General features: G+C 69.7%; 53 protein-coding genes and 2 pseudogenes (1 of these 55 running past the window's edge). 26 read left to right on the top strand and 29 right to left on the bottom strand.

What is annotated here, in order from left to right:
* Nucleotides 1-362 carry the start of an IS481 family transposase gene (locus tag AB0G28_RS24200; RefSeq protein WP_361092963.1) on the bottom strand. 640 nt of this gene lie to the left of the window's left edge, so 362 of the gene's 1,002 nt are visible here — the first part of the coding sequence; its start codon is at nt 360-362; its stop codon lies off the left edge, out of view.
* A gap of 466 nt (nt 363-828) precedes the next feature.
* Between AB0G28_RS24200 and AB0G28_RS24195 the strand changes: the two genes are divergently transcribed.
* The 5 genes from AB0G28_RS24195 to AB0G28_RS24175 all read left to right on the top strand — a co-directional run bounded on the left by AB0G28_RS24195 (nt 829) and on the right by AB0G28_RS24175 (nt 7,188).
* Entirely contained in the window at nt 829-3,594 is a 2,766-nt protein-coding gene (locus AB0G28_RS24195) for a hypothetical protein (protein ID WP_361092960.1), read from the top strand.
* 28 nt (nt 3,595-3,622) lie between these two features.
* Nucleotides 3,623-4,315, top strand: coding sequence for a HEPN domain-containing protein (locus tag AB0G28_RS24190; protein ID WP_361092957.1), 693 nt, complete (start codon nt 3,623-3,625; stop codon nt 4,313-4,315).
* A gap of 198 nt (nt 4,316-4,513) precedes the next feature.
* Nucleotides 4,514-5,413, top strand: coding sequence for a hypothetical protein (locus AB0G28_RS24185; RefSeq protein WP_361092954.1), 900 nt, complete (start codon nt 4,514-4,516; stop codon nt 5,411-5,413).
* Nucleotides 5,414-5,806: 393 nt separating this feature from the next.
* Complete coding sequence (locus AB0G28_RS24180; protein ID WP_361092951.1) at nt 5,807-6,142, top strand: AbrB/MazE/SpoVT family DNA-binding domain-containing protein; 336 nt, start codon at nt 5,807-5,809, stop codon at nt 6,140-6,142.
* Nucleotides 6,139-7,188 carry a tyrosine-type recombinase/integrase gene (locus AB0G28_RS24175; protein ID WP_361092948.1) on the top strand — a complete coding sequence of 350 codons (1,050 nt, stop codon included), beginning with the start codon at nt 6,139-6,141 and terminating at the stop codon, nt 7,186-7,188. The genes AB0G28_RS24180 and AB0G28_RS24175 overlap by 4 nt, the downstream gene beginning before the upstream one ends.
* A 100-nt stretch (nt 7,189-7,288) precedes the next feature.
* Here the strand turns inward: AB0G28_RS24175 and AB0G28_RS24170 are convergent, their stop codons facing one another.
* Nucleotides 7,289-8,185 (bottom strand): universal stress protein, encoded by an 897-nt coding sequence (locus AB0G28_RS24170; protein WP_361092945.1) that lies wholly within the window; start codon nt 8,183-8,185, stop codon nt 7,289-7,291.
* 189 nt (nt 8,186-8,374) lie between these two features.
* Between AB0G28_RS24170 and AB0G28_RS24165 the strand changes: the two genes are divergently transcribed.
* Nucleotides 8,375-10,687 carry a heavy metal translocating P-type ATPase gene (locus AB0G28_RS24165; protein WP_361093189.1) on the top strand — a complete coding sequence of 771 codons (2,313 nt, stop codon included), beginning with the start codon at nt 8,375-8,377 and terminating at the stop codon, nt 10,685-10,687.
* The gene (locus AB0G28_RS24160; RefSeq protein WP_361092942.1) at nt 10,684-12,423 is read left to right on the top strand and encodes an alpha/beta fold hydrolase; all 1,740 of its coding nucleotides are present in this window, start codon (nt 10,684-10,686) and stop codon (nt 12,421-12,423) included. Before AB0G28_RS24165 ends, AB0G28_RS24160 begins: the two co-directional genes overlap by 4 nt.
* A gap of 195 nt (nt 12,424-12,618) precedes the next feature.
* On the opposite strand, the pseudogene AB0G28_RS24155 reads toward AB0G28_RS24160, so the two are convergent.
* Nucleotides 12,619-13,233 (bottom strand): annotated as a pseudogene (locus tag AB0G28_RS24155) (DUF998 domain-containing protein); the annotation flags it as partial.
* Between the two features lie 173 nt (nt 13,234-13,406).
* Between AB0G28_RS24155 and AB0G28_RS24150 the strand changes: the two are divergent.
* Nucleotides 13,407-14,822 carry an MFS transporter gene (locus AB0G28_RS24150; RefSeq protein WP_361092922.1) on the top strand — a complete coding sequence of 472 codons (1,416 nt, stop codon included), beginning with the start codon at nt 13,407-13,409 and terminating at the stop codon, nt 14,820-14,822.
* A gap of 1 nt (nt 14,823) precedes the next feature.
* On the opposite strand, the gene AB0G28_RS24145 is transcribed toward AB0G28_RS24150, so the two are convergent.
* Both AB0G28_RS24145 and AB0G28_RS24140 read right to left on the bottom strand, forming a co-directional pair.
* The gene (locus tag AB0G28_RS24145) at nt 14,824-15,624 is read right to left on the bottom strand and encodes an ABC transporter permease subunit (protein WP_361092919.1); all 801 of its coding nucleotides are present in this window, start codon (nt 15,622-15,624) and stop codon (nt 14,824-14,826) included.
* A complete protein-coding gene (locus tag AB0G28_RS24140) occupies nt 15,614-16,525 on the bottom strand; it encodes an ABC transporter ATP-binding protein (protein ID WP_361092916.1) in 912 nt (303 codons plus the stop codon). Before AB0G28_RS24140 ends, AB0G28_RS24145 begins: the two co-directional genes overlap by 11 nt.
* Before the next feature lie 284 nt (nt 16,526-16,809).
* Between AB0G28_RS24140 and AB0G28_RS24135 the strand changes: the two genes are divergently transcribed.
* Nucleotides 16,810-17,604, top strand: coding sequence for a RibD family protein (locus AB0G28_RS24135; RefSeq protein WP_361093186.1), 795 nt, complete (start codon nt 16,810-16,812; stop codon nt 17,602-17,604).
* A 148-nt stretch (nt 17,605-17,752) separates the two neighbouring features.
* Here AB0G28_RS24135 and AB0G28_RS24130 read toward each other — a convergent pair whose 3' ends face one another.
* Nucleotides 17,753-19,198, bottom strand: coding sequence for a nitronate monooxygenase (locus AB0G28_RS24130; RefSeq protein ID WP_361092913.1), 1,446 nt, complete (start codon nt 19,196-19,198; stop codon nt 17,753-17,755).
* 282 nt (nt 19,199-19,480) lie between these two features.
* Here AB0G28_RS24130 and AB0G28_RS24125 point away from each other — a divergent pair, with 282 nt between their 5' ends.
* The 5 genes from AB0G28_RS24125 (at nt 19,481) to AB0G28_RS24105 (ending at nt 23,617) form a co-directional block, all read left to right on the top strand.
* Nucleotides 19,481-20,212 carry a lysophospholipid acyltransferase family protein gene (locus AB0G28_RS24125; protein ID WP_361092910.1) on the top strand — a complete coding sequence of 244 codons (732 nt, stop codon included), beginning with the start codon at nt 19,481-19,483 and terminating at the stop codon, nt 20,210-20,212.
* Nucleotides 20,213-20,238: 26 nt separating this feature from the next.
* On the top strand, nt 20,239-21,186 hold the full coding sequence (locus AB0G28_RS24120) for an ABC transporter ATP-binding protein (RefSeq protein WP_361092907.1): 948 nt from the start codon (nt 20,239-20,241) through the stop codon (nt 21,184-21,186).
* The gene (locus AB0G28_RS24115; RefSeq protein ID WP_361092904.1) at nt 21,176-21,991 is read left to right on the top strand and encodes an ABC transporter permease; all 816 of its coding nucleotides are present in this window, start codon (nt 21,176-21,178) and stop codon (nt 21,989-21,991) included. The genes AB0G28_RS24120 and AB0G28_RS24115 overlap by 11 nt, the downstream gene beginning before the upstream one ends.
* Before the next feature lie 152 nt (nt 21,992-22,143).
* Nucleotides 22,144-23,046 carry a GerMN domain-containing protein gene (locus AB0G28_RS24110; RefSeq protein WP_361092900.1) on the top strand — a complete coding sequence of 301 codons (903 nt, stop codon included), beginning with the start codon at nt 22,144-22,146 and terminating at the stop codon, nt 23,044-23,046.
* 73 nt (nt 23,047-23,119) lie between these two features.
* Entirely contained in the window at nt 23,120-23,617 is a 498-nt protein-coding gene (locus AB0G28_RS24105; protein WP_361092898.1) for a flavodoxin domain-containing protein, read from the top strand.
* A gap of 30 nt (nt 23,618-23,647) precedes the next feature.
* On the opposite strand, the gene AB0G28_RS24100 is transcribed toward AB0G28_RS24105, so the two are convergent.
* From AB0G28_RS24100 to AB0G28_RS24060, 9 genes are all read right to left on the bottom strand, one after another.
* Nucleotides 23,648-24,205 (bottom strand): hypothetical protein, encoded by a 558-nt coding sequence (locus AB0G28_RS24100; protein ID WP_361092896.1) that lies wholly within the window; start codon nt 24,203-24,205, stop codon nt 23,648-23,650.
* 260 nt (nt 24,206-24,465) lie between these two features.
* Nucleotides 24,466-25,119 (bottom strand): LiaF domain-containing protein, encoded by a 654-nt coding sequence (locus tag AB0G28_RS24095; protein ID WP_361092894.1) that lies wholly within the window; start codon nt 25,117-25,119, stop codon nt 24,466-24,468.
* Between the two features lie 151 nt (nt 25,120-25,270).
* Nucleotides 25,271-25,621: a DUF779 domain-containing protein gene (locus tag AB0G28_RS24090; RefSeq protein ID WP_361092891.1), complete on the bottom strand. Its 351-nt coding sequence runs from the start codon at nt 25,619-25,621 to the stop codon at nt 25,271-25,273.
* 13 nt (nt 25,622-25,634) lie between these two features.
* Nucleotides 25,635-27,155 carry an aldehyde dehydrogenase family protein gene (locus AB0G28_RS24085; protein ID WP_361092888.1) on the bottom strand — a complete coding sequence of 507 codons (1,521 nt, stop codon included), beginning with the start codon at nt 27,153-27,155 and terminating at the stop codon, nt 25,635-25,637.
* Nucleotides 27,156-27,490: 335 nt separating this feature from the next.
* Nucleotides 27,491-28,831: a phosphoribosyltransferase gene (locus tag AB0G28_RS24080; RefSeq protein WP_361092885.1), complete on the bottom strand. Its 1,341-nt coding sequence runs from the start codon at nt 28,829-28,831 to the stop codon at nt 27,491-27,493.
* A gap of 97 nt (nt 28,832-28,928) precedes the next feature.
* On the bottom strand, nt 28,929-29,393 hold the full coding sequence (locus AB0G28_RS24075) for a universal stress protein (protein ID WP_361092882.1): 465 nt from the start codon (nt 29,391-29,393) through the stop codon (nt 28,929-28,931).
* On the bottom strand, nt 29,390-29,749 hold the full coding sequence (locus tag AB0G28_RS24070; RefSeq protein WP_361092878.1) for a V-type ATP synthase subunit D: 360 nt from the start codon (nt 29,747-29,749) through the stop codon (nt 29,390-29,392). The genes AB0G28_RS24075 and AB0G28_RS24070 overlap by 4 nt, the downstream gene beginning before the upstream one ends.
* Nucleotides 29,746-30,519: a hypothetical protein gene (locus AB0G28_RS24065; RefSeq protein ID WP_361092875.1), complete on the bottom strand. Its 774-nt coding sequence runs from the start codon at nt 30,517-30,519 to the stop codon at nt 29,746-29,748. The genes AB0G28_RS24070 and AB0G28_RS24065 overlap by 4 nt, the downstream gene beginning before the upstream one ends.
* A complete protein-coding gene (locus tag AB0G28_RS24060) occupies nt 30,516-30,974 on the bottom strand; it encodes a hypothetical protein (protein ID WP_361092872.1) in 459 nt (152 codons plus the stop codon). The genes AB0G28_RS24065 and AB0G28_RS24060 overlap by 4 nt, the downstream gene beginning before the upstream one ends.
* A 137-nt stretch (nt 30,975-31,111) precedes the next feature.
* Here AB0G28_RS24060 and AB0G28_RS24055 point away from each other — a divergent pair, with 137 nt between their 5' ends.
* Both AB0G28_RS24055 and AB0G28_RS24050 read left to right on the top strand, forming a co-directional pair.
* Complete coding sequence (locus AB0G28_RS24055) at nt 31,112-31,330, top strand: hypothetical protein (protein WP_361092869.1); 219 nt, start codon at nt 31,112-31,114, stop codon at nt 31,328-31,330.
* On the top strand, nt 31,327-32,682 hold the full coding sequence (locus AB0G28_RS24050) for a nicotinate phosphoribosyltransferase (RefSeq protein ID WP_361092866.1): 1,356 nt from the start codon (nt 31,327-31,329) through the stop codon (nt 32,680-32,682). The genes AB0G28_RS24055 and AB0G28_RS24050 overlap by 4 nt, the downstream gene beginning before the upstream one ends.
* A gap of 90 nt (nt 32,683-32,772) precedes the next feature.
* Here AB0G28_RS24050 and AB0G28_RS24045 read toward each other — a convergent pair whose 3' ends face one another.
* Nucleotides 32,773-33,138: a hypothetical protein gene (locus AB0G28_RS24045; RefSeq protein WP_361092863.1), complete on the bottom strand. Its 366-nt coding sequence runs from the start codon at nt 33,136-33,138 to the stop codon at nt 32,773-32,775.
* A gap of 135 nt (nt 33,139-33,273) precedes the next feature.
* On the bottom strand, nt 33,274-34,668 hold the full coding sequence (locus AB0G28_RS24040; protein WP_361092860.1) for a Gmad2 immunoglobulin-like domain-containing protein: 1,395 nt from the start codon (nt 34,666-34,668) through the stop codon (nt 33,274-33,276).
* 301 nt (nt 34,669-34,969) lie between these two features.
* On the opposite strand from AB0G28_RS24040, the gene AB0G28_RS24035 reads away from it, so the two are divergent.
* Entirely contained in the window at nt 34,970-35,593 is a 624-nt protein-coding gene (locus AB0G28_RS24035) for a hypothetical protein (RefSeq protein WP_361092857.1), read from the top strand.
* Between the two features lie 221 nt (nt 35,594-35,814).
* Here AB0G28_RS24035 and AB0G28_RS24030 read toward each other — a convergent pair whose 3' ends face one another.
* From AB0G28_RS24030 to acsA, 6 genes are read right to left on the bottom strand one after another with little or no spacing between them, the layout of a single operon-like run.
* Nucleotides 35,815-37,215, bottom strand: coding sequence for a hypothetical protein (locus AB0G28_RS24030; protein WP_361092854.1), 1,401 nt, complete (start codon nt 37,213-37,215; stop codon nt 35,815-35,817).
* A 60-nt stretch (nt 37,216-37,275) separates the two neighbouring features.
* A complete protein-coding gene (locus tag AB0G28_RS24025) occupies nt 37,276-37,530 on the bottom strand; it encodes an acyl carrier protein (RefSeq protein ID WP_361092851.1) in 255 nt (84 codons plus the stop codon).
* Nucleotides 37,527-38,810, bottom strand: coding sequence for a dihydrolipoamide acetyltransferase family protein (locus tag AB0G28_RS24020; protein WP_361092848.1), 1,284 nt, complete (start codon nt 38,808-38,810; stop codon nt 37,527-37,529). Before AB0G28_RS24020 ends, AB0G28_RS24025 begins: the two co-directional genes overlap by 4 nt.
* A 1-nt stretch (nt 38,811) precedes the next feature.
* Entirely contained in the window at nt 38,812-39,783 is a 972-nt protein-coding gene (locus AB0G28_RS24015; protein ID WP_361092845.1) for an alpha-ketoacid dehydrogenase subunit beta, read from the bottom strand.
* Nucleotides 39,780-40,772: a pyruvate dehydrogenase (acetyl-transferring) E1 component subunit alpha gene (pdhA, locus tag AB0G28_RS24010; RefSeq protein WP_361092841.1), complete on the bottom strand. Its 993-nt coding sequence runs from the start codon at nt 40,770-40,772 to the stop codon at nt 39,780-39,782. The genes AB0G28_RS24015 and pdhA overlap by 4 nt, the downstream gene beginning before the upstream one ends.
* Nucleotides 40,769-42,535, bottom strand: coding sequence for an acetate--CoA ligase (acsA, locus tag AB0G28_RS24005; protein WP_361092838.1), 1,767 nt, complete (start codon nt 42,533-42,535; stop codon nt 40,769-40,771). The genes pdhA and acsA overlap by 4 nt, the downstream gene beginning before the upstream one ends.
* 507 nt (nt 42,536-43,042) lie before the next feature.
* Here acsA and AB0G28_RS24000 point away from each other — a divergent pair.
* On the top strand, nt 43,043-43,789 hold the full coding sequence (locus AB0G28_RS24000) for a calcium-binding protein (RefSeq protein WP_361092835.1): 747 nt from the start codon (nt 43,043-43,045) through the stop codon (nt 43,787-43,789).
* Between the two features lie 191 nt (nt 43,790-43,980).
* On the opposite strand, the gene AB0G28_RS23995 is transcribed toward AB0G28_RS24000, so the two are convergent.
* Complete coding sequence (locus tag AB0G28_RS23995) at nt 43,981-44,166, bottom strand: CBS domain-containing protein (RefSeq protein WP_361093183.1); 186 nt, start codon at nt 44,164-44,166, stop codon at nt 43,981-43,983.
* Nucleotides 44,167-45,147: 981 nt separating this feature from the next.
* Between AB0G28_RS23995 and AB0G28_RS23990 the strand changes: the two are divergent.
* A pseudogene (locus AB0G28_RS23990) lies at nt 45,148-45,386 on the top strand (Prokaryotic metallothionein).
* 463 nt (nt 45,387-45,849) lie between these two features.
* Here AB0G28_RS23990 and AB0G28_RS23985 read toward each other — a convergent pair.
* Nucleotides 45,850-46,653, bottom strand: coding sequence for a sigma 54 modulation/S30EA ribosomal C-terminal domain-containing protein (locus tag AB0G28_RS23985; RefSeq protein ID WP_361092832.1), 804 nt, complete (start codon nt 46,651-46,653; stop codon nt 45,850-45,852).
* A gap of 211 nt (nt 46,654-46,864) precedes the next feature.
* Here AB0G28_RS23985 and AB0G28_RS23980 point away from each other — a divergent pair, with 211 nt between their 5' ends.
* The gene (locus tag AB0G28_RS23980; protein WP_361092829.1) at nt 46,865-47,347 is read left to right on the top strand and encodes a hypothetical protein; all 483 of its coding nucleotides are present in this window, start codon (nt 46,865-46,867) and stop codon (nt 47,345-47,347) included.
* Nucleotides 47,348-47,712: 365 nt separating this feature from the next.
* Here AB0G28_RS23980 and AB0G28_RS23975 read toward each other — a convergent pair whose 3' ends face one another.
* Nucleotides 47,713-48,093 (bottom strand): ATP-binding protein, encoded by a 381-nt coding sequence (locus AB0G28_RS23975; RefSeq protein ID WP_361092825.1) that lies wholly within the window; start codon nt 48,091-48,093, stop codon nt 47,713-47,715.
* A gap of 71 nt (nt 48,094-48,164) precedes the next feature.
* Here AB0G28_RS23975 and AB0G28_RS23970 point away from each other — a divergent pair, with 71 nt between their 5' ends.
* Complete coding sequence (locus AB0G28_RS23970; RefSeq protein ID WP_361092822.1) at nt 48,165-48,428, top strand: metal-sensitive transcriptional regulator; 264 nt, start codon at nt 48,165-48,167, stop codon at nt 48,426-48,428.
* Here AB0G28_RS23970 and AB0G28_RS23965 read toward each other — a convergent pair.
* The 3 genes from AB0G28_RS23965 to AB0G28_RS23955 all read right to left on the bottom strand — a co-directional run bounded on the left by AB0G28_RS23965 (nt 48,425) and on the right by AB0G28_RS23955 (nt 51,045).
* The gene (locus tag AB0G28_RS23965) at nt 48,425-50,107 is read right to left on the bottom strand and encodes an aminotransferase class V-fold PLP-dependent enzyme (RefSeq protein WP_361092819.1); all 1,683 of its coding nucleotides are present in this window, start codon (nt 50,105-50,107) and stop codon (nt 48,425-48,427) included. The genes AB0G28_RS23970 and AB0G28_RS23965 overlap by 4 nt on opposite strands.
* Before the next feature lie 107 nt (nt 50,108-50,214).
* Complete coding sequence (locus AB0G28_RS23960) at nt 50,215-50,868, bottom strand: PIG-L deacetylase family protein (RefSeq protein ID WP_361092816.1); 654 nt, start codon at nt 50,866-50,868, stop codon at nt 50,215-50,217.
* 18 nt (nt 50,869-50,886) lie between these two features.
* A complete protein-coding gene (locus tag AB0G28_RS23955) occupies nt 50,887-51,045 on the bottom strand; it encodes a hypothetical protein (RefSeq protein WP_361092813.1) in 159 nt (52 codons plus the stop codon).
* Between the two features lie 240 nt (nt 51,046-51,285).
* Between AB0G28_RS23955 and AB0G28_RS23950 the strand changes: the two genes are divergently transcribed.
* The 5 genes from AB0G28_RS23950 to AB0G28_RS23930 all read left to right on the top strand — a co-directional run bounded on the left by AB0G28_RS23950 (nt 51,286) and on the right by AB0G28_RS23930 (nt 55,872).
* A complete protein-coding gene (locus tag AB0G28_RS23950) occupies nt 51,286-52,647 on the top strand; it encodes an MBL fold metallo-hydrolase (protein WP_361092810.1) in 1,362 nt (453 codons plus the stop codon).
* Between the two features lie 4 nt (nt 52,648-52,651).
* Entirely contained in the window at nt 52,652-53,446 is a 795-nt protein-coding gene (locus tag AB0G28_RS23945) for a sulfite exporter TauE/SafE family protein (protein ID WP_361092808.1), read from the top strand.
* 29 nt (nt 53,447-53,475) lie between these two features.
* Nucleotides 53,476-53,868 carry a DUF302 domain-containing protein gene (locus tag AB0G28_RS23940; RefSeq protein WP_361092805.1) on the top strand — a complete coding sequence of 131 codons (393 nt, stop codon included), beginning with the start codon at nt 53,476-53,478 and terminating at the stop codon, nt 53,866-53,868.
* A 158-nt stretch (nt 53,869-54,026) separates the two neighbouring features.
* A complete protein-coding gene (locus AB0G28_RS23935) occupies nt 54,027-54,506 on the top strand; it encodes a nitroreductase/quinone reductase family protein (RefSeq protein ID WP_361092802.1) in 480 nt (159 codons plus the stop codon).
* Nucleotides 54,507-54,945: 439 nt separating this feature from the next.
* Entirely contained in the window at nt 54,946-55,872 is a 927-nt protein-coding gene (locus AB0G28_RS23930; RefSeq protein ID WP_361092799.1) for a hypothetical protein, read from the top strand.
* Nucleotides 55,873-56,087 lie beyond the last annotated feature (215 nt).

The raw sequence follows: 56,087 nt of genomic DNA, 5'->3' as shown, positions 1-56,087 counted from the left end.
AGGAACCGGCGCCGGTTCAGCCCGAGGTGCAGCAGGTGCCGGCCGACGGTGCGGACGGAGATGGTGATGCCCTCGGCGGCCAGCTCGGTCGCGATCCGTTGGGCGGAGTACTTGCGTTGCCGGCGTAACTGCCCGATCCGGGCCACCACCTCGGCGGGGGTGGCGGTGGGCTGGTGGCGCGGGACGCTGGGCTGGTCGAGTAGGCCGGCTTCGCCGTGGCGCCGGTAGCGGTTGACCCACTTGGAGGCGCATTGGCGGGAGATGCCCATCTCGGCGGCGACATGGGCGATCGGGCGGGTCTGGCAACGCGCGACGAGCCGGCGGCGGCCCTCGACAGACAGCGGGGCATTACGGTGGTGCACGGACGGGTCTTTCTGCTCGGCGGACGAGTTGGTCGCACTTCTCATCCTGCCGCCGAAAGACCCGTCCCTCGCCTCAGGCCCTGTCAGCCGTCACCAACGTCATGACCCGCAACAGCTAGATCGGCTCTGTTGCGCATGAGCTTCGTGTGACAGTTACCGACAAGCGAGACTCCTTGCATGATGCCCTCGCGCTGGCTGTCTGACGTGGAGTACGAGGGAACTTGAGCCTTGCTCGCTGGCTACCGAAAGCCGGCCGGTGCTGAAACTTGCTGCAATCGTGGTCGATTCAGTCAACGACCCAGGTCGCGCATCGGTACTGGACCTACTCCTGGGTAGCGCCGCAATCGATACCTTCGTTCCGTAACGCCCACGCGAGCGTGAACGACCGCATGTAAGTACGAGCAGGTGACTTGGAAGTGGCTGGACCGAGCGGCGGCCATGCAGGCTATGGCGAGAGGAACCATCAGTGCAAATCGCATTCTTCGACTCCGGAAGCGATAGCCTGTCTTCTTACCGGAAGGGCGTGCTCTTCGAACAGTTTACGCGCCGCTTGGTTGAAATGTGCGGATATCAGGACATTAATCTGCGCGTCAAGCGTGCCAGCCTCGAATACGATATCGAGGCTATTTCGCGTATGACCCGGCGCCAACTCAATGGCGAGGCAAAGGCGCACGAGTCCGCGATTGCCGGGAAGGAATTAACCGCGTTCGTGGGCAAACTGTTCCCGATTGCGATGCTGAATAATGGTGTCGACGGGTTATTTATTTCGACATCCGAATTTACGCCAGACGGTGGAGACTTCCTGCGATCCCTTACTTCTGAGGTACTCAACGCCGCCAATATGACGATCCGAACACTGGTTGGGCAGGAGATTGTCGAGTTTTTGTGTGAAAATTCGGTATGTACGTCCGAATCCTCTGTCCGTAAATTGACGCGTACGGAGGTCGGCCTCGAGCCGCTCGACACGTGGCTTGTTGTCGGACAAAATGGTGACATATTGGTTGTAAGTTGTGGTCCTACTGCAGCTTCAGCGGCAACCCACTTCTTGACCTTTGACCTATCGGGTAAGCGCATCGACTTGAGCGAACTTGAGATTTTAAGAATCAGGGCTCAGGTGATAGACCTTCAAAATCTCGACTACCTACAATTTGGTGAGAAGTCGGAGGTATCAACAGAGCGTATCACCTTGCCTGGAGTACTTGCGGGTGCTGGGTGGTTTGACTACAAGTTTCCGAGCCCGCCGGAATGCTTCATTGGTCGGGCTGAACCGCTTGAGCATATAGTCGACTATCTCAACAAGGTTAGGTTGCAAGAAACCAATGTGCGAACTGTTCAGGTCGTTAGTCGTTCGGGGGTTGGCAAAAGCTCACTGCTTCTAAAAGTGGCTTCATCGGATGGTGCGGCTGCTTCCGTAACGGTCGATGGTCGGAACTTGCTGACGCCTTCTGACCTGCGCCTTACAATTTCAGGGCTTGCCGATAGTATCAACAGGGATCTTGGGTGTCAGATTGACCCGCCCGCTCGGCAGGAAGATATATCGAATACGCTCAGAGAGATTGGCAAACTCGTCGGCCAGCAACAGTCTGTTGTGGCAGTACAGATTGATCAGTTTGAGGCTTTGTTGTCTCGTCCGAGCGTCTTCCGTGGAATCCTTGACTTGGTAATTTCGACGACCGAACGCGCTTTGCCAATTGTATGGGTGATGGCGCGAAAGAACGACCTCGCCGCCACATACGACGAAAGTGCCGCTGTTGACTTAATGCGCCTGAACGAGCTGAGTCATTCCATAGAGCTCGATGACTTCACGATATCCGAGGAAAACGCTCTGCTTGACCAGCTTTCAAACGAATTAGGATCGAGGATATCGGCCCAGCTTACGGAGGCTATTCTCACGTTTTCGGCTGGCTTCCCCTGGTTGCTCAAGCGTGTGTGTGCGCATGTTATCGGTATGTCCAAGGCTGGAACAGACGTCAGTCAGCTCGCTCGCGGGGGTCTGCGAGCAGAAGACCTTTTCGATGAGGACTTGGCCGGATTGGATGAAGCCGACAAGGGACTCTTGCGCACGCTGGCAGCAAACCTGCCGAACACTGTTGCGGAACTCAGCCGGCGCCTAGAGGGTGAAGTTAGCTTTCAGCGATTGACTGACAAGCTGAACGGATTTTTGGGCCGAAAACTGCTCCGCCTGTCCGGAAATGTGTACGATACTTACAATGACGTCTTCAAGTCATACCTGCTTACTAATCGTATTCCTTTCCAGGCAAGGTACGTCTTCAGGGTTACGCCGGGCGCTGCGCTCAGTTTACTGCCGAAGATCACGGACGAAGGACCAATGGATGCGGCCTCCTTTGCAAAGCGCATTGGTGGTAACCCGACTGCAGTATATAACAAGCTGCGTGAACTGCGGCTTCTTGGCTTTATTGATCCCGAATCGGGGAGAGTTGCCCTTTCGTCAGAGGCGGCCGCGGCGATCGAGTCTGAACAGATCGGCGACTTCCTTCGCAAGGCGCTCCGAGCTAACGCCCTTGCAGCAAAGGTCCTGGATCTCGTTGCAAGTGAGGAAAAGACTTATCTGGACTCGGTCACTGACCTTCTGCGAGTCGAGTTGCCTCATATTAGAGTCAGCGGTAAGACGTGGAATCAGTATTCGAGCATTCTGGTGAACTGGTTGAGATACGCTGGAATGGTAGACGTCGAAGGGGATCAGATTCGACAACGTGAATCGGCGTCGGATGCAATGCTATTCCGGCGTGAATTTAACCTTGGGAACTTCGTGCCTGGGACGTTTATTCCATCGACTCGCCCATCTCGTGTTGTGAAGCTAGTTCAGTTAGTGAGGTCTAATGCTGTAGAGGTCGGGTCGATTCGCTCAGAATTTGGTTCGACGACTGCAGCAGTTATCAGAGATGCTCGAGCTCTCAATCTTGTTGAGGACGACGGCGACTTTGTGTGGCTCACGGCTCAAGGCAGGGCTCTGGTAGCAGGTAAGGAGAAAATATCGGAGCAAGACATTGCGGTACTTTGCCTTTCTAAGCAGAACGTTCGCGCTCTCATTGATGCTGCATCAAGCGGCGCATTAAGCAAGGAAGACCAACGTCAACTGCTGGGCCGATTTGGTTCGGCAACTTGGTCGGAGCAGACTTGGAATTGGCGTGTCGGAATTCTAACTTCGTGGGTTGTGGCAACGGGGCAAGCCAAAGGTGGGCGGAAGGGCTTGAGGACGCTCGCTACGTAGAACTCTACTTCCGAGGCAGGCATCAAAGGTGCAGGAGGCTGGAGGCGTGACGGGAACTGGGCGCGCATACAGTAGCTTCTTATTCGAGGCCGTTCCTGACGTCGTAAATTTGATCAAGTTCCATGTTCAAGAAACTGGAACCAAGCGAGGACGGCGTAGGCCTGAAATTCAGGTAGTGACTCGGTCTGCCATTGTATTAGTGTGTGCTTACTGGGAGGCGTTCTGCGAAGATCTTGCCGCTGAGGCGTTGCTGCACCTGGCTGACTATGCACCCGACGCCAAGGGTGTTCCGCATGCCGTCCAGAGGACACTCATAAGGAACTTGAACGACTCTAAGAATGACCTTACAACTTGGGCTCTCGCCGGAGATGGCTGGCGGACGGCGTTGCGTGATCGTGCGAAGCTGATAAGCGGCGACATGGACCGTTCTCTCAATACGCCGAAGTCGTATCAAGTTAGAGAATTCTTTAAGATAAATGTGGGCATCGGGGATATTACGCAGAGTTGGTCCTGGCACAAGAATCCGCCAGCGAGGACTACGGACCTATTGGACGAGTTTGTAACCTTAAGAGGGCGCATTGCTCACCGAGGTTCGACGGGTAGTCCAGTTTATAAGCAGAGGGCTCTGCGCTCGCTCAATTTCGTCATGCGACTTGCCGAGAGGAGCGCGGTTTGCACCAGCCTTCATTTGGAGGCTCATACTGGAAAGCAGCTTGAATGACGAAGGGCGGATGTACTTTTGTGGGCATTGCGACGTGCTAAGATCCGCCTGGCTAGTATTAGGCGTAGCCGGAGACTCTTTCACTGGGTTGCGGCAACTGCGTTTACTTCATGGATTTTGAGCCTCGGGGCCGTCGTAACCAATTTCTTTATCTCTGACTCTAGTGAAGTATCGCCCTTCCCTGATGCTGATAGGTCTGTGGCTGTTGCAGTGGAGCATCAGGGCCAATTTCAGGCCTATCAGAGTTACAATCGTGGCTTCTTTAATATATGCCCTTCGGGGCCATCTGGCTGGCATGTTGTATTTAGTTGGGCAATCAAGGTTCCGGATGTGAGTGTCCGGATGCCTCCACTGTATTTGTTTATTCCGGCAGACTCTACGGAGATTGTTCCGGAGAAGCGCGTAGTCATCGACGAGCGTGGTGACGTAGTCTCGACCGGAGAAAACCTGACAAGTGTAAAAGAAGTCGCGTCAGGTTCTAACGGTAAGCTGCTGAAGCTTGATGTCGGAGGCTTTGGAGGTGCGAATAATACGACGACGGCCTACTACGGGATAAACTTCAATACGGCTGCCTTTGATGAAGGAATTTCTTCAATCGGGACTCGTAAATTCAAGGTTTCGTATAATCCGACGGTCGTTACAGCTGGTTACTTCCCTGGTTTTGGTGGCGCGAGAACCCCTTCTGCGAACGATAACTGGGACCTCGCGATGATCACCTGTGATCTGGACCACTTGGATGGTTCATCGTTCGATCGCACTTCGCTAGATCCGATCCCGTCAAAAGAGATTTCCAAAGGTAAGCTGCTCTGGGAAGGTTCAGCTGGTCAGCAGCTAACGATCGTTGGAAAAACCTCGGGCGGGCTTCTTTATGGTGTGGAATCTGTCGCCGAGTGGATGTCTATTAATGCCTTTGCGGCCGGATTGGGTGCAATTTACGGTGTGGGAATTGAACCTCCATCTGATGTGCAGAAATTAGAGAATAGTAAAACTGATGACAGTCGAGTAGCAAAAATCGAGCCGAAGTCAGGAGGGTTGGACGTGAAGCGGGCAGCGCGAAACCGACGTCGTCGAGGGCGGCGTAGAAAGAAATCTAAGTAGAATAAATGTATGGTTACAAATGTGCGCTCGAACACTCAATTACCCTATGAGGCGCGGGGTGGCTTCGAGCCCAACTCGTGGGAACCTGCAGTTCAAGCTGGGAGTTGCAGGCGTGTAGATAGTGAGCAAGATCGTCCTCGGACACATATTCGTGGCAAGCCTGCCACATCTGACGTATCAGTGCTCGAACGCACTTCAACACGCTGATCAAGCGCCTTCCCGGTCGCCCCGCCTTCGGTGGGGGTGGTCTTCATGACCAGCGCCGTGATCAAGCCGTTGGTCCTCCCAGCTCTCCCTGAGGGCGGACGTCCCGCGGCCGCATCTTCTGTCCCGGCTGCCGGTCGCCGAATGTTGCCGCTGCCTGTAGTTCCGACGCCACGCACAAGCAGCGCCGTGTACGGGCTGGCAGCTGTGGACTGCCGGGGCCGCGTTGCCGATCACGCGATCATCGCCGTCCTCGGCTGGCGACCCGGTGCTCGCCTGGATATCCGTGAGTCCCGCGGCCTGCTGGTCATCCGGCCTGACGCGCGCGGCGTCTTCAGCGTGACGAAGCAGGGGCACCTTCGGCTGCCCGCTGCCGTCCGGCACTGCTGTGGCCTGGTTGCTGGGGACCGTGTTCTGCTGGCCGCCGATCCTGCGCGTGACGTGCTGATCGTGCACCCGCCGGCTGTGCTCGACGACCTGCTCGCCGCATGCCACGCGGAGCTGCTCGGCGGTGATCTCGGATGACTGCGCAGGCCTCGGCCGCGAGCGCCGCCGAGTTGGAGGCCGCGCGACTGCTGTTGGCCCGGATGGGGGTCTCGCCCGAAGACCTCCTTGCTGCGCCAGTCAGCCGTCCGCTGGTGCCGACGTTCGCGGAGTACATCCCGACCGTCTCGGCTGCGGTCACCGATGGCACCCGGCGGGTGTACGGCTCCTACTGGAACCGGATCGCCGAGCACTGGGGCCACCGCCGTCTAGACGAGCCGACCCCTTCGGAGATCAAGCAGCTGGTCGAGTACGTGAAGCTCAACGTCGTGGCCCGGCGCAACGCCCGCGGCGGCCGCAGTGCCGGCGAGCACCTGATCGCCGCGCTGCGCTGCCTGTACCGGCACGCCGAAAACGACAAGCTGATCGACGCGGCCGACAACCCGGCGGCCAAGGTCGCCAAGCCCCGCCGTCTGCCCTCGACCCGGCGGGCGGTGGCCGATACCCGGCTGGCCGAGATCAACGAGACCGCGGCAACGACCGGCAACGACCCGGCGCTGGACAGCCTGCTGCTGCGGTTGCACACCGAGACCGCCTGCCGCCGCGGCGGCGCACTCGCGCTCCGGCCGCAAGACCTCGACACCGACCAGTGCCTGATCTTCCTGCGCGAGAAGGGGGAGACGGTCCGCTGGCAACCCGTGTCGCCGACGCTGATGGCGCACCTGGTCCGGCACGCCGCCGAGCGCGGCGCTCCACGGGACCGCCAGCTGCTGCGGTATGCCGATGGCCGGCCGATCACCACCCGCCGCTACGACCACCTTTGGGCCCGCCTTGGCAAGCACCTGCCGTGGGTGGCCACCCAGCAGATCTCCACCCACTGGCCGAGTGGTGTGTCGAGGATGTCGGCATCGGATTCGTTCTCCACCGTGTCAGGCGCGACGCTGCTGACGGGCGAGGTAGTTGATCCGGATCAGGCCAGTCGGCGGGAGCGGGCCGGCCGGCGATCCAGCGTAGTCCGCGGGCACGGGACGAGAGGGGAATGCTGGCGCCGTCCCTTAGCCGTCAAAACCGAGCATCACCGCCACTGAGGTGACACCCGGCAACAGCGGTGACGCCGATGCGCCGTGCGCGTACATCGAGCGGCGCTGCCGTCCCGCACCTTCCTCACCTCGCCGGTTTCGTCCGGCGTCATGGCCGGGCTGGAGGAACGATGGCCACGGGACAGGCCGCGTGCTGGATGAGGGCTTGGCTGGTGGAGCCCAGCAGCAGGCCCCGGAAGCCACCGCGGCCGCGGGTTCCGACCACCGCGAGTTGCGCGGTGCGCGCGTGCTCGAGCAAGGTGGGTGCCGGCCTGTCCATGGTGACGTCCGGCTGCACCGTCACTTCGGGATAACGCGTCCGGAATGGGGAAAGCCGCTCATCCAGCAGCTTCAAGTGTTCTTTGCGGATCACCTTCCAGTCCGTCGCGAGGGTGGACTGCCAGCCGATGGGGATGGCCTGGTCGGTCCAGGTGTGCACGGCCACGAGCGGGACTCCGCGGGCGTCGGCGGCCTGGAAGGCGAACGGGATGGCCGCCTCACCGGCCGGGGAGCCGTCGATACCGACCACGATCGGGCCGTCCTGCCGCGGTGGGGTCCGGGGATCAGTGCTGCGGACGACGACGAGGGGGCAGTGGCCGTGGGCGGCCACCTGTACCGCGACCGAGCCGGCCAGCAGGCCGGTGAACCCGCCCAGGCCCCGTGAGCCGAGCACGAGGAGGTCGACGGAGGCGGATCGGCCGATCAGGTGCTCGGCGGCCCAGCCGTTGGTGAGTTCGGTGCTCACCTGTACCGCTGGTGCCGCTTCGGTCGCCGTTTCTTTGGCCGCGGCGAGCCAGCGCAACCCTTCTTCGGCCACCACCGACTTGTAGCCGCCGAACGCGGCCGCGTAGGGCGCGGCGATCGGAACCAGCGCGCACACGTGCACGATCACCAGCGGCCGGTGACGCAGGACGGCTTCTCGCGCGGCCCACCGCACGGCCTCGGTGGCCGACGCGGAGCCGTCCACGCCCACCACGATCGGCCGGGTTCCGGTCGGTTCCGTCATCGCGTCACTCCTCGGCCTGCTCAGGTGGTCGTCCGCACCATGCTGGCTGCGGTGCCGCCCCGGTCGGGAGAGACGAAAGGCCCCGGCCGGAGTGCTCAGATGCCCTATCTCGCGCGGTGGCGCCGGGGTCGGATGGGAAACCAGTGGCCTGACCACGGGAGGACATCGGTGACCGAGAACGACGCGACGATGCACTGGTTGCGAAGGTGGGCGGAACCGGCGCTGGTGGTGGTCACCGTCGGTGCGTTGCTCGCCGGTGGCGTGGGCTGGCTGCTGGACGCCGGCCGGTTCGCCGACGTGTGTTGGGCAGCCGGAACAATCGTGGCCGCGGTGCCCGCGGCGTGGTGGGTGGTCGCGGCGCTGCGGCAGAAGCGGGCCGGGGTGGACCTGATCGCCGTCCTGGCGCTGGGCGGGACGCTGGTGGTGCACGAGTACCTGGCCGGGGCGTTGATCGCGGTCATGCTGGCGACCGGACGCGCCCTGGACGCCGCGGCCGAGCGTCGCGCGTCGCACGATTTGCGGGCCCTGCTCGAGCACGCGCCCCGGTCGGCACGCCGGCGGCGCGGTGACACGGTGTCGGTGGTGCCATTGTCCGAAGTCACGGTCGGTGACGTGCTGGTGGTCGGCCCCGGCGAGGTGGTTCCCGCCGACGGGCTGCTCGAGGGCGCTGCGGTGCTGGACGAGTCGGTGCTCACCGGCGAGCCGATGCAGGTGGAACGCGCCGAGGGCGACCCGGTGCGCAGCGGTGTGGTGAACGCCGGGTCGGCGTTCGAGCTGTGGGCCACCGCGACCGCCGAGGACAGCACTTACGCGGGCATCGTCCGGCTCGCGCGCGAGGCCGGCGCCGAGAGCGCGCCGGTGGTGCGGCTGGCCGACCGCTACGCCGCCTGGTTCCTGCCCCTGTCGCTGGTCCTGGCGGGGCTGGCCTGGGTGTTCAGCGGCTCCCTGGTGCGTGCGGTGGCCGTGCTGGTGGTCGCCACGCCGTGCCCGTTGCTGCTGGCGGCGCCGGTCGCGATCGTCTCGGGGCTCTCGCGCTCGTCCCGGCTCGGCGTCATCATCCGCGGCGGCGGTGCGCTGGAGACCCTCGGCCGGGCGCGGACGCTGGTGCTGGACAAGACCGGGACGCTGACCGCCGGACGACCGGTGGTCGTGGAGATCGCCGCGGCACCGGGGTGGGAAGCCGCCGAGGTGCTGCGGCTGGCCGCGTCGGCCGAGCAGCTGTCGCCGCACGTGCTGGCCGAGGCGATCACCGCCGAAGCCCGCGCTCGTGGCCTGTCCCTGTCGCTGCCTCGTGACGTCGTGGAGGAACCGGGCCGGGGTGTCACCGCCACGGTCGACGGCCGCCGCGTCGAGGTCGGCAAACCGGCTCAGCCGGCGGACCAGGCGTGGGCGACCGCGGTACGCGGCCGGGCCGGGCTGGACGGGGCCGCGCTCGCGTGGCTGACCGTCGACGGCGAGCTCACCGGGGCCGTGCTGCTGCGGGACCCGCTGCGCCGCGACGCCCCGCGTACCCTGCGGCGGCTGCGGGCGGCCGAGCTGCGGCGGCTGGTCATGCTCACCGGCGACCGCCGCGAGCCGGCCGAGGAGATCGGCACTGTGCTGGGCCTGGACGCGGTGCGCGCGGACCAGACGCCCGCGGACAAGGTCGCCGCCGTCCGCGGTGAACGCGAACGGGACGTCACGGTGATGGTCGGGGACGGCGTCAACGACGCTCCAGCGCTCGCCGCCGCCGATGTCGGGGTGGCCATGGGCGCCCGGGGCTCCACCGCGTCGTCGGAGGCCGCTGACGTCGTGCTGACCACCGACCGGCTGGACCGGCTCGCCGACGCGATGGACATCGCCCGTCGCTCGCGCCGGATCGCGGTGCAGAGTGCCGTGACCGGCATGGTGCTCTCGCTGGCCGCCATGGCCGTCGCGGCTGTGGGCTGGTTGCCGCCGGCCGCCGGGGCGCTGCTGCAGGAGGGCATCGACGTCGCGGTCATCCTCAACGCGCTGCGCGCACTGAGGGGGCGGCCCGCCGGTGGCATCGCGCTGGCACCGGCCACGGAACAGCTGCTGCACCGGTTCGCCGCCGAACACGACGAGCTGCGCGGCAGCCTGCCGATGGTGCGCGACGCGGCCAATCTGCTGGCCGAGTCCGGTGCGACCCCGGACGCGCTGGCCGAACTCGAGCGCGTCCACTCCTTCCTGGTCGAGCGGCTGCTGCCGCACGAGCGGGCCGAGGAGACCCAGCTCTACCCGGCGCTGGCCACGCCGCTGGGCAGCGACGAAGCCACCGCCACGATGAGCCGGGCGCACGCCGAGATCGAACGGCTCACCCGCCGCCTGACCCACCACCTCCGGCTCGCCGAAGCCGGCGGCCGGATCGACCCCGCACAGGTCGACGACCTGCTGTCGGGCCTCTACGGGCTCTACTCCGTGCTCAGCCTGCACTTCGTCCAGGAAGAGGAGAACTACTTCGCGCTGGCCTCGGACACCGAACCCACCGGAGCACGATCATGACGCGGCACGAGGTGTCGTTCCCGGTCGCCGGGGCACGGTGTGCCGCGGACCTGTACTGGCCCGGAACCGCCGCGCGTCCGATGCCGTGCGTGGTCATGGCGCATGGCGGGAGCGGCACCAAACGGCTCGGGCTGCCGGAATACGCGAAGCGGTTCGCTGCCAGCGGTCTGGCCGTCCTCGTTTTCGACTACCGGCACTTCGGGGACAGCGATGGCAGCCCGCGGCAGGTGATCGACGTCCGTGAGCAGCGCGAGGACTACCGCGCCGCCGTGGCCTACGCCCGCACCCTGCCCGGGATCGATCCGGAGCGGATCGCGCTCTGGGGCACCTCTCTCAGCGGCGGCCATGTGCTCGCGGTCGCCGCCGACGACCCGGCCATCGCCGCGGTGGTGGCGCAGGTCCCGGTCATCGACGGGTGGCGGCGCGGCCGCACCCTCGCCCAGCGGCTCGACCGCGACGTCCTGGCGCAGACCCTGCGGTTCACCGCGGCGGCCGGTCGGGACCTCGCCCGCTGGTGGCGCGGCGAACCTCCGTCCCTGGTCCCGGTCGTCGACGAACCCGGCCGGGTCGCGGCGTTCGTCGAACCGCGCGCCCGAGAAGTGTTCATGGCGCTCGGCGGCGAGGCCACCGGCTGGCGCAACGCCATCGCGCCGCGGTTCGTCTTCGCCCTTCCCCGCTACCGCCGGGGCACCGCGGAGCGGCTGGCCATGCCGCTGCTGATGTGCCTGGCCGACCACGACCTCGAAGCGTCGAGCCGATTCGCCGCCCGGATCGCGGCGAACGCATCGCTGGCCGAGATGCGGCACTATCCGGCCGGGCACTTCGACGTCTACCTGCCACCGTGGTTCGACCGGCTGTGCACCGACCAGGCCAAGTTCCTCCACGACCGACTGGGCACCGGCGACCGCGCGGGCTCGGCCCCGCCTTCGGTCTCCCGGATGATGACGCTGCGGACCGGGACGGGCGAACCCCTGGTGTTCCTGCCCGGCCTCGAGTCCCACGAGCACGCGCCGCGAGGCCTGGGCCGCTGGTTCGAAACCCAGCAGTGCAAGCCACTGGCCGAGGACCGCGAGGTCTGGTGGGTCGCCCGCCGCAGCGACGGCACCTCACCGGCCACGATCGCCGAGCTGGCCCGCGAGCACGCCAGAGCCCTGCGCTGGTGGTTCGACCGTCCGGTGGACATCGTCGGCGTGTCCACCGGCGGCAGCATCGCGCTCCAACTGGCCGCCGACCACCCCGACGTCGTGCGCCGCCTGGTCGTCGTCTCGGCCGCCCACCGTCTCGGCTCGTTCGGACGCGACACCCAACGCAAGGCCGCGAAAGCACTGCGGCGACACCGGCCACGGCACGCCGGCGCCGCGATGACCGCGATCATCGGTGCGACGCCCTCTGCCCGGCGGATCATGCGGGCCTTGGGCTGGCTGTTCGGACCCGTCATCGCCCGGCCCGCCGATCCGGGCCTGGTCGCCACCATCGACGCCGAAGACGACTTCGACCTGAAGACGAGGCTCCCCGACATCACGGCACCCACCTTGGTCGTCGGCGGCGACCAAGACGCCTGCTACGGAAAGCAACTGTTCGAGGAGACCGCTGCCGGCATCCCCGACGCGCAGCTGATCCTCTACCCCGGCCGCGGCCACCTGAGCATCCACAAAGGACGAATTGCCCGTGACATCCTCGCCTTCCTCGACGACGACGCCGCCGCGACACCGGCCGGAACCCCGTTCGACCGATGAGTACGCCGCCTTGGCGGGCGCGGTGCCTGCGTTGCACGCTCCCGATGAGCCGGACGACGCTGCGGCCGGCAATTGACTCGCTGGCCCTGTACCGGGCGTTGCCCGCCGAACTGTGCCGACGAGCGCCGGCGGGCGGCTTCCGCTGCGGGGCGGCGGAGTGTGGTGACGGTGAAAGCAGCGGATCGCTCCGGCGGCCGTGGCGGCGGACACGACGAGTAGCTGGATCCGCTGCGGAAGTCCTGGCCACCCGAGCGGGTAGGCTGCGACGCACGCCAAGCCGGCGACGGCCCAGATCGTGAACAGCACGCGGACCAGCCTCCGGTCGGCGTGGCTGCCGTACCGGCCGGCGAGCCGGGCCACCCCGAACGCGATGACGACGACCGCGAGCTGCGTCACGACGCTGGAGCCGAGGTGCAGCAGGTGCTGCCACGACACTTGCCCGGTGAACTCGAGACGTTCACACACCGGATCCACAGTGGACACGCAGTCCGGGACGAACACCGCATCGATCACCGTGCCGGCTCCGAACACGACGAGGCTCCGGCGCAGCGCGACCGCACAGCGAGCCGGCGGCAGCAGCAGCCGCCGCAGCAGGCAGGCAGCCGCCACGTAGGCGGCTCCGGCGATCAGGTCGCCGGCGCGGAACAGCTGCTGGTACGGCTGGAACACCGGATAGTGCTCACTGACGAAACTGCGGACCGGATCCAGGCCGGTCGGCAGGAAGAACTCCAAGAGCCACAACGAGTACGCGCCACCGGCGACCAGCAACAATCCTGCTGCCCACGGTCGAGTCCGGCCGGACCCGCGCATCTGAACCCCTCCCTGTACCGCACTCACCTTGCGGTGAGAAGGGTGTTGCGGGACAGAGGAGTACGGCACCGCTCCGGTGCCGAAAGTCGCCATCTTCAAGCCACAAGTCCTCTATACCGTCCGCGTCCGGCCACTCATGCTTCGGGCAGCCCGCACGAGCTCGTGGAGGAGCGATGGCCACTGTGGACGGGACCGGTCGGGACGCGGTCCGCCGGCGCGAGCAGCGGGGCTGGGTGTGGTACGACTGGGCCAACTCCGTGTTCCCGACGTCGGTCACGACGGTGTTCGGGGCGCTCTACCTGACCGCGGTGGCCGCCGAGGCGGCGCGACGCGACACCGCCCTCAACGGCCCGGACCCCTGTCCGGCCGACGCCGAGGGGAATCGGGACAAGCTGCGTGACTGCGCGATCGGGGTGTTCGGGCTGCACTTCCCGGCCGGTTCCCTGTGGGGCTACCTGCTGTCGGTGGCGACGGTGATCCAGGTCCTGGTGCTGCCGATCATGGGCGCGATCGCCGACCGCACCCGCGCCAAACGGCGGATGCTGGCCGCCTTCGCGTTCGGCGGCGCCGCGGCGACCACGGCGATGGCGTTCGTCGCCGGGGCGGACTGGCAGCTGGGGGTGGTGCTGTTCGTGCTCGGCAACATCGGGTACGGGACGTCGGTAGTGATCTACTATTCGTTCCTGCCGGAGATCGCCACGGCCGACGAACGGGACGGCGTGTCCACCCGCGGCTGGGCGTTCGGCTACCTGGGCGGCGGGCTGGCGCTGGCGCTGCAGCTGGCCGTGTACGTCTTCCACGACTCAGTCGGGCTGAGCACAGCCAACTCGGCGCAGATCGCGTTCGCGACGTCCGGGCTGTGGTGGGCGTTGTTCACGATCATCCCGTTGCGGGCCTTGCGCGGCCGCGCGGCGCCACCGGGCCACCGCGACGGCGGCTGGGTGGTCACCGCCGGGTTCCGGGAGCTGGGCCGCACCTTGCGGGCGGCGAAGGCGTTCCCGCTCACGCTGGCGTTCCTCGGGACCTACCTGGTGTACACGGACGGGATTTCCACCGTGGCCAACGTTTCCGCGCAGTATGGCAGTGAGCAGCTGCGGTTCTCCGACACGGTGCTGATCGCGACGATCCTGGTGGTCCAGTTCGTCGCGTTCGCCGGTGGGATGCTGCACGGGGTGGTCGCGAAGCGGCTGGGTGCGAAGAAGACGATCATGCTGAGCCTGGCCGTCTGGGTGCTCGTGGTCGCGTCGGCGTACTTCGTCCAGCCCGGTCAGGTGGTGCAGTACCTGGTGCTGGCAGCGGGGATCGGGCTGGTGCTGGGCGGAACGAACGCGCTGTCGCGGTCGTTGTTCAGCCAAATGGTCCCGCCGGGCCGGGAGGCGCAGTACTTCTCGGTCTACGAGGTCGGCGAGCGGGCCACGTCGTGGCTGGGGCCGCTGCTGTTCGCAGGCATGGCGCAGGCGACCGGTTCCTACCGGTACGCGATCATCTCGCTGGTGGTGTTCTTCGTCGCGGGCTTGGTGCTGATGTCGTTCGTGCCCGTGCGGCGCGCCATCCGGGCGGTCGGGAACGAGGAGCCCACCGTGCTGTGAGTCAGACGGCCAGGTCGCGCCTTCGGAACCCCGCCACGGCGACGACGGCGAGGACGGCGGTGGTGAGCAGGGCGACGCCGACCGCGGTGAGGGAGACGCCGGTGCGGAGCGGGTCGTGGCCGATGTACTGGTAGAACGGGGAGACCTTCTGGAGGGGTTTCAGCCAGGACACGACCGGGGCCAGTCCGTTGAGCACGTAGGCGATGACGGCGACGACCGCCGGGATCGCGCGGCTGGCGGTGCCGTGCCCGGTCAGGCCGCCGATCGCGGCGGCGAGCGCGCCGAAGACCAGAGCCAGCAACGTCATGTGCAGCATCGCGGCCGCGACGTTGCCGACGGGCAGCGTCAGGCCCGCCAGGCGGCCTTCGAGCACCAGGGCGAGGCCGGTGACCGAGCCGAGAAGGACCGTGCCCGCGACGAGCGCGCCGAGCTTCTCCAGCGCCACCCGGGTGCGGCTGACCGGGTTGGCCATGAGCAGCTCGAGGGTGTGCCGGTCCTCTTCACCGGCAATTCCCGCCGCGCCGGTGGTGATGGCGTAGATCAGCAACAGCATCGGCCCCATGAACGAGAGCAGTTCGACCTGGACGTACCCGGTCGGTGTGGACATGTCCGCACCGGAGGCGGCGAACAGTGCGCGCATCGCCTCGGGCATGTTGTCCAGGAACTGGCCCATGGACGGCTGGTCGCGGATGCTGGGCCAGAGTGCCACGTACATGGCCACGAGCAGCAGCAGGCTCACCGTCCACGCGAGCAGCCCGCGGCGCTGGTCGTACAGGGTCTTGAGCAGGATGTCACGCAGCATCGCCGGTCCCGGGGCCGTAGTAGGTCAGGAACGTCTCTTCGAGATCGGCCTCGACGCATTCGAAGTCCACCAGCCGGTGCCGGGCGATCTGCTTCACCAGCGCGTCGAGGGCGGTTTCGGGTGCGCTGCAGGTGAGGACGCGGTCGGCGACGGTGACGTCACGCACGCCGGGCACGGTGTCGAACGGGGTGGCCGGGACGTCGTCGGCGAAGCGGGCGCGGATGTGGTGCAGGGATTTCGCCCGCAGCTCGTCGACGCGGTCCACCGCGACCAGCCGGCCCGCGCGCAGGACGCCGATCCGGTCGGCGATCCGCTGCACCTCGGCGAGGACGTGTGAGGAGAACAGAACGCTGCCGCCCGCGGTGGTGTGTTCGCGCAGCAGGGCGTGGAACTCGTGCTGCACCAGGGGATCGAGGCCGCCGCTCGGCTCGTCGAGGATCAGCACGCGGGGTGCCGACATCAGCGCCAGCACGATTGCCAGCTTCTGCCGGTTGCCCTTCGACAGCGACCGGGTGGGCCGGTCCAGGTCCAGGTCGAGCCGTCCCGCCAGGGCAGTCGCCCGTTTCTCGCCCGGATCGCCACGGAGGTGCCCGAAGTAGTCCACGTGCTGACGGCCGGTCAGCCGGTCGTACAGCCTCGTGTCGCCCGGCACGTACCCGACGACCCGGTGCACCGCCACGGGGTCACGCCAGGAATCCTTCCCGAGCACCTCGGCGATTCCGGCGGTCGGCCGGATCATGCCCATCAGCAGGCGCAGCGTCGTCGTCTTCCCGGCCCCATTCGGGCCGAGGTAGCCGAACACCTCGCCCGGTTCCAGGTCGAAGCTCACCTCGCGCAGGGCCACGGTCCGGCCGTAGGCCTTGGTCAACCCTTCGACCCGGATCGCGGTCTCGCCAGTCATGGGCCCAGCATGTCCGCGACGCCGTCGGCCTCTTAGGGGACCGTGACCCGGACGTCCTGGCGAAAGTCCTCGGTCCAGGTGACTTACGGCCCCCACGTCCCGGGGCAAACATCCGGGAGACGGGCAACCTCGCCGCCCACGGCGTCGACCGCCTGGCGGCCAACGTGACGACCCGGTTCAGCGCATCCAATACCGGCCCGACCTCATCGACGGCGCCAGAGCTACCTGGACCCGGTGCGGCATCGCCCACAGAAACTGTCGGTGGCGCGTGCCAGGATGAGCTCATGACTGACGGAATGTCCGACGCAGGCGACAGAATTCGAGACCGATCGGCACGACCGCGTGTCATCGCGCACAATTCGAGTTCGGTGGACGGGCGGGTCACGTTGTCGCCGGGCGTGCTGCTGATGACCGATGAGCGCTGGCCGGTCTACAGCGGGTCCGGGTACGCCGACGTCAAGCGTCGCCATGACCCCCAGGTCATTTTGGAGGGCAGCGGGTCGTTCGTCACTGAGGATCAGCCGGTCGCGGAGTTCCCGCCACCGACGGAGTCGGAGGAGGCGTTGCGGCGGCATTACCTGCCGGACCACATCACGGCACTGGCGAGCAACGGGTGGCTGGTCGTGCCGGACAGCCGTGGCCGGGTTCGCTGGGCCTACAAGCAGTTTCCGGGCCCGGACTGGGAGGGATGGCACCTGCTCGTACTCGTCGCGGCGACGACGCCGCCGGCGTACCTGTCGTTCCTCCGGCGCGAGGGCATTCCTTACCTGCTGGTCGGTGATCGACGCGTTGACCTGGAGGCGGCCCTGAAGGAGCTTCGTGACCGGCTCGCAGTCCAGACCGTGGTTTCCACCGGCGGCGGGCACCTGAACGGGGCGTTGCTGCGGGCCGGGCTGCTGGACGAGATCGAAGTCGAGGTCGTCCCGATCGCTGTCGGCGGAACGACCACTCCGGCCCTGTTCACGGCCACCGACCTGCCACCGGACGCATCGCCGACGCCGGTGCGGCTGCTCGGGGTCGAGCGACGCTCCCGCGATCGAGTGCTGTTGCGCTACCAAGTGACCGAGCACGAGAGCTGACGGAAACATCGGTGAGGCCTGGCCGCTGGTGGGCCGCCGCCACGCGGGCCTCGAACGCGATCTCTACCCGCTCAGGTTGACGACGCCACCCACTGCGCCACCCCAGCCCCCCGCCGCCCACGAGTTGGCGTTAGACAGATCCCTGTTGTCAGCCGCCGAGCAGGTAGGTGACGACGTCCTGGGCGGTGTAGGTGTGTTCGCCGGCGGGCAGGTGCGCGAGGAGGTCGCGGACTGCGGTGTAGTCGAGGCCGGTGGTGACGATCGCGGGTTCGGTGTGGCCGTCGGGACGTTGCTGGGGGAAGCCGGCGGTGGCCAGTAGTGCGTTGCAGAGGCAGCGCCGGCCGACGGTGTTGGCTGGTCGTCCGCCGTGTCGTTGGTAGACCGCCGTGGGTTCGGACGGGCACCGGTAGCCGATGGTGCCGTCGGGTTTGCGGTAGGCGGAGCGCAGCACGCCGAGGTCGCAGACACGTTGCCGGTCGGCGTAGACCTGTTCGTCGGAGAGGGTACCGGCCAGCTGGGCGACTTTGAACGGGAAGCCGGTGGGGGAGACGCGGGCGTCGGTGCGGACGTCGAACTGTCCGCGGGCTGCCTGGTCGAGCAGGCGGTCCTTGTACTCGTCGGCCATGCCCGATTCGCGGCACAGGGCGAACGCGGTGCCGACCTGCACACCGGCCGCTCCGTCGGCTACCGCGCGGGCGAGGCCGGACGGAGTGCCGTAGGAGCCTGCCATCCAGAATGGCAGGCCAACGCCGGCCATCTCGCGTGGTTCCACGATGTCCCGGTCGTCGTAGCGCGGTTGCCCCTGCGGGTCGAGTCGGCGTGGTCCACGGGGCGGCGCGTTGTGCCCGCCGGCGGTGTGGCCCTCGACGACGAAGCCGTCCGGGCGGGTGGCGGGGTCGGCGGCGAGTGCGGTGGCGAGGTCGACGGAGGCGACGATCGCGTCGAAGCGTGGTCGGCGCAGCATCGGCCGGTCGTCGATGGCGAGGTCACGCGGGTCGAAGTGGACGGCGAAGTCGCCGTCGGCGGAGGTGGCGCCTTGGACCCGGATCGGCAGGGTAACGGGTTCGTGGCGGGCGAGGCGGTCCAGGAGGAGGGGGAGGTCGGCGGGGTTGCCGGCGCCCATCAGGACGTGATCGACGCCGGCCAGCATGGCGCCGTAGCAGGCGAAGGGGATCGGTAGTTCGATCTTGCGCAGGTAGTTGATCCCGACCGGTCCGTCGTGGTTTTCCTTGGCCAGGAACACTTCGACGAAGTTCGCGGCGATGGTGAGTTCCCGCAGCGCGGTCGCCGGGTTCAGGGTGAACCGCGGCACCGGGCGGTACCCGGCCCGCGGGGTTTTGCCGGTCTCGACGTAGTAGGTGCGCAGTATCCGTTCGGCGGCTCCTGGCAGGGGGAGGTGCGCCAGCGCGCGGCGGACGTGGCCGCCGGGATCGCCTTGTTGCAGCCGCCGCGCGCACACGATCTCGAGCGCGGTGCCGGAGACGACCCCCAGCTGGCCGGTCCGGGACACCGCTTTGGCCAGCGGCCAAGACGAAATCGCCACCCCCATGCCACCCTGGATGATCCGAGGCGCGCCGGAATCGTCGGTACTCACGTTCGGTCTCCTCCCTGACAGCCCCGGGGCTGACCGCGGACAGCCCCCAGCGCTGGTCATCCGGTTTCACCCTGACGAAGATCTCCCGGCTCCGGGAGGGCCGAACGGTTCCCGGACACGGGACTTCCGTCTTCGCCGATCACTTGGTTCGCCGCTGCGCGCCATCGGAACGATCCGGCACAGAGAAGGTCTTCCGGACCGCTCCGCCGTGACCTTGGTCCCTGACCGCACTCGCTCCGGCCCGGCAGGCTGGCGGTGGTGGCGGAAGCGGAACAGCGTGAAATGAGGCACGAGGTGGAACTCGTCTACCCCCTGGTGATCGCGGCATGCCGGACCCTCTTCCGGATCCTCGACGTGCGGCTGGACCTGCGGGGAACCGAACACATCCCGGCCACCGGAGGAGCGGTGCTCGCCTGCACGCACGTCAGTTACCTGGACTTCGTCTTCTGCGGTTTCGCGGCCCTGCCGGCCGGGCGCAGGACCCGGTTCATGGCCAAGCAGCAGGTCTTCGCCCACCGGATCGGGGGTCCGCTGATGCGGGGCATGCGGCACATCCCGGTGGACCGCTCGGCCGGTCGGGCCTCCTACCGCGAGGCGGTCGCCGCGCTGCAGGCCGGCGAGGTGGTGGGGGTGTTTCCCGAGGCCACCATCAGCCGGTCCTTCACCGTCGAACCGATCAAGACCGGTGCAGTGCGGATGGCCGCCGAGGCCGGCGTGCCGGTCGTCCCGATGACCGTCTGGGGCAGCCAACGGCTCTGGACCAAAGGCCGGCCGCGTGACCTCACCCGGCGCCACACCCCGATCCTGGTCCGCGTCGGCGAACCGTTCCGGCCGTCCCTGCGGAACGATACCGAGGTGCTCACCGCCGACCTTCGCGCCAGGATGTCGGCGCTGCTCGACGCGGCCCAACGCGACTACCCCGAGGCGCCGGAACCCGGTGAGCACCCCTTCTGGCTGCCGGCCCACCTCGGCGGCACCGCCCCCACACCGGAAGCCGCCGCGCGCGACAGATGACCTGGGAAGAGACGAGGGCCGAAACGGTGAACACCACACGAAGACAGGCTGACCCGGCGATCGTGGTCGAGCACCTGCGCATGGACTACGGCCGCCAGCGTGCTGTCGACGACCTGAGTTTCCACGTGCGAAGTGGCGAGATCTACGCGTTGCTCGGCCCGAACGGGGCCGGCAAGACCACCACCGTGGAGATCCTGGAGGGACATCGCCGCCGCACCGCGGGATCGGTACGGGTGCTGGGTGCCGACCCGGCGCACGGTGGCCGCCGGTGGCGCGAGCGGGTCGGGATCGTGCTGCAGTCCGGTGGTCTGGACGGCGAGCTGACCGTCGACGAGCTGGTCAGGTTCTACGGGAGTCTCTACGCCCACCCGAAGGACGTCGCCGGCACGATCGACCGCGTCGGGCTGGCCGACAAGCGCAGGGCCCGGGCACGGACGCTGTCGGGCGGTCAGCTGCGCCGGCTGGATCTGGCACTGGCCCTCGTCGGCGATCCGGAACTGGTCTTCCTCGACGAGCCGACCACCGGGTTCGACCCCGCGGCCCGGCGCAGCGCGTGGGACATGATCGACGAGCTGCGCGGCGACGGTACGACGGTTCTGCTGACCTCGCACTACCTCGACGAGGTGCAACGGCTTGCCGACCGGGTCGGTGTGCTGAGCAACGGACGGCTGATCGCCGAATCGACGCCCAGCACCCTCGGCCGGCGTGACGTCGCCGACACCGTGATCAGCTTCCGGCCCTGGGACGCGACGGCGTTGCCGGACGGGCCGTGGCGACCACCCGAGCAGTACGGCGACCGGCTGGTGCTCCACACCGACCGGCCCACCGAGGCGCTGCTCACCCTCACCTCCTGGGCCGTGGAACGGGATCGGAACCTGGGCGGTCTTACCGTCACCCGGCCGTCCCTCGAGGACGTGTACCTGCAACTCACCGACGACGCGACCACTCAGCCCGGAGGCAGCGATGCGCGTTGACGAACACGCCCGGCCCAAGACGTCCGCTCTGCTGGCCCTCGGTCAGATCAGGTACCAGCTGCTGCTCCTGGTGCGCAGCCCGCTGGGGTTCTTCATCGCCCTCGTCATTCCCCTGCTGTTGCTGGTTTGCCTGGACCTGCTCACTCCGGATGCCGCGACCGCGATGCCGGCAGGTCTGCACTACGCGCAGTTCCTGGCGCCTGCCGTGGCCGCGTTCAGCCTGCTCAACACGTGCTACGTCAACACCATCACCGGGGTGGTTCTGGCCCGCGAGGAAGGTGTGCTCAAACGGCTGCGCGGTACGCCGCTGCCCGTGTGGTGCTACCTGGTCGGGCGGCTGGGGAGCGCGTTCGTGACCTCCGCGGTGGCGGTGACCGTGATCGTGACGCTGGCCGTCACCGCCTTCCACGTGACCGTCACGGCGCGGACGATCGGATACCTGGCCGGTGTCGGCTGCCTCGGCGTGGTCTGCTTCTTCCTGCTCGGGCTGGCCGTGGTCGCGGCGGTGCCCAAGAGTGAGACCGCCCTGCCGGTCGCTTACGGCACGATGCTGCCGCTGGCGTTCATCTCCGACGTGTTCTTCTCCTCGGCCCACGCCCCGCAGTGGCTCCACGATCTCGCTTCCGCGCTACCCGTGGCTCCGGTCACGCGGGCCATGGAAGCCGCGTTCCTGCCCACGACGCAGTCGTGGCCGATGTCGACCTCGGCGATGCTGACCGTGGGCGGGTGGAGTATCGCGGCGATCGTGGTCATCGCCCTGACGTTCCGCTGGGAGCCCGGCCCGATCCGCTCCAGGCGCCGGTAAGCCGTTCGCCGGCTCGCCGACGGGATCTGCCGGAATCGTCGTTTGCCCCATGCCCGAGGGACTTTGTGCCCTGTCCCGTCGACGCGGCGCCGGTCACGATGGTGTGACAGCAAGACCTGTCCGAGGCTCTTCGTCCGTTCTGGGGAGATCCGATGCGCTTGCTACCCGTGTTCGCCGTCCCGGCAGCCCTGTCGTGTGGCCTGCTGGCCTTCGCCCAGCCCGCGGCCGGTGCCCCCGGCTCGCGATCCGCGACCCAGAACCAGGCCACCCTCGTGGCCATCCGCGCTGCCCACCACACCGACTACGACCGCGTGGTCTTCGAATTCGACGGTCCGCTCCCGGCCGAGCGGGAGGTCCGCTTCGTGCCGGAAGTGATCGGTGACCCGTCCGGCAACCCGGTTCCGGTGGTCGGCGGCGCCTTCTTGAATGTCCGCATGGCCTTCGCCGCCGGCCACGACGACAGCGGAAACACCACCTACGGCGCCCCGCGGCGCACGTATGCGCTGCCGAACGTCATTCAGGTCGTCAGCGCCGGTGATTTCGAAGGAGTGTTGAACTTCGGCATCGGGGTCGCCCGCCAGTCGCCGGTGCGGCTGTCGGTCCTGCGCGACCCGAGCCGCGTCGTGATCGACATCGACACCCCGTTCCGGACGGTTGCCGTCCAGGCGTACTTCCTCGACGTCGCCAGGTTCGAAGCCGGCACCGAGCCTTACACGCGTGCGGTGGCCCGGCCGGTGATCCCGCCCGCGACCGCGTATGGCGCCCTGCAACGGCTGTTCGCCGGGCCCACCGAAACCGAGCTGGGCCGGCGGCTGGCGTTCGTCAGCTCGGACGCCACCGGCTTCACCGGCCTGACGATCAGCGACTCGATCGCGCGGGTCCGGCTCACCGGCGGCTGCTCGAGCCACGGTTCGACCTTCAGCATCGCCGAGGAGATCATGCGGACGCTGAAGCAGTTCCCGTCGGTGCGCTGGGTCAAGATCTACGACCCGGCCGGTCACACCGAACGCCCGGACGGGGCCGTGGACTCCATCCCCGAATGCCTCGAGCCCTGAGGGGGACTCGCGCGCGAAGGTGATCCCCGAGCGTCGCCGGACCGGCAAAGCCGAACTCTGCGAGGTGAATGCTGTGACCAACGTCCTGGTGGTCTTCGCCACGAAACACGGTTCCACGCAGCAGGTCGCGAACACGATCGTCACCGCACTGAGCCGGGACGACGTGACGGCCCAGTCGCGCCCGGCCGCGCAGGTACCGGAGCCGCTGCGGGACTGGGATCTGGTCATTCTCGGTGGGGCACTGTATTCGGGTCGCTGGCACCGTGATGCGCACCGGTTTCTCAAGCGGCATCGGCGTGAGCTCGGAACCGTGCCGATCGCGGTGTTCGGGATGGGGCCGCGCACCGACGACGAGGCCGCCTGGCGGCATTCCCGTCGCCAGCTCGACCGGGCCTTGGCCAAACGAGCATGGCTCAGCCCGCTCGCGGTCACCGTGTTCGGCGGTGTCGATCCGCCGAGGCGCGGTGACCGCGTCCGCCGGGATCTGCGTGACGGCGACGTCATCCGGCGATGGGCGGGGTCGGTGCTGGCCCGGGTCCGGGGTGACCGTCCACCGCCCGAACCCGCCTGACACGGCCCCAGGCCCGGATCGTCGTCCTCGTCAACCGCCATCCGAGTCCGCCGGCTCCCTGAGGTCCGCGCCTCCTGAACTCGGCACGACAGCTGCTCGTTCGACGTTCCGCTTGATCGTCACCAGCATCCTCGCCTGCATGATCCAGACGACCAAGGGGGCGAACCAGAAGGCGACGGCTCCGAACCACCGCGGGCGGAAGACCTCGTAACCGCCGATGACCAGGCGCGTGCGCCTGTCGGGCAACTCGTTCAGCAGGAAGCCCCAGAGTCCTTCGGTGTAGGCCGCCGGCCGCGGCTGCGCCGGATCGAGCCGGCGGCCTCGCAGATCACTCGAACCGCGCAGTCCCAGGAACCGGTTCGGTTCGAGCGCCGCGACGTCCAAGGCGTCCACCGGGCCATGGCGGCGTGTCCAGTACTTCACGCTGTCGCCGAGGCCGAGGGCCTGCCACTCGGGATGGACTTCCCGGGCACTCGGGCGGCCGGCATTGTCGAGCCGGTCCCAGGAGTACCAGCCAGCGCGGTCCCCGCCCAGCTGGACGAGCCACGGCCACACCGCGTCCGGCGGGGCTTCGATCGTGACCGCCATCGTCGCTCCCCGTTTGCCGTCTGGGATCACGCCGGCACCGGGATACGGTCCGGCGACCTCCGCATCGGTCGCACCCCAGCGCATCAGCCGAGGACGCACCCAGGCCGCGTAGACCACAGCTGCCGTGGACGCCAGACCGGCCACACCCGTGAACTTGCCTACGACTGTCATCCGGCAAGCCTCGGTATCAGGCCACGCACGGCGCAAGGGACCAACGTCACCGCCGGCGAGGACATCGTCGGCGGTGCTCGCGGCGCGGGTCAGCTCGGTTCGTTGGCGACCTTGACCCCGCCGAAGACGGCGGTGGCGTTGACCTTCAGCAGTGGCGCGTCCGGTGCGAGCGAGCCGTCGCCGGTGGTCTTGTCTTCGTAGCCGCCGAGGATGGGCAGGCCGCCGAGCTCGACCCGCCATTCCTTCGGTACCAGCACGTCGACCCCGCCGAAGAGAGCGAAGGCGTCGATGGTGGCTTCGTCGTCGATGTGGGCCTGGCGCAGGTCGAGGGTGGAGCCGCCGAAGATGGCCGAGACGTCGGCGTGCTTGAGGTGCGCCGACCGGTCGACCGCCTTGGCGCCGCCGAACACGACCATCGATTCACCGCGCGGTGGCGCGGGCCGGCGCCAGAGCCCGGCGAGTACCGCTACGCCGGTGACGAGCAGCATGGCGGGCCAGAACAAGTCCTTGTCGGTCCACTGCAGCTGCCCGGCCAGCAGCGCGATGCCGACGACGGCGATGACGGCCGGGACGAACGTCAGCCGCCGCTGCGACCAGAGCACGGCCAGGCCGAGCCCGATGACGGCGACCGGCCACCACCGTCCGGCAGTGACGTCGAAGCCCGTGACCCCGGCGGCATCGAGGATCCCGAACACCCCGAGTGCCAGCAGAACGAGCCCGATCCAGCTCCTTACCAGTTTCATCGCGACCTCCTCGCGCCTACCTGGCCACTCTCGCGCACGGCACTGCCGGACCGTAGGGAACAAGGCCCCTGGTTCAGGGGACCTGCGGCAGAGATCGCCGGGCGGGGTGATCCACTGCGGACACGTCCAGGCCGCCGGTCACGACCGCGGCCTACGAGACGCCTTGTTCGAGGTGGACGTGGGTCACGAAATGGCGGTGGGGGCCGGCGGGCAGGGAGAGGCCTTCGGGTTCGCCGTCCTCGACGTCCAGGACGTACCTGCCGTGACCCCAAGCCTCGTCCAGCCGGGTATCGATGTAGAAGGCGGCGCCGTCGACCTCGCCGAGCAGCAGGTCGGTACCGCCGACGAGGAACTCCCCGGCCGGGAAGCACATCGGGACGCTGCCTCCGCAGCAGCCGCCGGACTGGACGAACATCACCGGGCCGCCGGCGGCGCGCAACGCGGAGATCGCGTCGCGCGCCGCCGGCGTGGCGGTGACCCGCTCGGTGGGGGGCGTGGTCATCGAATGCTCCCGCTCAGAACAGGCCGAGTGGTTTGGTGTCGTAGCTGACCAGGAGGTTCTTGGTCTGGCTGTAGTGGTCCAGCATCATCCGGTGGTTCTCCCGCCCGATCCCGGAGATCTTGTAACCGCCGAACGCCGCACCGGCCGGGTACTGGTGGTAGCAGTTGGTCCACACGCGACCGGCCTTGATGCCGCGCCCCATCCGGTAGGCCCGGTTGCCGTCGCGGGTCCACACGCCGGCGCCGAGGCCGTAGAGCGTGTCGTTGGCGATCGCCAGCGCGTCGGCTTCGTCGGTGAACGTGGTGACCGCGAGCACCGGCCCGAAGATCTCCTCCTGGAAGACCCGCATCTTGTTGTGTCCCTTGAGGACAGTGGGCTGGAAGTAGTAGCCCTTCTCGAACTCGCCGCCGATCGCGGCGCGCTGCCCGCCGATGAGGACATCGGCGCCTTCGTCGCGGCCGATCTTCACGTAGGAGGTGATCTTCTCCAGCTGCTGGGCGGAAACCTGGGCGCCGACCTGGGTGCCGGTGTCGAGCGGGTTGCCCTGCTTGATCGCCGCGATCCGCTCCAGCGCATGGGCGATGAACTCGTCGTAGATGTCGGCCTGGATCAGGGCCCGCGACGGGCAGGTGCACACCTCGCCCTTGTTGAACGCGTACAGCACCAGCCCTTCGACGGCCTTGTCCAGGAATTCGTCGTCGTGGGCCATGACGTCGGAGAAGAAGATGTTCGGCGACTTCCCGCCCAGTTCCACCGTGGACGGAATCAGGTTCTGGGCGGCGTACTGCATGATCAACCGGCCGGTGACGGTCTCGCCGGTGAACCCGATCTTCGCGATGCGCGGGCTGGTGGCCAAGGCGCGTCCGATCTCGCCACCCTGACCGTTGACCACGTTGATCACGCCGGGCGGGACGACGTCCTGGATCACTTCCATCAGCTTGAGGATCGACCACGGGGTCGGCGAGGCCGGCTTGAGCACCGAGCAGTTCCCGGCGGCCAGCGCGGGTGCGAGCTTCCACGCCGCCATCAGCAGCGGGAAGTTGAACGGGATGATCTGCCCGACGACGCCGAGCGGTTCGCGGAAGTGGTAGGCGACCAGGTCCTCGTCGATCTCGGTGGACCGGCCTTCCTCGGACCGCGCGGCAGCGGCGAAGTACCGGAAGTGGTCGGCCACCAGCGGAACGTCGGCGTTGAGGGTTTCCCGGACCGGTTTGCCGTTTTCCCAGCTTTCCGCGACCGCCAGCATCTCGGCGTTGTCCTCGACCGCGTCGGCGATCGCGGTCAGCACCGCGGCGCGTTCGGTCGCCGACTGCCCGCCCCACGCGTCCTTCACGTCGTGCGCGGCGTCCAGTGCGGACTCGACGTCCTCCGCCGTCGACTGCGCGACCTCGGTGATCGGCTCCGCGGTGGCCGGTGACCGGTCCACCCGGTACTGCCCGCCTGCCGGGGCGAGCCACTTGCCCCCGATGAAGTTCTCGTATCGCGGCTCGACGGTGACGATGCTGTCCGGCCGTCCCGGTGGCGTGTACTGCATGAGCCTCTCCTTGCCTCGAACCAAGCCGCACGAGTGACCATCCCCGCGTCGGCTGACCACTGAGCGCCGGTCGGCACGACGCGGCACCCGGCCAGGAAACGCGGTCGCGTGGTTGTGGTGGAGAGCCGAAGGTCCTCGGTCGGCGGGCCACTGGACACGTGGGAGCGGTCACAGCGGCTCGCCCTTGCCGAGCTCGGTGGCGATTTCCGGCAGGTGTTGCGCCGTGGCCGTCCCGGCAGGTGCCGCCCGACGGCGATCGCCGTCGGGCGGTCCACAAAGGCCGGTGCGACGACGAGCTGGTCGAAGCCCTCGTTGTCGAGGGTGATCATGACCGCTCAGGGAACGCCTCCGGTTCGGGGCGTGCGGGTGCGCGGCCCGGTTGCCGTCCGGCGCGCGGCGGCGGCGAGGTGCGTGACGAACCACCGCCGGGTCAGGGCGGTGACCTCGTCGAGCGCGCCGGGCTCTTCGAACAGGTGACCGGCGCCGGGAACGACGGCCAGTCGGGTCTCCCCGCGCATGGCCGTGCGGGCACGCCGGCTGAGGTCGAGGACGTCGGCGTCCGCGCCGCCGACGATCAGCAGTGTCGGGCTTTGCACCCGGGGCAAAGCTGGGCCGGCGAGATCGGGCCGTCCGCCGCGGGAGACGATCGCGCGGACGTCGACGCTCGGGTCGGCGGCGGCAAGCAGGGCGGCCGCGGCGCCGGTGCTCGCGCCGAAGTACCCGACCGGCAGTTCCGCCGTGTCGGGCCGGGTGCCGAGCCAGTGCGTGACCTCGACGAGCCGGCCGGCGAGCAGCGGGATGTCGAAGATCCGCGCCCGGTCATCCGCTTCGGGACCGGTCAACAGGTCGAACAGCAGGGTGGCGAGGCCGGCCCGGTTGAGGACCGCGGCGACGTGGCGGTTGCGTGGGCTGCGCCGGCTGCTGCCGCTGCCGTGCGCGAACACCACGATCCCGGTCGCGTCCGCCGGGACGGTCAAGATCCCCGGGAGCGAGGCCCGGCTCAAGGGCAAGGTGATGTCCCCGTCGGCGGGTGCGGGGACCTCTGCGGCGGCTCGCTGCAGCAGGTCGGCGACCTGGTCGTCGGAGGTCGGCCGGAAGTCCCGGTACCACTGGCCGACCGAGCGGAAACCGCGGGGAGCTTGCAGGCAGACCACTTCGTCGACATCGGCGGCCAGGGACGTGATGGCCGACGGTGCGCACACCGGAACGGCCAGGACCACCCGGGACGCGCCCTGTGCGCGGGCGACCCGGCAGGCCGCCCGGGCGGTGGCACCGGTCGCGATCCCGTCGTCGACGACGATCACCGACCGGCCGCGCAGGGAAATCCGGTTCCGCCCGGTCCGGTACCGCGTGACGCGGCGGTTCAGCTCGACGCGCTCCCGGTCGTCGACCGCCGCGAGCTGGGCCGCGGTCACACCGGTGCGGTCGACCAGGTCCTCGTCGAGGACGCGGACGTCGTCCTCGCCGATCGCGCCGAGGGCGAACTCGGGCTGCCGGGGGAGTCCCAGTTTGCGCACGACGATCACGTCGAGGGGCGCGTGCAGGGCTTGGGCCACCGCGAAGGCGACCGGGACGCCGCCTCGCGGCAGTCCGGCGACCACGACGTCTTCGGAGCGGAAGGGGCCGAGCCGGCGGGCCAGGCGGCGCCCCGCGTCGGATCGGTCGGCGAATCGCATGAGCACCTCCGGTACCGGCCGGGTGGGCTTCCGACCCTGCCTCGGGCAGCTCACCGGCGGAAGGGCCGGTGGACGCCGGAAGCAATGACTTTGGTCCTCACACCGGTCTTCGTAAGTCCACAGTGGACTCGCTGTGGCCGGGTCCGGCCGGGACGACGAGCACCGGGCGATCGGCGAGCTCGAGCAGGTGCCGCACGGTGGTGCTGAGCGAGGGCCGCCCGGGGCCGGGCCGCGTCGACCGGCCCAGCACGACCAGGTCCGCGGGCCAGGCACCGGCCTGCGCCAGGATCGCCGGCACCGGGTCGCCTTCGGCCATCAACGGCTCGCAGGACACCCGTGCCGCGAGGGCGAGTTCCGCGACGTGGTGGAGCACGTGGCTGCCCGCGAGTGCACGCCGTTCGCAGACGGTTCCGGTCCCGAGCAGAGCGCTGAGCTCGTGGTCGGCCAGCACGTGCACCGCCCGTACCGTCGCGCCGATGTCCGAGGCCAGGCCGATCGCCACCCGGGCGGCGGCGAACCCGGCCGGTGTGTCGTCCACGGCCAGCAGCACCCGCGCGATCACGACGGGCTCCCGGGCCGGGCGACCGCGGCGGCCCACCGGCGCTGCACCCCGTCCGCCCGCTCCAGCTCTTCGAGCTCGAGCTCCACACGCCGGAGCTCACGCTCCAGCCGGGGGATCCAGTGCCGGCGCAGAGCCCGGGCGCGGACCCGGGTGGTGGCGACCTCCCGCTCGACGACGTCCAGCGCCGCGAGGTTCGCCGCGTGGAGCACGGCGGCGTGCGCGGCTTCGCGGTAGGCGGTTCGCGCGTGCGGCAGCGCGGAGTTGCCGAGGATCTCCGCCGGACCGGGCTCGGGCAGCTCGCAGCGCACCTCGCCCGGGTAGCGGACGCCCATCACGCTCGTCCAGGTCACCGTCACGTTCGCGGGCTCCCGGCCGGTCGCCTGGACGAGTGCCGCCAGAGGTCGCCGGGATCGGCGATGTCCGCGAGACTCCAACGGGCCGCGGCGGGCAGCTGCCGGCTGAATCCGGTGAAGTCGGTGGCGTCGGTCGCGCCGCGGCCGAGCACCTCCGCCGCCCGGGCGGCGGTCTCGACGGTCAGCTTGCGGCCGAGCAGGAAGCGGGTGCGGGCGACCAGCAGAGCCGCCCCGCCGCTCGCCCACTCCGCCGCGGCCGGCACCCCGGCGGCCACGCGCCGGGCCCAGGAGAGCTGGACGCCGGTTGCGATCGCCGACGGGGTATCGGCTCCCGGATCACCCCACGCCGATCGCGCGAGGCCGGCGCGCAGCTCGGCCGGCGACGTCGTCGAGGCGAACCGGGGCCATCCGCCGGCGAGCCCGCCGAGCCGGTAGGGCGCAGGGGCTTCGAAGCCGGCGAGCCGGCGAGCGTGCTGAGCGATGTTGTCGGCTTCGAACCAGCCCGCCAGCAGCCGGACGGCTTCGGCGCCCGGCCGTGGCTGCCAGCCGGCCAGCACCCGCAGCTGCCACAGCAGGCCGTTCCCGATGCCGCGTTGGGCCTCGGACAGCGTCTGGTCCGTGCGGACGTAGCGGTGGTAAGGACTGTCCGCCAGCGCGGGCAACGCCTCGGCCAGTGACGGTGCCGCGGCGAGGTCACGCAGCGCCGCCGCCCCGAGCCGCCGGTTCAGCAGGGCCCGGGCGCGGACCGTGCCGGCGACCCACTCGGCCGTCACGGTGCACCTGCCCGGTCCTGGTGGCCCAGATCGTCCAGGATCGACCGCGCTTCGGTGAGCACTCGCTCGACGTGATCCGGCATCCGTGCGGCGATCCGGGCACGGATCCGATCGGTTCCGGCGGCCGCGGTTTCGGTCATGGCGGTCGCCTCCGCCGCGCCTTCGCGGCGTACCCGCAGGGCGGAGTCGGCCCGCGTGGACGCCGCGTCCATCCGGGCCTGGGCCACGATCGTCTCGGCCCGCGCGGCGGCTTCCCGGCGGCGGCGCGACGCCTCTTCCGTGGCTTCGCGCCGGATTTCGGCCGCTCTGGCCTGGGCGTCATCGAGTGCGGCGAGCACCGGCGCGAGCTCGGCCGCCGCCTCGGTGCGCCGATCGGCGGGCACCCCGGGCCGGGCCGCCGCGCCGGGCGTGCCAGCCGGGCGGAAGCGGTCGAGAAGATCCCGTAGCGCAGGCATGCTCCGGCTCCCTGACAGGCGTGGTTTCGCCCGTCCATCCTGGAAACCCCGGCGACCGGGCAGGTAGAGCCCAAGGACCCCCGTCGGTGGACCTTGTTCCCTGGCGGGAGGGCCACTACCGGGGTCAGGGTGCCGGTATGACGGAAATCGAGGTCCGCGTCTACCAGGAGGGCAGGCTGCTGCAGCGGCAGGTGTGCGAGTCCGAAGAGGACGCCGCCGCGGTCGTCGACGAGTGGAGCGAGCTGGACGGGGTGACGTGCGAGGTCGACGACCTGACCGTGCGCCACCGGCAGGGCGACATCCTCGAACCCGAGCCGGCGGACTTGCTCGATGACGAGCCGGGCGGCTTGCGGTGACCTGGCCGGCCGGCGGCCTGCACACCGACCTCTACGAGGTCCGCATGGCCGCGAGCTACCTGCGCCGCGGCATGACCGGGCCGGCGACGTTCAGCCTCTTCGTCCGCCGGCTCCCGCCTGGCCGTGGCTTCCCCGTCGCCGCCGGGCTCGACGAGTGCCTGGATTTCCTCGAAGGCTTCCGGTTCGGCGACGCGGACTTGGCCTACCTGGGTGACGTGACCGGGCTGCCGCCGGCTGATCTTGATGCGTTGCGCCGGATCAGGTTCACCGGTGACGTTCACGCGGTCCCGGAAGGGCGGGTGGTCTTCCCCGGCGAGCCGCTGCTGGAGGTCACGGCGCCGCTGCCGGAGGCCCAGCTGGTCGAGACGGCGCTGCTGAACTTCACGACGTACGCGGGCGCGATCGCGGGGAAAGCTGTGCGGTGCCGGATCGCCGCGCCCGGCGCTGACCTCGTCGACTTCGCCGCGCGGCGCACGCACGGGCCGGACGCTGCTTTCGCGACGGCGCGCGCAACCGCCGTTGCCGGCTTCACCGGCACCAGTCACGTGGCTTCCGCGCGGCGGTTCGGGCTGCGGGCCGTGGGCACGATGGCCCACTCCTACATCCAGGCTTTTCCGTCCGAGTACGCCGCTTTCCGTGCCTTTGCCGAGGACTTCCCGGAGTCCGCGGTGTTCCTCGTCGACACCTACGACACCCTCGGCGGCGTCCGGACCGCCATTGCCGTCGCGCGGGATCTGCGGTTGCCCGAACCGGCGGTCGGCATCCGGCTGGACTCCGGTGACCTCGGCCGGCTGGCCGTCGCCGCGCGTGGACTGCTGGACCGGTCCGGCCTGCCGCGGGCGCGGATCATGGCCAGCGGCGGGCTGGACGAGTTCGCGCTCGCAACGTTGGTCACGGCGGGCGCGCCCATCGACGCGTTCGGGATCGGCACGAAAGTCGGCGTCTCCGCCGACGCACCGTTCCTGGACAGCGCGTACAAGCTGGTCGCCTACGACGGCAGGCCGGTCCTCAAGCTGTCGGCGGGCAAGGTTTCTTCGCCGGGGGCGAAGCAGGTGTTCCGCGGTGCGCCCCACGAGCCGGACGTGATCGCCCTGCGCGGGGAGCTCTGCCCGCCCGGACGCGAACCGTTGCTCGTGCCGGTTATGCGCGCCGGACGGCGAGTCGTCGCCGACGACGTGCACGCGGCCCGCCGGCGGCTGGCGGACGATCTCGATCGGTTGCCCGGAGCGGTCTTGCGGCTGACCGGTCCCGAGCCGCCGGCGGTCCACCGGTCGGCTGCCCTGCGACGGCTGACGGAAGACCTGGTCCACCGGACGGCGGCCGCGGCCGCTTCGGCGATGCCGGTGCCGTGATCCCCCGTGGGTGCGCGGCGTTGTTCGCGATCAGCCGTCGCTGGTCGTCCGTGAAGGCCAGGCACAGCCGCAGGGTGCGGTGTGCCTGGCCTAATCGTCATCGGCGAGGACGGTCTCCGGCGGGTACACCCAGGTGATGCCCAGTGAGCCGAGGCCGCGATCGACGAGGTCCCGGCGGATCTGGTGGGTAGTGCAGCCGCCGTAGACGAGGTGGGTCAGGCGCCTCGTGCGCGGGTCCGTGATCAGGCTGAGCACGCCGTCACCGCAGGTGCGGTGTTCGACCTCTTCGCCGGGAAGGGCGTATTCCGCCTCGATCGCTGCTTCGTAGCCACTGCGCCCGTTTTCGCCGAGCATCGCGTACAGCTCGTCGTCGATGGCCTTGACCTGCGGTGGGTGATCGAGGTGATGGGTGATCAACGTGCTGTGTCGCCAGCTGCCGTCCCCGTGTGTCGCCACCGTCGTGCCCCGTCCCGTCGTCGAACTCCGGACCGCAACCTTCTCTCGCGAGGACGCCGTTGTGACAGGGACTTTCGGGGTGACCGCTGGAGGCTGAAGGCTCTTTCCCGTGCGCAAGCCTCCCGGCGCTGCCCGTCAGCCGTGGTAGACGTTGATCGGTGTCACCGCGGTGGTTCCGCCGGGGCCGGTCGCCCGGATCCCGAGGTGGGCCAGGAGCGGCTCGTCGCGGTAGGTCCAGGTGAAGGTGTACAGATCGCCGGCTTTCGTTCCGGTGCCGAGGACTTTGGTGAGTGGCTCGGTTTCGGTGCCGGTGGGGGTCAGGGTGAATTCGACGCGGTCGGCGCCGGTCGCCTTCGCGGTGAACGTGATGGTTCCGGGGCCGTCCGGCAGCATCAGCCAGCCGCCCTCGAGCGGCAGCGCCGGGTTCCAGGACGTCAGTTCGGCGGTGGGTGCGGCGGTCCGGCCGGTGAAGCCGACGCGGACGGACGTCGCGCGGAGGACATCGCCGTTGGCCGCGGACAGTTCGGTGAAGACCACCCAGCCACGGTTGCCGACCGGCGTGGTGAACGTGACATCCGCGGCGAAGGGGCGCGCCTGGTCGCCGCCGCCGACGACGGAGCCACGGCCGAGTTCAGCAAGCCCGCCGGCGCGGTCTTCGATCACCCGGACGGTGACGACGCCTTCGAAGGCGTGCGCCTGGCCGGTGACGTGCAGGGGCGAGGAGATCGCGGCCGAGGTGACCGGGGTGCCGACGCGGATGGTGCCGGTGGTCGTGCCGGTGACTGTCCAGGTTGTACCGGTGCGCCGCAGCGCCACCACCGTCGCGATCTCCGGAACCGGTTTCCCTTCGGGCGACCGGGCGTAGAAGGTGGCTTCGGCGCGTCCGGGCCCGGTGGGGTGGAACGGTCCTTCGGCGGGGTCGCGCATGCCCGCGACGCGGATCAGGAACAGGCGAGCCGCGGCCATGGCAGGGCGCACTTCGGTTTGCTCGTCGATGGGCGGGACGAGCTGCAGCCATTCGTAGAATGCGGTGACGTTGCCGTTGAAGGAGTAGACGGTGGTTTTGACGGTGCCGAACTGCTTCAGCGTCGCGTCCAGTTCGGCCAGCAGCGCGGTGCTGCCGAAGCTCGAGGTCGCGTTCGGGAGCAGCGACCGGAAGTCCCGGAAATCGGCGTGCGCCACCCCGTTCGCCACCCGGACGGACTTGAGCATGCCGGCGGTGGCGGGGCTGAACAGGGAGAAGTAGCCGCGCTGTCGTTCGGCGGCGGTGGGGCCGCCGAGCAGCTGGGTGACCGCCGCGGTGGCGACGGCGCCGGTCTTCGGGACTGTGCGGGTCACCGGTTCGACGCGGGCCGGGTCGTCGGGCTGCCCGCGGTGGAAGAAGACCTTGACGGTCGTGGTGGCGGGGGCCGTTGACGTGCTGGTGGGTGTGGTGCCCGGTGGCGCGGCGGGGGACCCCGGGCGGTCCTGGAGGATCGCGATCATGAGCGCGCCGACGACCACGAGCACACCTGCGATCGCGGCGATCATCGTCCACATTCTGCGCCGGTTGCGAATCATGGTCGCCTCCTGCTCGGCTTCGACCAGCGTGGGGGACTTCTCCACGCACGGTTCGATTCCAGGCCGGCCGAGTGGTCTCCGCGAGGGGAGAAGGCAGTCGGAACGGAGGCCGGAAGACCATCGGAGCCGGACTGCCGGTGAAGACCCGCTGGGCACAAGGACCCGTCGAAGAGGGGGCTTTGCGTTCTCGCGGCTGCTTCCGGCGTGTGGCTACGGTGTTTTCGACCGCAGAATCGCCGAGATCGACCGGACGTGTCCGAGGTGAGCAGTGATGACCAGAGTGATCTTTCTCCTTGCCGGTGTCGCTGCTCTCCTGCTCTTTTGGCGCGGTCTCGTCACCTTCCCGACCTACACCGTGGTTGCCTGGGCGGCCATGAGCGTGATGATCGGCCTGGGTGTCTGGCAGCGGGCCGACGACACCCGCGGGCGAACGCGGATCCCGCCATCGCGGGCGGGCGTGGTTACCGCCGTGGCCGCGTTTCTCGCCGGAGTCGCGGGTGCCGAAATCCTGGTGTGGTCCGGGTTCGTCGTCGGGTCGGGAGTCTTGGCCGTCCTCGCGGCGGTCGGCTGGTGGGCGGGACGGCGGGGCTTGGGCCGGGGATCGCGCGACGGGCAAGCGGTCAGCGTCCGGACGACCGTGCCCGGCGCGGCCACCGACGAGCTGTGCCTGGTCTGGCGCCGCAGCGACGAGGAACTGCGGCGCACGCCGGACGACGATCCCGAGCGGGGAAAACTGGTAGCGGTCCGGCAGCTCCTCCTGGACGAGCTGGAGCGACGCGACCCGGCGGGTTTCCGCCGGTGGCTGGACGACGGCGCGATGACGGGCGCCGATCCCCTGCCCTTCCTCCGCCCGGACCACGGCTTCGCCGAACCCGATTCCGCTGCTGCGGGCTGAGACCGCCGGAAACCACGGCCGGAAGTGACTTCCGGCCGTGAATTTCGGTGTCGTGCCGGACCGCGCGGATCCCGAGGGGCCGCCGGCCGGGCATGTGGTTGTCGCGGCCGGTACCAAATGCGGACATGGGCCCCCGGTTCGGCTGGCTTTGCTGTCTCCGAAACTGGCGGCCGGACGTCGTCACCGGGAAAGGAGAAGGTGTACGCGGGCCGAGCCGTAAGTCACCGCGGTGTCGGCTCGCCGGGTAGGTGCTTCTCGAACAGCACGTCCGGGTGGGCGGCGGTCACCTCGAGCAGCGGGGCCGGGCGCCCCCGCAGGTAGCGGTCGAAGAAGGCCAGCACGTAGGAGTTGACGATGTGATGTGCCTTCGCGCCGTCCAGCGGCCCGGCGAACCCGGGCGGGCGCAGCAACGGGGAGATCAGCTGGGTGTCCCCGAAGTCGGCGTGGTACATGCCGGGGATCCGGATCAGGTATCCGTCCGCGGGGAGCCGGTCGAAGACGGCGCGCATGGTGTTCAGCGTCCGGTCGATGTCGTCCTGGTGCCAGCCCTCCTGGCGCATCGTGTCGCGGTCGCGGGTGAGCCACATGGTGGGCTGGGTCAGCCCGGTCGTGACGACCGGGTCCGGCATCCAGGAGTCCATGCTCAGGCAGGCGCGGAACCGGGTGTCGCGCAAGCAGCCCATACCGGTGATCTCCCCGCCAAGGGAGAGCCCGAACAGACCGGTGCGCGCCAGGTCGAGGCGGCCGGTGAGCAGACCCGCGGGATCGGCGTGGTCGACGGCGGTCAGCCGGTCGAAGGTGAATCCGGTGTCCGCGGCGATGTGGGGAAGGATCGCGTCGGCGAAGGCGCGGTCGGTCATGCGGGTGTCGAAGTCCGCGCGTCGTCCGTCCGGGAAGACGACAGCGGCGCTGGAGTACGGGTGGTCGATCCCGGCGACCACGTAACCGTGCGAGACGAGCTCCTCGACGCCGAGGGTGTCGTACTGCCGGTAGCCGCTGAGCCCGGTGGCCAGGACCAGCAGGGGGAAGGTGCGGGGAGCGGCCGCGACGGGTGCGGCGGGGACGGCGTTGGTCCGGACGTACTTGAGGTGGCTGAACGTGAACGAGGGCAGACCACCGCGGTGCGCGAGCGGGCCGAGCGCGTCGGCGTCGGGTACGTAGGCGGCGTGTGGTGCGTCGTCGTCGCGGTCCGCCGGGTACCAGACCTGGACCACGACCTCGCGCCGATCGCCGGGGTCCGCGGTGAAGATCTCGGGCCGGTCCTGGTCCACCCAGTGGTAGGTGACGGTGCCGATGCCGTAGGGACCGCTCGGCCGCGGGAACGTGAAGACGGGCACCAGAACCGGCAGCGCAGTGGACGCGGCCAGCCCGAGCAGCCCGCCCGCGATCGCGGCGCTCCTGAGGGCGGGCCGCAGCATCGGCTGTCGCGGGCGGAGCAGCCGGTAGAGCGCGGCCAGGACGAGCACCGCGGCCAGAACGTAGGCGGGAACCAGCTGCCAGCGTGGCTCTTCGACCAATACCTGTGCCGTCGCCACGGGTATCAGCAGTGCGGTCACCGCCGGCCGCGCCCACCGTGCCCTGCCCCGCAACGAGACCACCGACGCGGCGAGTTCGACGCTCATCAGGAGTATTTCGAGCGGCCTCACGATGTCCCTCGGTCACGAGCCGTCGGCCTCGGTGGTTCAGTGGGCGGTCAGGAATCCGACACACGACTCCAGCGTCGTGAGGCGGTCGTAATCGACTTCGTCGATGCGCCGCCCGATCGCATCCGACAGCTGCTCGACGAAGGCGAGGAAGTCCATGGAGTCCAGCTCCAAGGCTTCTCGGAGGTTCTCGCCGGGGTCGAGGGCGTCGAGGTCGGCCTCAGGCGCGATGGTGAACAGGGCGGTCTTGGTGATCCGGTCCGCGTCGGTGCGGGTCCGCGTCTGGGTGGTCACAGCTCCTCCGGGGTTTGCAGCAGGGTGTCGATGGTGTGCAGGAACCGGGCGCCGACGGCGCCGTCGCTGGCGCGGTGGTCGGCCGACAGCGTCGCGGTGACCAAGGGCCGGACACCGAGCAGGCCGCCGACCGCGCACGGCCGCTCGGTGATGGCGCCGAACCCGACCAGGGCGACCTGGGGCGGGTAGATGACGCCGTGGACGGATTCGGCGCCGAGGTCGCCGAGGTTGGTCACCGTGATGGTGGGTTCGGCGAGGTCCGAGGACCGCAGCCGGGCGCCGCGGGCGCGGCCGACGAGTTCGCGCAGCCGCGTCATCAGGTCCGGCACTCCCATGGTGTCCGCGCCGGTGATGGCGGGGGTGAGCAGGCCACCGCCGCGCAGGGCCACGGCGACGCCGAGCCGTACTTCTTCCGCGGGCCGGAACGCGCCCTCGATCCAGTGACCGTTCAGGTTCGGGACGCGCGCCGCCGCCAAGGCGGTCGCCTTCAGCAGCAACGCCGCCGGGAGTACCCGGGCGGTCACCGGGACGGCGAGGTTGTGCGCGGTGAGCCAGTCGAGCGCGGCGTGCAGGTCGATGGTGGCGGTGAGGTAGTAGTGGGGGATCTCGCGCTTCGAGCGGGCCATGAGCGCGGCGATCGCCTGGCGCATGCTGTCCTCGTGCGCTGCCGCACGGGGGTGTTCTTCGCGCGGTGCGGGACGGCCGTCCGCGGGAACGATGTCGCGGGCCCGCACCGGCCGTCCCGGCTCCGCGGGCAGCGGGACGCCGTGCTCGGCGGCCAGCCGCCGGGCGTAGGGCGAAACGCGGGCGCGGCCCGCCGGTTCCGCGTGCGCGGCGTCCGCCGTCCGCTGGACGTCCGCGCGGGTGATGGCGCCGCCGCGGCCGGTGCCGTGCACGGTGGCGAGGTCGACGCCGGCTTGGGCGGCGAAGGTGCGGACCGGCGGGGAAGCGAGGGGGCGGGCGGGGGTGGCGGGCCGCCGAGGCCTGGGGGACGTCTCGGCGGCCTCGCCGGGCGGCGTGGTCGGTGGGGTGGGTGGAGCGACCTGGCCGTCGCCGATCGTGGCCAGCGGGGTGCCGATCGGCACCTTCTCCCCGACGGCCACGAGGATCTCCCCGACCTTTCCGCTCTCGAAGCATTCGACCTCGATGGCCGACTTGTCCGTGTCGACGACGGCGACGACGTCCCCGCGGTGGACCTCGTCGCCGGGCTCGACCAGCCATTCGACGACGGTGCCCTCGTCCATGTCGGCGCCGAGGGCGGGCATCCGGAACGCGCCCACGTCAGCCCACCACCCGGCGTGCGGCCGCGACGATGTCGTCCCGCTGGGGGAGCGCGGCCTCTTCGAGGTGCTTGGCGTAGGGGATCGGCACTTCCGCGGTACAGACGCGCTCGATCGGCGCGTCGAGTTCGTAGAGGGCCTCCTCGGCGACGCGGGCGGCGATCTCGGCGGACAGGCTGCCACTGCGCCAGCCTTCGTCCGCCACGACGAGCCGGTGGGTCCGAGCCACCGAGCCGAGTACGGCGGGCATGTCCAGCGGCCGCAGGGTGCGCAGGTCGATCACCTCGGCGTCGATGCCGGTGCCGGCCAGGTCGTCCGCCGCGTCGAGTGCCGTGCCGAGGGTGCCGCCGTAGGCGACGATCGTGACGTCGGTGCCCGGGCGGCGGATGGCGGCCTTGTCGATGTCGACCGGCCCGGCGTCGTCGTCGAGTTCGCCCGACAGGCCGTAGAGGGTGCCGTGTTCGAAGATCAGTACCGGATCGGGGTCCTGCAGCGCGGTCCACAGCATGCCGCGGGCGTCCTCGAGGGTGGCCGGGGTGAGGATGCGCAGGCCGGGGATGTGGGCATACCAGCCTTCGAGGCTGTGGGAGTGCTGTGCGGCGAGCTGCCGGCCGGCGCCGGTGGTCATCCGGATGACGAGCGGGACGTTGAGCTGGCCGCCGGACATGTGCAGCAGCGTGGCGGCGTTGTTGAGGATCTGGTCGAGGGCCAGCAGGCTGAAGTTGACCGTCATGATCTCGACCACCGGCCGCATTCCGCCGAGGGCCGCGCCGATCCCGGCGCCGACGAACGCCGACTCCGACAACGGCGTGTCACGGACGCGTTCGGGGCCGAACTCCTCCAGCAGCCCGAGACTCACGGCGAAGCAGCCGCCGTACGATCCGACGTCCTCGCCCATCAGGAAGACCCGGTCGTCGCGGGTCAGCGCGTCGCGCAGGGCGGCGCGGCAGGCTTCGCGGTAGGTGGTCTTCATGACTGCTGCTCCGAGTAGACGAACCGGGTCAGGTCTTCGACGGGCTCGAGCGGCCCGGCCGCGGCGGCGCTGATCGCGGCCGCGATCTCGGCGTCGGCTTCGGTCTCGATGGCCGCCGCGTCGTCGTCGGTGAAGCCGTCGTCGGCGCGGAGCCGGGCGACGAGCCGGGGGATCGGGTCGAGTTCCTTCCAGTGCTCGACCTCGGCCGCCGCCCGGTACCGGTCGGGGTCGTACATCGAGTGCGCGCGGAACCGGTAGGTGCGCAGTTCGAGGAAGCACGGTCCGGAGCCACCGCGGATGGACTCGACGGCGCGGTCGGCCGCGTCCGCGACGGCGAGCGCGTCCATCGCGTCCACCGGCCACGACGGGACCCCGTAGGAAGAGGCGCGCAGCGCGAGGTCGGTCGCCGCGTGCGACTTCGCGAGCGCGGTACCCATGGCGTACATGTTGTTCTCGCAGCAGAACAGCACCGGCAGCCGCCACAGCGCCGCGAGGTTCAGGCACTCGTGGAACTCGCCCTCGGCCACCGCGCCGTCGCCGAACAGGCAGGCGGTCACCGTGGGCCGGTGGCGCAGCTTGTCCGCCAGCGCGAGCCCGGTCGCGATCGGCAGGCCGCCCCCGACGATGGCGTTGCCGCCGTAGAAGCGGCGGCTCGCGTCGAACAGGTGCATCGAGCCGCCCCGGCCACGGCTGCAGCCCGAGGTCCGGCCGTACATCTCCGCCAGGATCGCGTCCATCGGCACGCCGCGGGCGAGGGCGTGACCGTGTTCCCGGTAGGTCGACACGACGGCGTCGCCGGGGTCCAGCGCCTGGAGCACGCCGGCGGCGATCGCTTCTTCGCCGATGTAGAGGTGCATGAAGCCGCGGATCTCGGCGGCGCTGTAGAGCTCGACGCAGCGTTCCTCGAACCGCCGGATCCGCACCATCTGGCGCAGCAGCTCGGTCCGTTCCTTGGCCCGCGGGCTCGCGGCGCCGTTCGGTTCGCTCATGGTTGCTCCACTGTGGACAGGTCGCCTTCGGGCAGGCCGAGCTCGCGGGCCTTGAGCAGGCGGCGCAGGACCTTGCCGCTGCGGGTGTGCGGCAGGTTCTGGTCGAACACGATTTCCTTGGGTGCCACGGCACCCAGCTCCCGCCGGCCGAACGCCATCAGGTCGCGCCGGAGGTCTTCGGTTGGCTCGGTGCCGGGAGCGAGGGAGACGAACGCCTTGACCAGCTCGCCCGCGACCGGGTCCGGAGTCCCGATCACGCCGGCCTCGGTGACGGCGGGATGGGCCATCAGCACGCTTTCGACTTCGAACGGGCCGACCAGGTGGCCGGCCGACTTGATGACGTCGTCGGCGCGGCCGACGAACCAGTAGTAGCCGTCGGCGTCGCGCCGCGCGACGTCCCCGGTCAGGTACCAGCCGTCGGCGAAGCACTTCTCATAACGGAGCTGTTCGCCGAGGTAGCTGCGGAACATCGACGGCCAGCCGGGACGCAGGGCGAGTTCGCCTTCGACGTCCGGTTCGGTGATCTCGCGGACGTGGCCGCCGGTGACCGCGGCGCGGCCGTCCTCGCCGCGCTCCAGCAGACCGGCTTCGACGCCGGGCAGGGGGCGGCCCATCGAGCCGGGCCGCACTTCTTCCGCGGCGAAGTTGGCGATCATGATCGCGCCGGTCTCGGTCTGCCACCAGTTGTCGTGCACCGGCAGGCCCAGTACCTTCTCCCCCCAGACGACGACCTCCGGGTTCAGCGGTTCGCCGACGCTCGCGACGAACCGCAGCGCGGACAGGTCGTGGTCCTTCGCGAGATCGGGGCCGTGGCGCATCAGCATGCGCAGCGCGGTGGGCGCGGTGTACCAGACCGTCACGTGCTCGGCGGCAAGTACGCGGTACCAGCGTTTGGCGTCGAAGTCGCCTTCGTCGCAGACGACGGTGGCGCCGTGGGTGAGCGGTGCGATGACGCCGTAGGACATCCCGGTGACCCAGCCGGGGTCTGCCGTGCACCAGAAGACGTCGTCGGTGTGCAGGTCGAGGGCGTACGCGGCGGTGACGTGGTGCGCGAGCACCGCGCCGTGCACGTGGATCGCACCCTTGGGCGTGCCGGTCGTGCCGCTGGTGAAGTGCAGCAGCGCCGGGTCCTCCGGAGACGTCGGCGGAATGGTGAACGCGGGATCCACGGCCTCCAGCGCGGGGCGCAGTTCGGTCACGCCCGGGTCTTCGGCGGGTCCCGTCACCAGGACGTGCCGGAGAGCGGGCAGGCGGTCCCGGATGCCGCGGATCCGGCGCCGGTACAGCGTCGGCGTCGTCACCAGCACACTGCCTTCCCCCAAGGTGAGGCGCTGGCGGACCGGTTCGGGGCCGAACGCGGGGAACAGCGGGGAGAGCACGCACCCGGCTTTCAACGCGCCGAGGACCGCGATGTACAGCTCCGGGGAGCGTCCGAGCAGGGTGAAGACGCGTTCACCCGGGCGGACACCGAGGTCGCCCAGCAGCACGGCGAACCGGTCGGTCCGTTCCTTGAGGCCGGCGTAGGTGATTTCCGTGACCGTCTCGTGGCGGTCCACGAAGGACAAGGCGACCTTTGTGGCGAGCGGACCTTCGGCGTGCCGGTCGACCGCTTCGTGGGCGATGTTGAGCCCGCGGTCGCCGGGAAGGCCGGACAGGACCGAGCCGGCCGCGTCCCAGCTGAAGCCCCGGCGCGCCTGGGCGTAGTCGGTGAGGTTGGCCGTGGCGCGCGCTGCCGCCGGTTTGCGGATCGGCGCCCACTTCATGAGCCGGCCTCGTGTCGGGTGTGCAATCGCATGGGCTCACCTCCCAGCGTGTGACCGTGCCACCTTGCCCGGTGGATCGTCCGGCGCGGGAGGGCTGGAGGTCACGGCCTGCGGTGGTACAAAGTCCTCACTCCAGCGAGTCGGCCGCCGACCCGGAGACCTGTATCGGCGGGTTTGCGGGCCGCCGCGAGTCACTCCGAAGCTGTTGCGGCGGCTGACCGAGCTGGATTACGAACGCCGTTACGCCCTCGTGGCGCGTGCTCCGGACGGCCATGGGGTCGCCGTCGCGCGGTACGAGGCTACCGCTGAACCGGGGGTGGACGTCACCGTCGTCGCTCGGCATCCGTGATCGGCGAGCCCGGACGAGTGGCCCATCCCCGGACCGGGCCGTCGGCCGGAGAATGCGCGCGGTATTACACGCCCAGTGGTAGGGCCGGGCCTTGTGGCTTCGTACTTTTCCGGCAGACGGTGAAATTCTCGCCGTCTGCCGGAAAAGGGAGGGTTTCGATGACCAGGCAGTGGTACGGCGTGAGCCGGGTGCTCGGCCCGGTGGTGCTGGCGGCGGGCTTCGTGCTGGTTCCGGTGGGAACGGCGGCGGCGCAGGCACCGCCGACCTGCCATGGGCTGCCCGCGACGGAGGTCGGCACGGCCGGTGCGGACGTGCTGTACGGCACGCCCGGCGCGGACGTGTTCGTGACGCTCGGCGGCGACGATGTCGTGTTCGGCCTCGGGGGTAACGACACCGCTTGCCTCGGTGACGGCAGCGACCAGTTCTTCGGTGGTGACGGTGCCGACTGGGCGGACGGCGAGGCTGGCCCCGACACGCTGAACGGGGAAGCGGGTGCGGACACGTTGTTCGGGGGTCAGGGTGCTGACCGGCTGGACGGCGGGAACGGCGCCGACACGCTCAGTGGCGGCCCGGGGGTCGACGTCATCGAGGGGGGCGCGGGAGACGACACCGTCGACGGAGGAGCCGGCGGCGACACCGTCAACGGGGGCGCAGGCGCGGACACGTTGAACGGGCAGGCCGGTCCGGATCGCATCAGTGGTGACGCCGGGGACGACGTCCTCGACGGCGGCGCGGGCAACGACGACCTCGACGGCGGGGCAGGCAACGACATCGTCCGCGGCGCCGAAGGCAACGACACGCTCACCGACCCGGAGGGCGTGGACTACGGGGATGGCGGTCCCGGCGCGGCCGACCGCTGCGATTCGCGGTTCGAGGCGTTGGCCCGGTGCGAGGTCATCTTCTGACCGGGCCGGGATGGCCGGCACCCCGGCGCGCACGGGAATGTCCCCCGGGCAGCCTGGCCACTGCCGGCGTCGGAACGGTGACGTGCGGGTCGTGCGCTGCGGGCTGATCGTCGAGAACGACGCTCCCACTCGGCCTGACGAGGCAGCCGCGAAGCGCAGCCGGCCGTCGTCAGCCCGAGGCGGCGCGGAGGCTATCGAGCAGTGGTCCGCGAGTGTTCGCGTGTGCGGGCCAATGCACGCAGCACGTCGCTCGCGGTGACGATGCCGACCAACAACCCGTCCTCGGCAACGGGTAACGAGCGGGCGCTGAGCTCGGCCATGTGGCTCGCCAGTTCGTGCACGCCGGTGCGCGCCGGGACGGCCGGGCCCGGACGCATCGCCGAACCGGCTGTCCGGGCCCAGCCTTCCGGCACGACCCCGGAGCCGGGGTCGCCGGCCGGGCAGAGTTCCCGGAGGACGTCGGCTTCGGACAGGGCGCCCAGCAGCCGGCCGTCCGAACCGATCCCCGGCAGGCTGGCCGCCGGCGAGGCGGTGCTCGGCTGGGCGGTCGCCGAGGCCGCCATGACCGGGCGGCGGGTCGTCGCCCTGCGGGCGTGGACGTGCGAGCCGGAGTACGACCTCAGCGCCGGGGTCACCGGCCGGCCGGAAACAGCCGAGTTGCGGCAACGGCGTGAAATCGGCGGAGTCATCGCGCGAGCACAGGCGGCTCGTCCCCGCATGCGGATCCGGTCCGAGGTGATCGGGCATTCACCCGCGGTCGCGCTGGTCGAAGCTTCCCGGACGGCGCGATGATCGTCCTCGGCAGCCACCGGCTTGGCGCGTCGCCGCCCATGGCCGTCGGCTCGGTCGCAGAGCAGTGTTTGCGGAGGCGGACTGTCCCGTGGTGGTCGTCCCTTGCGACGTCGGCAACGAGGACCCGCCCGAGGAAAATCCGGCATTCCGCATCGCCGGATGTCGGCCCTCGAACGGGTCCAGGCCCCCTCCCGTCGAAGAGGGTCGCGCATCCGACATCTCCTGCGAAGGGTCGAAGGACTCGTGCGGGAGGGACTTTAGATTCCCCTCGAAAGGGGGTAAGCGCTGTCCGGCTACGCGACAATCGGTTGCGTAGTTCGCTGAAGGCGAGGAACGTCGGGAGAAATGCGCATCCGTACCGTGGGGCGGGAGGAGAGATGCGTCCGGCAACCGTGTTCTTGTGCGGTGATGTGATGCCTGCCCGCGGAGTCGATCAGATTTTCCCGTGTGGCGCGAGAGGCACCGCATCCTGATGTCACGCGACGTCGTGCAGACCTGGCAGACGCGGGACCGGCGGGTTGCCACGGCATGGTGGCAGCTCAGGACAAGGAGAGGAGCAGTGGGTCATGGCTGAATGCGAAGTCTGCGGCAACGACTACGACAAGGGTTCCGGATCACGAAACCGGACGGTACGGGTACTCACGTGTTCGACAGCTTCGAGTGCGCCATCCACCAGTTGGCGCCGGTCTGCGAGCGGTGCCATTGCTCGATCTTCGGACACGGCGTCGAAGCATTCGGTGTCATGTACTGCAGCGCCAGCTGCGCGGCGGCAGCGGGTGTCGTCGGCGTGCGGGACCGGATCTGACCGGACGGCGAGACCTGTCCGAGAATCGAGCGGCTTTCGCCTGACGGCGTCGGAATATCCTCTTCTGCCGGAGGTCCATGGCTCCCGCACGAATTTCCTTCGGAAGGCAGAAGAGCCGTCTCCGGTGCGTTTGATGACCGATGGCCCTTGTCTGCTGTGGCGGGGTGCACCGGCTATCGGCTCATGCCGTTAGCCGATCGATCCGAAGCGGGACAACGGTTTGCCGAGGCGCTGGAAGCGTTCCGCGGTGGACCGTGTGGGGCGCCGACCATGCTGATCGTCGGCGCTGCCGACTACACCGGAATCGACCTGGGCCGGCGAGCCACGAATCACCTCACGTGTGTGAACGAACTCGCCTTGGTTCCGGCGACCGGGACGCTGTTCGGGGAACCGGCACCCTCGACAAGGCGGCGTGCCTGGCCCGGGACTGGTTCCTGACCCATCTGACGGCCACGGCGGTCCCTCATTCCGCAGGGGTGATGAGCCCGTAGTGGCCGTCGTAGCGGTGGTAGACCACGGCGCCACGGCCGTGATCGGCGTCGAGGTGGAAGAGGAACGGCAGACCGAGGTCGTTCAGCCGGGAGATGGCTTCGGAGGTGGACAGCAGTGGTGCGGGCTGCGCGCTGATCGTGAGGGGGAGCCGGAACGGGGCCAGTTCGCCTTTGGCGGGCGGGGTGAGGAGGGCGAGCCGGTATCCGGTCGGGCCGGCGCGGTAGAGGACGGCGTCGCGGCCGGTGCCGGCTTCGGTGAAGAGCTGGAATTCGTGGCCGAGCGGGCCGAGATCGCCGGCGGCGTCGTCGACAGTGCAGGGGTACGGGGTGAACGAGAAGTGGGGGATGATTTCGCGTTCGGCTTCCGGTCGCGGGTACCAGCTGTCGTGGCGCGCGGGCTCGGACTGGTGGCGCCATGCGTGCGGTTCGCCGGTGGGCATGCGGCCGCGGCGGGCTTCCCAGTGTTCGGCGACGCGTTCGAGGCGGTGCCGCAGCCGGGCTTCGAGGCGGTCGATGGCCTCGGTGGAGTTTTCACCGTCGGCGTGGGCGTGCACGATCCGGCCGTTGACGTCGAGGTCGGCCTGTGCGGTCACGGGGTAGCGCACGGCGGGGTCGGGGTGGCGGGTCAGCCGGACGCGGGCGGAGAGCACGGGGCGGTGGGCGAGGTGGAGCAGCGCGCCGACCTTGCGGCGTGCGTAGCCGGGTGCGCCGGCCCGTTCGCGTCCGTCGGTGGTCACCTCGATGGTGACGGTGCTGGAAATCCGGGGTGAAGTCACGGCTGCCGTCCTTTCGCTTCGAGGGCTCCAACACCTGGGATACGGCGGATCGGGGTCGGCGGGAAAGGGCCGAAAGGCATCTGTCCTCGAAGCCGTCCGCCTGTCGCAGGGGGCTCTCGGCGAGGAGATGTGGACTTTCGGCTCTCCGCTCGGTCGTCCGGGGCTGCCAGCATAGGAACCGGTACGTCCGAGGCTGCAGGGAGGCCGAGCCATGGCGATCGCGTTGCTGGCCGGGATCTTCATGCTCGTCATGCTCCTGGCCCACTTCTCGCCCACTCCGCGACGCGGGTGGTGGCAGCGCTCGGAGGAACCGCGCGCCCAAGGCACGGACTCCCTCGGCGTCGGCCGCCAGGCAATCGCGCGAGAGCGGGAATCGACCGCGCGCCTGCTCTCCGGAGAACTGACGCAGGCCGGTTATCGCGACGCCATGGCACGCCTGGCGGACGACGAATGTGACAGCGGCGACGATGTTGCCATGCTGTTGTGGCGGGCTCGGCTGGGCCCTGCCGGTGACGACGGTCCGGCAGACCTGCTGGACCGGCTCGGTGCGACCTTGCCCGGCATCCTGCCCGGCGTCCTTTGCTCTGCCGCGGTCCTCGCCTCGAGCGGAGCCGGCGCCGACGAGCTGATGGACACGCTGCACCTCACCCGGGTTCAGGCCCGCACCGTCATCGACGCGGTGACCACCCCCTGAGGGGAGCACCGGCGAGAACGAACCCTGGAAGCGGTTGCAGCCGAACGACGCGTGGATTGCGCCGAGCTGTTCACCCCTTGACCACACCGACCGCGGGACCAGCCGGGCGACGTTGCGGCACAGGCCCGCGCCCTCGGTGGCTTCGACGACGGCATCGACGTCTTTGTAAGCCGTCGGCGCCGCTCGGGCCGCTACCGCGGTCCGCGGTGCTGCCTCGGTGATTCCGGTGTCGCCCGCGATCGCCGCGCGCAACGTTGCCGCGCGATGGCGGTGCGCGTCGTCGGTGCCTGTGTTCAGGTGGTCTCTCCGCGGCGGTCGGGATCGAGTCCGGTGCGGACGGTGCTGTGGGGCGGCGCCGAACCGGCTTAGCTCCGGGGGAGCCGGATGGTGAAGGCGGTGCCTTCGCCGGGCGTCGAATGGGCGGTGACGGTGCCGCCGTGGGCGGTGACGAGTTCGCGGACCACGGCGAGCCCGAGTCCCGCACCGGGTACCGAAGTGCCGGCCCCGCGCCAGCGCCGGTCGAACACGCGGGGCAGTTCGTCGGCCGGGATACCGGGGCCCGTGTCGGTCACCTCGAGCACCGCCGAGTCATCTGCAGCGTAGGCCCGGACGGTGACGCTGTCGCCGGGCCGGGCGTAGCGGGCGGTGTTGCCGAGCAGGTTCCCGATCGCCTGGTGCAGCCGATCGGGATCGACGCCCGCCGCCGCGCTCGAAGAGCTGATCACCAAGGTGCAGGAACTCGACATGGCCAGGGTGCACGCCGACGCCCGGCCACGGGCATGAGCAGGTACCCTGGGGGGTACCAGAGGAGGTCGGTGTGGAGCTGAACGAAGACGTGCTCGCGGACGTGCGCAAGCGGCTGAGGCGAGCGCAAGGCCAGGTCGGCGGCGTGATCCAGATGATCGACGACGGCCGCGACTGCCGCGACGTCATCACCCAGCTCGCCGCGGTCTCCCGCGCCCTGGACCGGGCCGGCTTCCGGTTGATCGCCAGCGGGCTGGAGCAGTGCGTGTCCGACGACTCCGAAGAGGGCGCAGCCAACCGTGAACAGCTGGAGAAGCTGTTCCTGACGCTGGCTTAGCCGAGGCACTCCGGTGGCAGGGGGAACCAGCGCAGTGCCTCGAAGTCTTCGGAGAGCCCGCTGGGCCCGAGGAGATCGAGGTCCGGTCTGGTGTCGAGGATGTGCTGTGCCCGTTGCAGGTGCTCGGCGAGGGCTTCCTCGCCGAGCCGCCGGGACGGGCCCGGGGTCGCGTCGCTGAAGTGCCGCAGGTCCGGGACTTCGGCGGGGAACTCGTTCGCCCGAGCGTGGCGCCAGAGGCCGGTGTGCGGGTCGAACCGGTAGTCGGGCAGGAGCCGGTGGCCGTGCTCGGCGAGCAACGTCACCGCGTCGGCTAGGTAGCCGGCCACGGTGTCGGAGATGAAGTAGTTGAAGTTCAACCTCGCCCAGCCGGGCTTGATCCCGTCGCAGCCGCGCGCGCTTTCGGCGTTGTAGGCCCGTGAGTGTTCGGGGTCGATGGCGAGCAGGCGGTGCCCGTACGGGCCGGCGCACGAGCAGCCGCCGCGGGCCTGGATGCCGAACAGGTCGTTGAGCGCCGCCACGACGAAGTTGTGATGCAGGAACAGCTCCCCGGTGCGAATCCGGAAGGACACGATCGACAGCCGCGCCGCCTGATGGTCACCCAGCACCTCGAGCCCCGGATGAGCCGACCACCGTTCGACGGCGTGCTGCCACAGCTGTTCTTCGCGGGCCCTGATCACCTCGGTGCCGACGGCGTCCTTGAGCGCGAAGACGAGCCCCGCGCGGATGGACTCGACGATGGCCGGGGTGCCGCCCTCCTCGCGGGCGACCGGCTCGTCTAGATAGCGGTGGGTGTGTGGGCCGACGAAGGCCACGGTACCGCCGCCGGGGACCGTGGGCACCCGATTGGCGACCAGCTCGCGCCGCACCACGAGGACGCCGGGGGTCTGGGGCCCGCCGACGAACTTGTGCGGCGACAGGAACAGCGCGTCCTTATGGTCCCCGCGGCCCGGCGCGCTCTCGGCCATCCGGATCGGCACGTAGGGCCCGGCGGCGGCGTAGTCCCAGAAGGACAGCGCACCGTGCCGGTGCAGCAGGGCGGCGATGCGATCGGTGTCGGTGAGGATGCCGGTGACGTTGGAGGCGGCGGAGAAGCTGCCGATCCGCAGCGGCCGGTCGGAATGGCAGCGTAGTTCCCGTTCGAGGGCGTCGAGGTCGATGTGGCCGTCGGAGTCCTCGTCGATCACGACCACGTCGGCGATCGATTCGCGCCACGGCAGTTCGTTGGAGTGGTGCTCGTACGGCCCGACGAACACCACCGGCCGGTCGGCGCCAGGGATGCGGTCGCCGAGCCGGTACCGCTCGTCGAGGCCGGCGGGGATGCGCAGTTCGAGGATGCCGATCAGCTTGTTCACCGCCGCGGTGGCGCCGGAGCCGCAGAAGATGACGAGGTCGTCGTCGGTGGCGCCGACCGAGGTGTGGATGATCGCGCGGGCCTGCTCGCGCAGCAGACCGGTATGCAGACCGGTGCCCGAGCTTTCGGTGTGCGTGTTGGCATACAGCGGCAGGACGTGCTTGCGCAGGTAGTCCTCGACGAAGTCCAGCGCCCGGCCGGAGGCGGTGTAGTCGGCATAGGTGATGCGATGCGGCCCGTACGGGCCGTCCAGAACCTCGCCTTCACCGATCAGGCCGCGGCTGATCCGGTCAAGCAGCGCAGAGGTGGGCCGTGCGGTCAGGGTCACCTTGATCTCCCGGGAGCGTCGACGTCATTCAGTCTGCCGGGCTGGGACGGGCACCGGCGCGGGCTGTGGTCCTCGATCTTGAGGACCATGGTCCCGGGTTCGACGGTTCAGGTCAGCCGCCGCAGGTGTTCGACGTTGCCGAGCAGGTGCAGCCGCCGACGCAGGACCGGATTGTCGGAGGACTGGCTCCGGTGTGCGGCGATCGCCGCCTGCTGCCGCCCGCGGTCCACGCGGATCGTCCAGTCGATCTCGTCGTCCCGGCGACCGACGAACGCGGTGCCGAACTCGGCGTTGAGCACGGCAGCCACCGCGTCCGGCACGGTCCAGCCGAGCACCGGCAGGCTGAGCGCGGCGGCGGCACCGAGCGCCGCTTCGGTCGCGCAGACGTGGTCCGGGTGCCCGGTCACGCCTCCGACGTCGAAGGCGATCAGGTGGGTAGGTTGCCCCTGCTTCGCGGCTTCGGTGACGGCCGCGGTGAGGTCGTCCGACGGTACCGCGGCGAGCCCGCCGTCCGGGTAGCCCAGCAGTTCGGTGGCGGAGATGCCGAGGATATCGGCTGCCGCGGCCAGTTCGGCGGTGCGCACGTCGGCCAGCTCGCCAGGCCTGCCGTGCAGTGTCGACGCTTCACCGTGGGTGAAGCACAGCACCGAGACCTCGGTGCCGCCGCGGACGAACCGGTCCAGGACGGCGCCGAGGCCGAAGGACTCGTCGTCAGGGTGCGCGACCACGGCCAGCAGCCGTTCGACGCGGGGGAGCGACATGTCACCGCCCGGTGGTGGTCATCGGCGGAACAGCCGCCAGGACTTGCGCTCGGGCTGCTCGGCGGCGCAGGAGCAGCGCTGCGCGGCCGGCACGTCACCGAGAACCTGCTCGACGTGGTTGCCGCAGCCGCGGTAGGTCGGCTTTCCGCACTTCGAGCAGGTGATCCGTTGGCACATCCGGAGTTCCTCCATGGGTGTCGATCAGTGTTTCCGGGACTTACTATACCCCCGGGGGTACCCATGCCAGGGTTGCCGGCGAGGACCAATTCCTCTGTCGCGCTCGCCTGACCGCGCGGACACTGGTCGTAGCAGCGATTTCGCGGGCGTTTCGGGTATGCCCCCGGGGGTACCCGACATCGAGCGTGAGTGTGCGCTACTCTGGATCCAGATACCCCCTGGGGTATAAGGAGAGGATTCATGATCGAGATCATCGCGATCGACACGCCGACCCTGGGCGACCGCAGCTACCTCGTCGAGGACGGCGAGACGGCGTTCGTGGTCGACCCGCAGCGCGACATCGACCGGGTACTGGACCTGGCCCAGGTGCGAGGGTTGCGGATCACCGACGTGTTCGAGACCCACATCCACAACGACTACGTGACCGGCGGGCTCGCCCTGGCGCGGGCTACCGGCGCGGCCTATCACGTCAACGCGGCCGATCCGGTGTCCTTCGAGCGGACCCCGATCGACGACGGCGACGTGGTCGAGGTCGGCTCGTCCATGCGGGTGCGCGCGCTGGCGACGCCGGGTCACACGTTCACGCACCTGTCCTACGTGCTGGAGGCGCCGGGCAGGGCTCCGGCGGCGTTCACCGGTGGTTCGCTGCTGTACGGCTCCACCGGCCGCCCCGACCTGCTCGGCCCCGCTCACACCGGCGAGCTGGTGAAGCGGCAGTACGCCTCGGCCCACCGCCTGGCCGACCTGCTCCCCGACGGCGCCGAGATCTACCCCACGCACGGATTCGGCAGCTTCTGCTCGGCCAGCCAGTCCGAGGCCGAGCGATCCACGATCGGCCGGGAGAAGCAGGTCAACCCGGTGCTGACCCGGGACGAGCAGGTGTACGTCGACGAGTTGCTGGCCGGGTTGGACGCCTATCCGGCCTACTACGCGCACATGGGGCCCGCCAACAGCGCCGGCCCTGGCGCGCCCGACCTCACCCCGGCAGAACCGGCTGACCCGGCCGAGCTGCGGTCCCGGATCGAGAAGGGTGAATGGGTCGTGGACCTGCGGTCGCGGACCGCGTTCGCGGCGGGGCATGTGGCCGGCACGCTCAATTTCGGCGCCGACGGCAGCTTCGCCACGTACCTCGGCTGGCTCATCCCCTGGGGCACGCCGTTGTCGCTGCTCGGCGAGACGCCCGGGCAGATCGCCGAAGCCCAGCGCGAGCTGGTCCGCATCGGCATCGACCGCGTCGAATCCGCTACCACCGGTACTCCCGACGCCTGGACGGGCGACGCGCCGCTCGGATCGTTCCCCCGCGCCGACTTCGGCGAATTGGCCCTGGTCCGCCACCACCGGCCGGTCACGATCCTGGACGTCCGCCGCAACCAGGAGTGGACCGCCGACCACATCGACGGCGCCACCCACATCCCGATCCACGAGCTGCTGGGCCGGGTCGGCGAGGTGCCGACCGGGGAAGTGTGGGTGCACTGCCAGGCCGGCTACCGCGCCTCGATCGCGGCTTCGGTCCTGGCCGCGGCCGGCCGGCGGGTCGTGGCGGTCGACGACGAGTTCGCCCGGGCGGCCTGGGCGGGGCTGCCCATGGCCGCGGGCCGCTGACGCCATGACGTTCCTGCTGGCGGCGGCGTTCGGCCTGGTCATCGGCGCGGCCCTGGGCCTGCTCGGCGCGGGCGGCTCCATCCTCGCCATCCCCGCGCTGGTCTACGGCGTCGGGCTGCCGCTCAGCTCGGCCATCCCGACGTCGCTGCTGGTCGTGGCGGTCTCCGCCGCCGGGGGGCTGATCGCCCGGTGGAAGTCGAAGGTGATCCGCTGGCGGGTCGCGCTGGTGTTCGCCGCGGCGAGCGTCCCGGCCGCGTTCGGTGGCACCGCACTCGGCAAGCTGCTGCCCGACCGGTGGCTGCTGATCGCTTTCGCCGTCCTGATGGCGGTGGTCGCGGTCCGGATGCTCAAGGCGGCCCCCGAGCGGGAGGGCGCGTGCCGGACCGGCACCGGCGGGGCGAACTGGCGCAGCTGCTTGCCCAAAACCCTCACTGCCGGTGCGGTCGTCGGCGTGCTGACCGGGCTGTTCGGCGTCGGCGGCGGGTTCGTCATCGTCCCCGCGCTGACCATGCTGCTCGGGCTCACGGCGCCGGAGGCGGTCGCGACGTCGCTGGTCGTCATCGTGCTGACCTCTCTGGGCGGCCTGGCCGCCCACACGGCCGCCGTCCCGGACCTGAACTACGGCATCGCCCTCGTGTTCGCTGGGATCGCCTTGCCGGCCTCCCTGCTCGCCGGCCGGCTCGGCAACCGGCTGCCCGCCCCCACAGTGCGCCTCGCCTTTGCCTACGTGGTGCTGGCCGTCGCGGTGGGCGTCGCGGCCGCCGCGATGTTCGCCCCGGCCGCCCTGCACGGCGGCTGACCACCAACCCGCAGAAAGGAAGAACCCTTATGAAATACGACCTGAGCATCACTCTCGACCTGCCCTACGAGCAGGCCGTCGACGCCGTGCGCGCAGCACTCAAGGAGCAAGGCTTCGGCGTGCTGACCGAAATAGACGTCCAGGCGACGATGCGGGAGAAACTCGACGTCGACATGGAGCCCTACGTCATCCTCGGCGCCTGCAACCCGCCGCTGGCGCACCGCGCCCTCGAGGCCGACCGCATGATCGGGCTGCTCCTGCCGTGCAACGTCGTGGTCCGGGCCGACGGCGACGACCGCACCCTCGTCCAGGCGCTCGACCCGGCGGTGATGATCACCGTGCCCGAGCGCGAGGAACTCCGGCCGGTCGCCGAAGAGGCGGGCAACCGCCTCCGCGCCGCTCTCGACTCCCTCAACGGCTGATCCCGAGCGGGTGGGCGACGAGTTCGGGTTCGTCCCGGCCGACCCGCACCCCGCAGTCCAAGGCCCGGACTGTCGGCCCGGTGACTGGGGACCGGCGGCCCTACGGTGCGTGTCCGGCGCGGCCTGCGGTCGGCCGGGCCGAGAGCAGTGGAGGTGTCATGTCCGAGGAACGCACGAGACCGGTGCGGCTTCCGCCGCGGTGGTTCATCCGCCTGGCCTGGAAGGGGCATCGCGCGCTGTATCGCGTCACGCGGGGCCGGGCCGGGTTGTGGCGGCCGAAGCCGGACCGGTGGGGCACCATGCGGCTGACCACTGTCGGGCGGCGGACCGGCCGGGAGCGCAGCGTGATCCTCGCCTACTTCCGTGACGGCCCGAACCTGGTCACGCTCGCGATGAACGGCTGGGCCGAGCCCGAGCCGGCGTGGTGGCTGAATCTGCAGGCCCATCCCGAAACGAGTGTCACGCTGGTCGACGGCCGGTACCGCGTCCGGGGACGAGCGGCCCACGGCGAGGAACGTGAGCGGCTCTGGGCCCGGTGGCGTGAGCTGGACGAGAACCTCGATGCCTACGCGGCGCGCCGGCCCGGTCGGACGGCGGTCGTGGTCCTCGAGCCGTCACCGGGCGCGGCCGCGGAATGAACGACTATTGCTTCGGGCGCGTCGCCGGGCTCACCTTGCTGTGCGTGGTCGGTGGCGTCGAGGGCGATGGGGCCCGGTGACGGCGACATCTCGGACTCCGGCGCCGCCATCGCACTGGCGCGGCAGAAAGGGCTGTCAGACCTGCCGGCTGTGGACTTTGGGCCCTCCGCCGGTTCGTGTCGAGCTGCCAGCATCGAGATCGGACACGCCCGCCGGACGCAGAGCACCTGCCCGGTCGGCGCCGGGCCGTCGTCCGCGTAGTGCACGGCGGCGTCGCCGCGAAGCGGGCCCGCCGCAGGGGAGGCCGAACCGTGACGATCGCCTTGCTGAGCGGAATCCTCGTGTCTGGCAGACGGCGACGGGCGCTGGACCGGTGCGGCGCGGACCGGCAGCCTGGCCGCCGGCATCGTGAACGGCGGAAGACGTGAGGGAGCAGGCCGTGCCGGAGGCGGGATCCGTGACCGGGTGGCTGATGGCCGGTGATCCGGCTATCCGCTGGCAGGTGCTCCGTGATCTTCTGGACGCGCCGAGCGACGTGGTCGAGGCGGAACGTGGGCGCGTTGCCAGCTCGGGCTGGGGAGCGCGGCTGCTGGCTCTGCAGGACGGCGACGGTCTCTGGTCCGGCGGGCTCTATAGTCCGAAGTGGACGTCCACGACTTACACCCTGCTGCAGCTGCACTGGCTGGGCCTGCCCGCGGGTGACGATCGCGCTCTCGCCGGTTGCCGCCGCCTTTGGGACGGTGCCCGGTGGTTCGGCGGTGGCCTCACTCTCGCCAAGACCGTACGGCAGCCCGAGACGTGCATCACCGCGATGCTTGTCCTGCTCGCGGCGTCTTTCGGCCTTTGTGACGACCGTGTTGCACCCGCGGTCGGCTGGCTGCTGGGCGAGCAGCTCGCTGACGGCGGGTGGAACTGCCGGACGATCCGGACCGGCTCTTCGCACGGGTCCTTCCACACTTCGATCTCGGTCCTCGACGCCCTGCTGGAGTACCAGCGCGGAGGCGGCATGGTCCCCGTCGCGGATGCCATGGCGCGGGGACGGGCGTTCTTCCTCGCCCACCACCTCTACCGCTCCCACCGCACTGGTCAAGTCGTGGACCGGGCGTTCGAACGCTTTCCGTTCCCGCCACAGTGGCACTTCGACGTCCTGCGCGGGCTCGAGCACTTCCGCGCGGCCGCGGCGAGCCGGGATGCGCGGCTGGCCGATGCCGTCGACGTCCTCCGGCGCGCTCGCCGGGCGGACGGCACGTGGCCGGTGCACCGGGGGTATCCGGGGCGGACCTGGTTCCGGATGGAGCCGCCCGGCCCTGGCCGGTGGGCGACTCTGCGTGCTCTGCGCGTGCTGCGTTGGTGGGACACCCCGTGAAACCGGGTGCGGCTTCACGGCCGGTCCTCGATCCGGTGCTGCCGCTGTGCCCGGAACCGCCTTTCGGTGCCGGTACACGGATCACCACGGCAGCGGGACCACGGCCCGCCCCGTGCTCAGTTTTCCGACGTGTCCACGGCGTCGAGGCGGTAGCCGGGCACCAGCCGGGCGTGACCGGGGTGGAACTCGATCCAGACCGAGCCGGGCCGGAGGTC

The sequence above is a fragment of the Amycolatopsis sp. NPDC021455 genome, from assembly GCF_040640995.1.
In the GTDB taxonomy this organism is placed as follows: Bacteria; Actinomycetota; Actinomycetes; order Mycobacteriales; family Pseudonocardiaceae; genus Amycolatopsis.
Note: the sequence above shows the minus strand (reverse complement) of the source record. Positions and strands in the feature narration are given on the sequence as shown.

Coding starts and splice junctions, on each gene's coding strand:
- AB0G28_RS24175 (WP_361092948.1), top strand. CDS start 6,139: ATGACTGCGCAGGCCTCGGCCGCGAGCGCCGCCGAGTTGGAGGCCGCG.
- AB0G28_RS24170 (WP_361092945.1), bottom strand. CDS start 8,185: ATGACGGAACCGACCGGAACCCGGCCGATCGTGGTGGGCGTGGACGGC.
- AB0G28_RS24165 (WP_361093189.1), top strand. CDS start 8,375: ATGCACTGGTTGCGAAGGTGGGCGGAACCGGCGCTGGTGGTGGTCACC.
- AB0G28_RS24160 (WP_361092942.1), top strand. CDS start 10,684: ATGACGCGGCACGAGGTGTCGTTCCCGGTCGCCGGGGCACGGTGTGCC.
- AB0G28_RS24150 (WP_361092922.1), top strand. CDS start 13,407: ATGGCCACTGTGGACGGGACCGGTCGGGACGCGGTCCGCCGGCGCGAG.
- AB0G28_RS24145 (WP_361092919.1), bottom strand. CDS start 15,624: ATGCTGCGTGACATCCTGCTCAAGACCCTGTACGACCAGCGCCGCGGG.
- AB0G28_RS24140 (WP_361092916.1), bottom strand. CDS start 16,525: ATGACTGGCGAGACCGCGATCCGGGTCGAAGGGTTGACCAAGGCCTAC.
- AB0G28_RS24135 (WP_361093186.1), top strand. CDS start 16,810: ATGACTGACGGAATGTCCGACGCAGGCGACAGAATTCGAGACCGATCG.
- AB0G28_RS24125 (WP_361092910.1), top strand. CDS start 19,481: ATGAGGCACGAGGTGGAACTCGTCTACCCCCTGGTGATCGCGGCATGC.
- AB0G28_RS24115 (WP_361092904.1), top strand. CDS start 21,176: ATGCGCGTTGACGAACACGCCCGGCCCAAGACGTCCGCTCTGCTGGCC.
- AB0G28_RS24110 (WP_361092900.1), top strand. CDS start 22,144: ATGCGCTTGCTACCCGTGTTCGCCGTCCCGGCAGCCCTGTCGTGTGGC.
- AB0G28_RS24100 (WP_361092896.1), bottom strand. CDS start 24,205: ATGGCGGTCACGATCGAAGCCCCGCCGGACGCGGTGTGGCCGTGGCTC.
- AB0G28_RS24095 (WP_361092894.1), bottom strand. CDS start 25,119: ATGAAACTGGTAAGGAGCTGGATCGGGCTCGTTCTGCTGGCACTCGGG.
- AB0G28_RS24090 (WP_361092891.1), bottom strand. CDS start 25,621: ATGACCACGCCCCCCACCGAGCGGGTCACCGCCACGCCGGCGGCGCGC.
- AB0G28_RS24085 (WP_361092888.1), bottom strand. CDS start 27,155: ATGCAGTACACGCCACCGGGACGGCCGGACAGCATCGTCACCGTCGAG.
- AB0G28_RS24080 (WP_361092885.1), bottom strand. CDS start 28,831: ATGCGATTCGCCGACCGATCCGACGCGGGGCGCCGCCTGGCCCGCCGG.
- AB0G28_RS24060 (WP_361092872.1), bottom strand. CDS start 30,974: ATGCCTGCGCTACGGGATCTTCTCGACCGCTTCCGCCCGGCTGGCACG.
- AB0G28_RS24055 (WP_361092869.1), top strand. CDS start 31,112: ATGACGGAAATCGAGGTCCGCGTCTACCAGGAGGGCAGGCTGCTGCAG.
- AB0G28_RS24040 (WP_361092860.1), bottom strand. CDS start 34,668: ATGATCGCCGCGATCGCAGGTGTGCTCGTGGTCGTCGGCGCGCTCATG.
- AB0G28_RS24035 (WP_361092857.1), top strand. CDS start 34,970: ATGACCAGAGTGATCTTTCTCCTTGCCGGTGTCGCTGCTCTCCTGCTC.
- AB0G28_RS24030 (WP_361092854.1), bottom strand. CDS start 37,215: ATGAGCGTCGAACTCGCCGCGTCGGTGGTCTCGTTGCGGGGCAGGGCA.
- AB0G28_RS24015 (WP_361092845.1), bottom strand. CDS start 39,783: ATGAAGACCACCTACCGCGAAGCCTGCCGCGCCGCCCTGCGCGACGCG.
- pdhA (WP_361092841.1), bottom strand. CDS start 40,772: ATGAGCGAACCGAACGGCGCCGCGAGCCCGCGGGCCAAGGAACGGACC.
- acsA (WP_361092838.1), bottom strand. CDS start 42,535: ATGAAGTGGGCGCCGATCCGCAAACCGGCGGCAGCGCGCGCCACGGCC.
- AB0G28_RS24000 (WP_361092835.1), top strand. CDS start 43,043: ATGACCAGGCAGTGGTACGGCGTGAGCCGGGTGCTCGGCCCGGTGGTG.
- AB0G28_RS23995 (WP_361093183.1), bottom strand. CDS start 44,166: ATGCGTCCGGGCCCGGCCGTCCCGGCGCGCACCGGCGTGCACGAACTG.
- AB0G28_RS23980 (WP_361092829.1), top strand. CDS start 46,865: ATGGCGATCGCGTTGCTGGCCGGGATCTTCATGCTCGTCATGCTCCTG.
- AB0G28_RS23975 (WP_361092825.1), bottom strand. CDS start 48,093: ATGTCGAGTTCCTGCACCTTGGTGATCAGCTCTTCGAGCGCGGCGGCG.
- AB0G28_RS23960 (WP_361092816.1), bottom strand. CDS start 50,868: ATGTCGCTCCCCCGCGTCGAACGGCTGCTGGCCGTGGTCGCGCACCCT.
- AB0G28_RS23955 (WP_361092813.1), bottom strand. CDS start 51,045: ATGTGCCAACGGATCACCTGCTCGAAGTGCGGAAAGCCGACCTACCGC.
- AB0G28_RS23950 (WP_361092810.1), top strand. CDS start 51,286: ATGATCGAGATCATCGCGATCGACACGCCGACCCTGGGCGACCGCAGC.
- AB0G28_RS23945 (WP_361092808.1), top strand. CDS start 52,652: ATGACGTTCCTGCTGGCGGCGGCGTTCGGCCTGGTCATCGGCGCGGCC.
- AB0G28_RS23940 (WP_361092805.1), top strand. CDS start 53,476: ATGAAATACGACCTGAGCATCACTCTCGACCTGCCCTACGAGCAGGCC.
- AB0G28_RS23935 (WP_361092802.1), top strand. CDS start 54,027: ATGTCCGAGGAACGCACGAGACCGGTGCGGCTTCCGCCGCGGTGGTTC.